The following is a 54,496-nucleotide window of genomic DNA, read 5'->3' as shown; positions in this document are numbered from 1 at the left end:
CCCGCGCTTTCTACCGCGATGTCCTCGGCTGCGCGATTGGGCGCTCGTCCGACACCTGGGTCGATTTCGATCTTTTCGGCCATCAGATGTCGGCACATCTGCGACCCGAAACGGCCTCTGCAGCCAATGACGGAAAGGTTGGCGACAAGCTGGTGCCGATCCCGCATTTCGGCGCCGTCCTGCTGATGGACGACTGGCAGGCGCTCGCCAATCGCCTCGAAGCCCATGACGGCATCGACTGGCTGGAGCGGCCGATGATCCGCTTTGCCGGGGAGCCCGGCGAACAGGCGACGCTGTTCATCCGCGATCCTTCCGGCAATGCGCTTGAATTCAAGGGCTTCCGGTCGCTCGAACAAGTCTTCGCGCACTGATCGCTCCATCCGAGGTCGAAAGCAGACCGCATGAACGAAAAGCCGCAAGCCAGCCACACGGCTAAATTCACCACCGGTTCGACCATGCGCCATGTCATCACGATGACGGCGACGGGGTCGGTGGGCCTGATTGCGGTCTTCGTCGTTGACGCGCTGAACCTCTTCTACATTTCGCTGCTCGGCGTTCAGGAACTGGCGGCAGCGATCGGCTTTGCCTCGACGCTACTGTTCTTCACGCTCTCCATCGCCATCGGCCTGACGATCGCCTGCGGAGCGCTGGTTTCCCGTGCGCTGGGACGCGGCAGCCGGGAGGATGCGGCCCGCATGGCCGGTGCATCCATGGTGTTCATGGGTATTACGACGGTTCTGCTCAGCATCGCCGTCTTTCCCTTCCTGCGTGACCTGACGGCCATGCTCGGTGCGACCGGCAACACGCTGGACCTCTCCACGCGATTTTTGCAGATCGTGGTGTTTTCGACACCGCTGCTGGCGCTCGGCATGTGCACCACCGGCATATTGCGCGGTGTCGGAGACGCCAAGCGTGCGATGTATGTGACGCTCGCCGCCGCCATCGCCGCCGCGATCTTCGACCCGATTCTCATTTTCGGACTTGGCCTCGGCATCGATGGCGCAGCGATCTCCACCGTGCTTTCGCGTGTCGTCATGCTGGCCGTCGGCATCTATGGCGCGCATCGCGTCCACCGGCTTATCAGGCTGCCAGACCGCGAAAGGCTCGCGGCCGCGTTCCGCCCCTTCTTCGCCATCGGGCTGCCCGCCGTGCTGACGCAGATCGCGACCCCGGTCGGCAACGCCTTCGTCACCACCGAGATTGCCGCCTTCGGCGATCAGGCGGTGGCCGGCTGGGCGATCATCGGGCGCATCGTGCCGGTTGCCTTCGGCGTCATCTTTGCGCTTTCAGGCGCGGTCGGCCCGATCCTCGGGCAGAATTACGGCGCGCGCCGATACGACCGCCTGATGAGCACGATGCGCAATGCGCTGTTCTTCACTGTCGGCTATGTTCTGGTGATGTGGGCGCTGCTGGCGATATTCGCCCATCCGATCGCCTCGATCTTCGGTGCGACCGGGCTGTCGCGTGAACTGATCGAATTCTTCTGCCTGTTCGCCGCCGGCAGCTTCCTGTTCAACGGCGCGATTTTCGTTTCGAGCGCGGCCTTCAACAATCTCGGCTATCCGACCTATTCGACGGTGTTCAACTGGGGCCGCTCGACGCTGGGCGTCATTCCCTTCGTCTGGGCGGGCGCACATTTCTATGGCGCCGAGGGCGTCATCGCCGGCTGGGGTCTCGGCGCTGTCGTCTTCGGTGTCGTCTCAATGCTCGTCTGCTTTCGCGTCGTACGCGGCATTGCCGGTCAGCCGGTGCCGGACGAAACCATGCCAGCGCCGCCGCCGTCGGCGCAGTCGCCGTTTTCAACCGGCAAGGCAGCTACGCTGCAATAGCGAGATTCTAGGCGGTGCGGCGGCGCTCGGCGCTGCGTATTGCCGTCTCGACCGCGCGCTTCAACTCGTCCTTGATGGCAACCGTTTCGCTCATCACCGCGTCGATCTTCAGGAAATCCAGAGCGCGAAACCGGGAAACCGGCGGCCGCAGGAAAATCTCCGGCCTGCCCTGCTTGACCTTGCTGGCGATGATCGACTGCATCATCAGCTGGGTCGCGCCGAACATCAGGTCGATGGAATTCGGCTTCTTGCGTCCGCCATCAGTCGGTGTGCCGACGACATCGATTGCAATCACGATGTCAGCATCCTTCTCGACCAGATCGAACGGCACCGGGTTATAGATGCCGCCGTCGATCAGGATCTTGCCGTCACGCCGAACCGGGCGGAACACCGCCGGAATGGCGGCGGAGGCTGCGAGCGCCGAATTCAGCTCGCCCTCGTCGAACACCGTCATCTGGTGGCCGAGAAAGTCGGTCGCCGTGACCCGCAACGGGATTTTCAGCTCGGCAAATGTCTCGGGAATTTGGGGCGGCAGGAACACCTGCAAAATACGCTCGATGTTGAACTGGCTGACGCGCAGGCCGCCTTCCATCATCTCCGCGAAGGTTCCCGGCCGTGCCCGCCACATGCGTGACGCCACTTCGGAGCGCTTGCCCAGCACAGAACGCGCATATTCGTGAATGTCGCGGCCGCTCATGCCGGCCGCCATGCCGGCACCCATGATCGCGCCGATCGAGGAGCCGGCAATCGCCACGGGGCTAATGCCGAGTTCGTCCAGCGCCTCGATGACATGGATATGCGCGAGCCCGCGCGCACCGCCGCCACCGAATGCGATGGCGAAGGTCGGGCTCATCACTTGCTTCCCGCCACCAGCGAAGGCCCGACAATCAGTATCGCCGGATCGACCGTCAGCAGTTTCTTCGCTGCCGCCTTGGTGTCTTCCAGCGTCACCGCGTTGATCAATCCGGCTCGTCGATTCATGTAGTCGATGCCGAGATCCTGCAATTGCAGCTCCACCAGCGTACTGGCGATGGCGCTCGACGAATCGAGATTGTTGATGGCGTAGGCGCCGACCAGATACTTCTTCGCCGCGTCCAGTTCCGCCTGCGTCGGCCCATTGTCGGCCATCTTGCGTATCACGTCGCGGATCAGCGCCAGCGCCTCGGCCGCCTTGTCGGCGCGTGTAGAGGTGCCGATCGTCAAGGCATTGGCGTGCTCGTAATTCACCAGCGACGACGAAATGCCGTAGGTCAGGCCGCGCTTCTCACGCACCTCGTCAAATAGCCGCGAGGTGAACGTGCCACCGCCGAGAATGTGGTTCATCAACACCGCGCCGAAGAAATCCGGTGCCGTGCGCTCGACGCCCGGATAGGCAAGCTGGATCATCGTCTGCGGCAGGTCGTATTCGACGCGGACTTCCTGACCGAGTTTCGGCTGGACATCAGGGATAGGCGTAAGCGTCGGCTTTTCCGGCAGACTGCCGAAGAGCTTGTCGAGATCGGCCTTCAGCGTATCGGCGTCGATCGCGCCGACGACGGAGATTTTCAGCTTTTCCCGGGCGAAGATCGCCTTGTGGAAAGCGCGCAGATCGTCAGCCGTGATCGTCGCAAGCGACTGCTCCGAGCCTTCGTCGCGGCGCGCATAGGGGTGGTCGCCATAAAGCGCCGATGCCCATTTCAACTGTGCCGCGACTTCCGGATCGCGCGCGCCGGAAACGATGCCGGACACGATTTGCGCCCGGATGCGATCGATCGGCGCCTGGTCGAACCGCGGCGCGGTGATTGCCATGCGCAGGAGGTCGAACGCCTCTTCGCGCTGGTCGGCAAGCAGTCGCATCGAGCCGTAGATGCTGTCGCGCCTTGCCGTGAAACTCATCTCGGCGCCCGCATCGTCCAGCCGCGACTGGTACGTCTCGCTGTCGAGATCGCCGGCGCCTTCATCGAACAGGCCGGTTATCAGGTTAGCAAGCCCCTCCTTGCCTTTTGGGTCCTGCGTGCTGCCGCCCTCGAAGGCGAAGCGTATCGCAATGATCGGAACCGAATAATCCTCGACGAGCCAGGCCGTGACGCCGCTGGAGGATTTAACTTCCTGGATATTCATCGCCGCCCGGGCAGAAACCACGCAGGGCAGGACAAGGAAGAAAAGCGCCATCGCCAGCGTGACGATCGAGGAGATCGCCCGGGCGCGTATGTCGAATGTCGTTCTCATGGTAACCATCCGGATCAATTCGCAGGCGGTGTCTTGGCGGGGGAGGCCTCGGCAGGCCCGGGCTTGCCGGCCTCGCCGTCAGTTGCGCCCACATCGGCCGGTGGGACCTCTTCCGCGGGAGGGGTGCTGGCTGCCTGCGCCGGCAGCAGATAGCCCGTCACCGAAATCTCCGGCTTGAGGTATTTGGCGGCCACAGCACGAACCTGATCGGCTGTCACGGCGCGGATCTTATCCGGCCATTGCTGTATTTCCTGGACTGTCCCGCCAGTGGTCAGCGCGCTGCCATACATATTGGCCATGCTGGACTGCTTGTCGCGCGCGAAGATCATGGAGCGGACGTAGCGGTTCTTGGCCTTATCCAGTTCCGAATCGGTGACGCCCTTGGTGGCGATATTCACGATCTCGGCGTCGACGGCAGCCTCCAGCTTCTCCAGCCCGGTTTCGCCGAGCGGCGAGCCGTAGACGGTGAAGCTGGTGTCGTCCAATGCCGTGCCGTCGAAATAAGCGCCGGCGCTCGAGGCAATGCGCGCCTTGACGACAAGCGCCTGATAAAGCCGGCTCTGCGTGCCGCCACCGAGAATTTCCGACAACAGGTCGAGCGCTTCGGCCTCGCCCGGCTGGGCGCGGTTGTAGGACGGCACGACCCATCCCTTGGAGAAGCTCGGGACGCTGACGCGCGCGTCCGTCAGTGTCACGGTGCGCTTCGTGTTCTGCTCCGGCTCGGTCGGGCGTATGCGCGGCGGAAGGTCCGGGCCGCGCGCCACCCGGCCATAGGTCTTTTCGGCCATGGCCCGCACGGTTGCGGCATCGACATCGCCGGCCACGACCAGCACGGCGTTGTTTGGCGCATAATAGCGGTTGTAGAAATCGATGGCCTCGGCGCGGTTCAGCTTTTCCATCTCATGCATCCAACCGATCACGGGAATGCGATAAGGGTGGTTCTGGAACAGCGTCGCCTGAACCTCTTCGCTCAGCAGCGCGTCCGGGCTGCCCTCGATCCGCGAACGACGCTCCTCGAGGATGACGTCACGCTCGGGCCCGATCACCGCATCGGTGAGAATCAGGTTGCGCATGCGGTCTGACTCGAAACTCATCATGGTTTCGAGCGCGTCAGGCGTCACGGTCTGGAAGAAAGCCGTGTAATCATATGATGTGAAAGCGTTTTCGCTGCCGCCGATCTCGGCGATCCTGGTGCCGAACTCGCCGGCCCGGTGATTGGTCGTGCCCTTGAACATCAGATGCTCGAAGAAATGGGCAATGCCGGATTTGCCCGGCGGTTCGTCGGCGCTGCCGATCTTGTACCAGACCATATGCGTAACGATCGGCGCGCGATGATCGGGTATGACCACCACTTCCATGCCGTTGCCAAGGAAGAAGTTGGAAACCTCCTGGTCGCCCTGGGCGGCTTGCGCGGGGGCTGTCAATGCAGGCGTGGCGGTTACCGTCAGCAACATCAGGGACGCCGCAACGAAGCGTCCTCCCCGCCGTATTGCCCACCCGGCTTCAAAAATCATCAACAGCTCCTCGGCATCACTGCAATTGTCATGAGCGGTATGGCAGCCGCATGACGGCTGGAAAAGTGAATTCTCCGTCATGTGTCCCTGAAAAAGAGGCCGAAGCTAGACGAAGTGCCTGAAAAGATCAGGAAAGTTCGATCAGGCGTATGATGGTTTCGCCATAACTGCGCTCATCGATCACGGAAAACCCGGTTCCCGGATCGAAAGCTGCAGCGGCCGATTCCTCGACCACGCAAAGCGCATCAGGCGCGAGCCAGCCTCCGTCGCGCGCGGATCTAAGCGCTGCTTCGCCGAGACCCTTGCCATAGGGCGGGTCAGCGAAGACGAGGCCGAACGGCTGGACGGTGCCGGCGGGGCCGAGACCGGTCGCATCGCGGCGGAAAATCTTGGTGCGGCCATTCAGATTGAAGGTTTCGACATTGGTGCGGATCAAGCCGCGGCCCTCGGCCGATTCCTCGATGAACATGCAAAACGACGCGCCACGCGACAGTGCCTCAAGCCCAAGCGCGCCGGTGCCGGCAAAGAGATCGAGCACGCGCGCGCCTTCCAGCCGGTCGGAAAACCGGTGCGCAAGCACATTGAACAGCGCTTCGCGAGTGCGGTCCGTGGTCGGGCGTATGGCGTTGGTTCGCGGCGTGGCCAGCGGCCGGCCGCGAAGCTCGCCGCCGACAATGCGCATCAGCCGCGATCCTTGCGCGGGCCGCGCGGCCTATCACCTCCGCCTCGCGGTCCCTTGCCGCCCTCTTCGCCTTCACGGCGCGGCTTGCCGAAACCGGACTTTCCGCCACCCGGCTTGTCGAAGAACGGCTTGCCGTGATGCTGCGCCTTGCTGGCTTTACGTGCATCCACTTCCGCCTTTTCGGCTGCTGCCCTGCCCTTGCCGATCGGCCGTGCACCCGGCGCCATCCAGACATTGGCCTTGCGGACACCCGGCGGTTCGATCGGACGCGATTCGCGCTCGGACTTGCCGCCACGTGCGGGCTTGGGTCCACGCGCGGGCCTGTCGCCGAAATCGGGCTTGGGTCCGCGAGCCGGCTTGTCGCCAAAATCGGATTTAGGGCCGCGATCACTCTTGAAGCCGCGATCGGGCTTGGTCTGCAAGCGGCCGAGCACGTCTTCGCGATGGCGCTCATTGTCGCGCTTGCGGTTCTTGATCAGCCCGCCTTCGCCGATATGCACCGGGCGCGCCTGACGCGGTGCCGGCGCGGCTGCCGGAGCCGGCTTGTCGAAAGTGCGCCGCACCGGCTTGTTGGAGAAGGGCTTTACGATGTCGGCGTCGAAATTCGCGCCCGATTCCTCGATAAGCCGCTCACCAAGCTGGTCGCGCAGCGTGCGTCCGGCCATTTCCTGGACATGGCCCTCGGGCAGTTCGCCAAGCTGGAACGGCCCGTAGGAAATGCGGATCAGCCGCGTCACGTCGAGCCCGAGCGCGCCGAGGATGTTCTTCACCTCGCGGTTCTTGCCTTCGCGCAGGCCGATCGTCAGCCAGGCATTTGTGCCCTGCTCGCGGTCCAGCGAGGCCTCGATCGCGCCGTAGAAAACGCCATCGACGGCGATGCCGTCCTTGAGACCGGCAAGCTGCTTCTCGTCGACCTTGCCATGGACGCGGACACGGTAGCGCCGCAACCAGCCGGTTGCCGGCAGTTCCAGCACGCGCGACAGCCCGCCATCATTGGTGAGCAGCAGCAGGCCTTCGGTGTTGATATCGAGGCGTCCGATAGTCATCAGGCGCGGCAGTTCGGCCGGCAGGAGGTCGAACACCGTCTTGCGGCCTTCCGGATCGCGATTCGTCGTGACCACACCGGACGGCTTGTGGAACAGGAACATCCGCGTGCGTTCGATCGGCGGAATGGTCTCGCCATCGAGCTCGATCGTATCGCTCGCCATGACGTTGATGGCCGGCGAAGCCAGAATCTTGCCGTTGACCTTGACGCGGCCAGCCGCGATCAGTTCCTCGGCGTCGCGGCGCGAAGCAATGCCGACGCGGGCCAGCCGCTTGGCGATGCGCTCGCCCTCTTCCGCTTCCTCGCGTGGCCGGGCAAACGGCTTGCGTTCGCCGTCCGGCTTGAAACCTTCGGGCCGTGGGCGTTTTTCGAAACCGCCTTCGCGCGCGCCTTGCGGCCGGTCGAATCGCCGCGCCGGGCGCTCGCCGCCAGCATCGCCTTCCCGATCGGGCCGTCTGACAAAGGGTTTTCCTTCGGGCCGTGGACCGGCACGATAAGGCTTGTCGCTGCGTTCAGGCCGCGCGGCACCGCCATCACGCGGACGGTCGTCGCGTTTGAAATCGCGCTTGGGACGTTCAGCACCAGCTGCCGCATCGTCGCGACGCTTCGCATAGGGCTTGGCCGCGCCGTCGCGCTTTACGAACGGCTTGCCACCCTCGAAACGCGGCTTTGCAGCGAAATCGGACTTGCCCTCGGGCCGAGGCCCCTTGCGGAACGGCGCGCCGCTGCGCTCGGCTTTCGCCTCGCCACCTTCACGCGGGCGGTCGTCACGCTTGAAATCGCGCTTGGGGCGCTCTGCGCCTGCTGTCGCATCGTCGCGGCGCTTGGCATAGGGTGGCTTGGCCGCCCCTTCGCGCTTCACGAACGGCTTGCCGCCCTCGAAACGCGGCTTTGCAGCGAAATCGGGTTTGACGCCCTTGCGCGGTCCGCCTCTACGCGGGAATTTTTTTCGATCGTCGTCCATGTGGCCTTTGCCTTTCAGGGGCGGTAGATAACAGGAACATCCTGCACTTGCGAGGGGAATAACGGATTGAAACGCCCGGATTTCATGGCGCTGGCGCTTGCAGAGGCCGAAGCTGCGGCAAAGCGCGGCGAAGTGCCGGTCGGCGCGGTGATAGCCAAGGGCGACCAGGTTGTCGCCAGCGCCGGCAATCGCACCCGTGAACTCAACGATCCGACTGCCCATGCCGAGATGCTGGCGATCCGCGAAGCATCGCAAAAACTCTCCGCTGAACGCCTGAACGATCTCGATCTTTATGTGACGCTGGAGCCTTGCGCGATGTGCGCGGGCGCCATTTCATTCGCCCGCATCCGCCGCCTCTATTTTGGAGCGGGCGACGAAAAAGGCGGCGCGGTGGTCAACGGCGTGCGTTTCTTCGCCTCGCCGACCTGCCATCACGTGCCGGAAGTCTATCCTGGCATAGCCGAGACAAGCGCTTCGACGATTCTCAAGGATTTCTTTCAGGCCCGCCGCGAGCCCTGACGATTTGTCAGGGCGCAGCCCTTACCAGGGCAGAACGTCGCGCCAGCTGTTGCCGGTCTTCTTCGTCGCCTGAGCCTTCAGGCGCCGTTCTTTCTTGACCTCGTCCTCGCCGACATCGCCGACGGGCGCTGTTGCAGACGGCTCGCGATAGGTCAGCGGCGGTTCGCTGAGGAACTTGCGCGTCGTCGGGCTGCCCTGCTTGGTTTCGGCAAGGCGCTGATTGAATGCTGCACGCTGTTCCGCCTGCTTGCCAACCTTCTCGACGCCCGAATCCATGGTGCGCTCGGTCACGCCCGGCCGAGAAACCGACGACGACGATGGGGCACCGAGATCACCCAGGATCTGTGGACGCCAGCCGGGCGTATCGCGGTTTTCCGTCGCTTCAGCGCGCAGCCGCGTACGCTTCTGCTCAGGCGATTCCGGCCACTGGCTGGCATCGGCGTTGACGATGCTTTCCTGCGGTGCGGGAAGATTTAGCTTTTCGCCCGGCTTGGGCTTAACCAGATCGGGCCGCGGCTTGTATTCGATGTCGCCCCGATTTTTCGGCGCCATTGAAAGAATGCCGGTGACGTCGCCGACGAGCTGTTCGGTCGAGGTCTTGTCGGTGCCGTAAGTAGGGCCGCTCATGCAACCCGAAACCGCGAGGCTGGAAGCCACGAGCGGCGCAAACACCATCCAGCGCGCACGCGTCATTTCAGTCAGGCCAGAAAATTTCACTGCAAACCGCCTCTCGCTCTATATCGGACCGCAATCCGGATATTTCCCGCAACCCTCATCCGATGGGAATCCGGCGAGATTTTGTCGCCCGGAGCCCCGCGCTTGTAACCCAAGCGGCAGGCAAGGGCAACGACCGACGCCGCGCCCTCCCCCGCATGTACTCTAAATACGCCCTAAAGCTTTCAATTCATGAAGAGCCTTGGCGTCGCGCGCCGACACTTCCGGGAACTCCGGGTCCGAACCAACGTCGTCGGTATAGCGCCAGGAACGCGCGCATTTGCGCAGGCCCTTGTCGTCGGCCTTTTCCACCACAACCGCCACACCCGGCACTTCGCGCAGCACAAAGGCGTCTGCAGGTGCGCCCCGATGCGAAACCACCAGATCGCTGGTGATGCTGATCTCGGCCATGTCGATGCCTGACAATGCGGCCTCAAGCGCTGCATCGTTCATGTGGACAACCGGCACGGCTTCCAGCGACGAACCGATGGTCTTCTTCGCCCGTTCAAGCTCGAGCGCGCCGGTAACGACGCTGCGCACCTGGCGGATTTTTTTCCACTTTTCGGCCAGCGCATCGTTCTTCCAGTCCGCCGGTACGGCCGGGAACTGTTCGAGATGCACCGATTCGGACGATGGATAGCGTTCCAGCCACGCCTCTTCGGTGGTGAAGGGCAGCATCGGCGCCAGCCATGTCACCAGATGGTCGAACAGATGGCGCACAACCTGCACAGCCGCCTTGCGCTTGGTGCTCGATGGCGCTTCGCAGTAGAGCGCGTCCTTACGGATATCGAAATAGAAGGCGGAAAGCTCCACCACCATGAAATCGATCAGCGCGCGCGTGACGCGCTTGAACTCGAAGGCGTCGTAACCGGCGCGCACGACCTCGTCGAGTTCAGCCAGCCGGTGCAGCATCAGCTGCTCCAGCTCCGGCATCTCTTTCACCGGCACCACGTCGCCCTCGTCGTGGGCGAGCGTGCCGAGCATCCAGCGGATGGTGTTGCGCAGCTTGCGGTAGGCGTCGATATTGGTCTGCAGCACGTTCTTGCCGAGGCGCTGGTCTTCCCAATAATCGGTCGTCACCACCCACAGGCGCAGGATATCGGCGCCCGATTGCTTGATGACGTCCTGCGGCACCACCGTGTTGCCGAGCGACTTCGACATCTTGCGGCCTTCCTCATCCATGGTGAAGCCATGGGTGACGACGGTGTTGTAAGGCGCACGGCCGCGCGTGCCGCAGCTTTCCAGCAGCGACGAATGGAACCAGCCGCGATGCTGGTCCGAACCTTCGAGATAGACATCGGCCGGCCATTTCATGTCCGGGCGGTCTTCCAGCGTAAAGGTGTGGCTGGAGCCCGAATCGAACCAGACATCGAGGATGTCCATGACCTGCACCCACGGCTCGTTGGCGCGGGAGCCGAGGAAACGCTCGCGCGCACCTTCCGCGAACCAGGCGTCGGCACCTTCAGCCTCGAAGGCATCGACGATGCGCTGGTTGACGGCCTCGTCCACGAGCACGGTGCCGTCGGCATCGGCGAAGACGGCGATCGGCACGCCCCAGGCGCGCTGGCGCGACAGCACCCAGTCCGGGCGCTCCTCGATCATCGAGCGCAGGCGCGTCTGGCCGGCGCCGGGCACGAAACGGGTGTCGTCGATGGCTTGCAGCGCGCGCGAGCGCAGCGTCGTGCCGTCGCCCAGTTCCTTGTCCATATAGACGAACCACTGCGGCGTGTTGCGGAAGATGATCGGCTTCTTCGAACGCCACGAATGCGGGTAGCTGTGCTTCAGGCGGCCGCGCGCGAACAGCGCGTTGCGCTTGATCAACTCGTCGATGACGGCCTTGTTGGCATCGCCCTTTTTGCCGTTGTCGTCGATGACGCGCGCAGGCCCGCCCTCACGATCCGGGCCGAAACCGGGCGCATCCTTGGTGAAGAAACCGCCATCATCGACGGTAAAGGGGATCGACGGATCGATGCCGCGCTCGCGCAGTTTTTTTCCGGCATCCATCCAGGCGTCAAAGTCCTCGCGGCCGTGGCCGGGCGCGGTGTGCACGAAACCGGTGCCGGCATCGTCGGTGACATGATCGCCGGCGAGCATGGGCACTACGAATTCATAGCCGCCGCCAAGGCCTTTGAACGGGTGGGAAAGCGTAAGGCTTCCAAGCTCTTCGGCCGAAACGCTGCGAAGACGATTCAACGTGACCTTGGCCTTGGCTTCGGAGTCTTCGGCCAGAGCGTCGGCAAAGATCAGCTTCTCGCCCGGCTGGGGACCGAAATCGTTCTCCGCCGCCGTGACTTCATAAAGGCCGTAGCTTACCCGCGGCGAGAAATTGACGGCGCGGTTGCCGGGGATGGTCCATGGCGTCGTCGTCCAGATGACGACAGATGAACCAAGTATCGCTGCCGTCATTTCATTGAAATCTTCGGCAGATGTATCCTCGTGAGCTACAAGATCTGGGTTGAAATCAGCCACCGGGAACTTCACCCAGATCGTGTCGCTCTCGTAATCCTGATACTCGACCTCGGCCTCGGCCAGAGCCGTGCGCTCGACCACGCTCCACATCACCGGCTTGGAGCCGCGATAGAGCTGGCCGGATGCTGCGAACTTCAAAAGCTCGCCTGCGATCCGCGCCTCGGCGTGAAAACTCATCGTCAAATAGGGGTTCTTGAAATCGCCGACGACGCCGAGCCGCTGGAACTCGTCGCCCTGCACCTTGATCCAGCCCTGCGCGAAGTCGCGGCATTCCTTGCGGAACTCGTTGACCGGCACCTCGTCCTTGTTCTTGCCCTTGGCGCGGTACTGCTCCTCGATCTTCCATTCGATCGGCAGGCCGTGGCAGTCCCAGCCCGGCACGTAATTGCTATCGAACCCACGCATCTGGAACGAGCGCGTGATGACATCCTTCAGCACCTTGTTCAGCGCATGGCCGATATGGATGTTGCCGTTGGCATAGGGCGGGCCGTCATGCAGCACGAATTTCTCGCGGCCGGCCGCACTTTCGCGCAGGCGCTTGTAGAGGTCCATCTTCTGCCAGCGCGCAACAGCGATCGGCTCCTTCTCGGGCAGGCCGGCGCGCATCGGAAATTCCGTCTGCGGCAGATAAAGGGTTTTGGAGTAATCGAGTTTCTCGGACGTATCGGTCATTGTCTTGCCATCGGTTGCCCGGCGAAAAGCGCCTCGGGCGTTCAATTGTCATTTAATGGAAAATGCGCGGGAATGCGCGCAGGCAAAAAGTCCCGGACTTTCAGGCAGCCTCAAGCCACCCGGAAAGCCGGGCCCGTAATTCGTATAGCAATCGCGAAGACGGGCGCGAGACATCTCATGGCGCGCTTTTAGCGGAGAGAACCAAGAGAATAAAGCGGATAAATGCGTAAACGCTACATCTGGAAGTCGAAGCGATACGTCGCCGAGACGCCAAACATCAGCTGGTCGCGTGAGCCGCGCTCTTTCACCAGGCTGGAATCAGCCGCCGGTCCCTTGAGCCGCGAATATTCGCTGAACACGGTCGCCGTGATCTTGTCGGTCGCCTTCCAGTTCACCGCACCACCGACGCCGACCGACTTCAGGCCGCTGCCGGGATCGTATCGGCTCAAGCCTGACGCCGCGGATTCGGAAGCCGAGACGCCGTAATAGGCGTCGAAATATTTGGCGGTGGCGAAGGTCGCTCGCGGCCCGCCGGAAACGCGGATTGTTGGCGTCACATCGTAGAACGCGTCGGCGGAAATGTCGGCGACGATGCCATTGTGCGCCCTGATGCCGTGGCGCACCTCGCCGCGCATGCGCATCCAGTCGGTCGGATAAATCTCGAAGAAACCACCGACCTCGCCACCCCAGCGCACCGGGTCGAGACCTTTGAGGTCATCTATGTCGTTGTCGCGCGCAAACAGGAACTTTCCGGTCAAGCCCGCGCGCACGGGACCGTCGTCGAGCAATGACATCGAGATGTTGTCGTTGCGCGAGACGAACCGGGCGGGAGCGCCGGCTTTGCCGAGCGAGATGATCGGCGAGGCGGTGAATATGCGGCTGTTCGAGCCTTCGAAACGCGGCGCCACGATGCCCGATGCGCCGACGGTCAGGTACCAGTCGCCGTGAACCCAGTCGAAGAAACCGCCTTCGGCCGCAGCGCTCTGCGAGAGCCCCAGCAACACGGCAACCGAACAACCAACCGACTTCCGACTGAAAGACGTCATCAACAGCCCCACTCACGCACACACACAACCAATCGTTGCCACAAGCTTGTGCGGGGTTTGCGTAAAATTTGATTTAATTTCGCAAGGTTGCCTCAACCGGGCGCAAAGCGCTTCCGCTGGACGACTCATGTGGGTGGCGCTACTTTAATCATGGCGGGATTGTGGCAACGTTTATCCAAGCATGGAGATGACGGCGATGACCTTACCTTCAGAAATGCCCGAAGTCCTGAAAGACGCCATCGGCGATGCGCGTTCGAAATGGGGCTGGTTCGTAGCGCTCGGTGTGTTGCTGCTGATCTTCGGCGGCATTGCGTTCGGCAATCTTTTCATCGCCACCGTGGCCTCGGTCTATGTCGTCGGCTCGCTGATGCTGATGGCCGGCGTCATCGAGATCGCGCATGCTTTCGGCGTGAAAAGCTGGGGCAACTTCTTCTGGTGGCTGGGCAGCGGCCTGCTCTATGCGATCGCCGGCTTCCTCGCCTTCTACAATCCGCTGCTGGCGTCTGCCGTGCTGACCTTCCTGCTTGCGGTCAGCCTCGTTGCCTCCGGCATCTTGCGGCTATGGCTGGGCTTCAAGAGCAAGCCGGCCGCAGGCTGGGGCTGGCTCGTCGCAGCAGGTGTGGTCACGGCACTTGCCGGCCTCATCATCGCGCTCGGCTGGCCGGTCAACAGCCTGTGGGTGCTCGGCATGTTCCTGGCGATCGACCTGATCTTTCAGGGCTGGACTTTTATCGCGTTCGGCCTGGCGCTGCGGAAATAATCCCGTCCGCCATCGCCGGCATAACCTCCGCCGCGTCATCCCGGCCGACCGAGCGAAGCGAGGGAAAGAGCCAGGACCCATTCCGGAATTTCAACGTCGCGGAATGGGTCCCGGATAGCCTTCGCTACGCTACGGCTTCCGGGATGACGATTGGCGTGCATCAGAACGCGATTGCACTGTCCAGTTCGGAAAGCGGCTTGACGCCCGAGAGAAGCGCGCGCGCCTCTTCCTCGTCGCGCTTCATCTGCACGACCAGCGTGTCGAGCCCGTCGAACTTCACTTCGCCGCGCAGATAGCCGAACAGCGAGACGCGGCAGGTCTGCCCGTAAAGATCGCCGGAATAGTCGAACAGGAAGGTTTCGAGCAGCGGCGCGCCATTGTCGGCCACCGTCGGTCGGCGGCCGAAGCTGGCGACCCCGTCATGCAGCGTGCCGTCGGCACGGCGAAACCGTACCGCATAGATACCGTGCTTCAGCGCCATGCTTTCCGGCAGCGCCATGTTGGCGGTCGGGAAACCCAACGTGCGGCCAAGCTGCTTGCCATGCGTCACCTCGGCCTCGACGGTATAGCGGTAGCCGAGCAGGCCCGCCGCTTCGGCTGGCTCGCCTTCCGACAGGAGCCCGCGAATGCGGCTGGACGATACGATCTCGGTGCCTTCGTCGCGAAAGGCATCGACCAGCGTGACGCCAAAGCCATGGCGCTCGCCGGCCTCCATCAGGAACGCCGGGCCGCCGCGCCTGTTTTTGCCGAAGTGGAAATCAAAACCGGTGACGACATGGCTGATGCCGAGATTGCTTTCGAGTATCTGCGTCACGAATTCTTCGGCACTCAATTCGGCGAAGTCTCGGGTAAAGCCCTGTTCCACGACTGCCGCGAAGCCAAGCTCGGCCAGAAGCCGCGCCTTCATCGGCGCGGGCGTCAGGATGAAAAGCGGCGTGTCGGGCTGGAACACTGTGCGCGGATGCGGCTCGAAGGTCAGCACCAGCGCGGGCACGCCGCGCCGGCGCGTCTCGTCCAGCGCGCGCTCCAGAACGGCCTGATGGCCGCGATGCACGCCGTCGAAATTGCCGATCGCCACCACGCCGCCACGCAGCCTTTCGGGCAGCATTTCGGTGCCGTTTATGCGCTGAAACGATTGCGTCATGGTCGTCTATCTACCGGAGCCGGGGGATCACCGCCACCGGTCGATGCCCGTGCTTTTCGAGAAAGGCCGACAGGCGCTCGATATCGGGATTGAGCGGGTCGCCATAGTCGCGGGCGTGGATGCCGCCCGAAACATAGAGCACGTTGAGGCCGTTGTCGGCAGCGCCCTTGATGTCGGTCAGCATGCCGTCGCCGATGCCGAGCGTTTCCTCGCGGGTAACATCGCGGCCGAGCACTTCGGCGGCAGCCTTCAACGCCACTTCGTAGATCGGCCGGTGCGGCTTGCCCGAGATCAGCGTGCGGCCGCCGAGCTGCGCATAATCGCGCGCCAGCGCGCCGGCGCACCAGATCAGCCTTTCGCCGCGTTCCACCACGATGTCGGGATTGGCGCAGATGAAGGGCAGGTTGCGCGAACGGAAACGCTGCAGCATGTCGGCATAGTCTTCCGGCGTCTCGACTTCGTCATCGAACAGGCCGGTGCAGACCACGGCATCCGCCTCGAATTCCTCGACCAGCTCGCAATCGATGCCGTCATAGATCGGCATGTCGCGGTCTGCGCCAAGATGGAAGAGCTTGCGCGGCGCCTCGCGGATCAGGTCGCGCGTCACGTCGCCTGAAGTAACCACGCGGTCCCAGGCGCTTTGCGGCACGCCGATCGCGGCAAGCTGCTCCTCGACGCCATCGTGAGGGCGCGGCGAATTGGTGATCAGCACCACCGCCAGGCCCTTTTCGCGCGCCCGCGTCAGGGCGGCGGCGGCTTCCGGAAAGGCATCCTCGCCATTGTGGAGCACGCCCCAGACATCGCACAGGATCGCGCCATAGCGGCCGGTGACGGCATCCAGCGATCCGATCGTTTCGGGCGAACCCGTCATGGTTTTTCCTTCACTATCCGCTGTCGTGGAGTTGCCATGGATGAATGATCCGGGCGCATGGGAATTAACCGAACCTCTTCACCGTGTCACCAGCTTTCGCTTAACAGAATGCCCGCATCGTGAGAAAATGGTCGCTGCATCAGGACGCGGGGTCGGATGTGTTTGCGTACGGGAGAGCCGCGAAGGCGGGTTTTCCGAAAGGGTTTTGTGATGCAGCGTGGTTTGTCATTCCTCGTTGCCGCCGCGATTGTCTGCGGGGGCTTTTATTTTCTCTTGAGCGGTCTGGTCGCCGGCGGCATGCCGGAAGCCCAGGTGGTTCTGATGACGGCCGCCGCCGCATTGGCGCTGGCGCTTTGCGGCGCGATCTTTGGCCTGCTCGCCTACCGTCGCTCCAGCAGCGCCTCCACCGAGATCACCCGGCTCGCTTTGTCGGTCGACGCTGCGATCCGTGAACTGTCCTCGCGCGAAAAGCCGGACGTGGCTAGCACTGCCAAACGGGTTTCCAGCGCTTCACGCAAGGCCGAAGCCATGCCGGCAGCCGCGCGGATCGAGCCAATCCAGCAACCGGCACCGGCGGCACCAAGCGCCACCATCATCACACACCCTGCCCTGCTGCGCTCGATTCAGGATGACAAGCCAGCCGAGGCCATGGACGATACAGCGGCGGCGATCCGTGATGCCTTGAGTGCAGGCAGGATCGAGCTCAGCTTGCAACCCATCATCTCGATCGCGCGCGGCGAAGCCGCCGGCTTCGACGTGTTCGCCCATTTGCCCCGCCATGGCGATCAGCCGCTCGAACTGCGCCGTCCGGAAAACCCCTCCTCCGGCGTGCCGATGGCTGCCTTCGAACGCCTGCTGGTTGCGTCTTCCGTCCAGACCGCGATACGCCACCTTGGCGAGGCAAGCGAAGCCACGCCGCTCCATGTGGCGATTTCGGAGGCGTTGCTTGAAGACGGCGCAGAACTGGCCACGGTGCTGACCCTGTTTTCGCAGCATGCCGACGATATGCGCTCGATCGTGCTGTCGATCCCGGCTGCTGTGGTGGAGGGAGACAACGATCATGCGCAAGCGCTTGGGTTGCTTATGCAGAGCGGCGTTCGAATTGCAGTCGAGGGCTGGTCGGGAAATGCCGAAAGCCTCAAACAGAACGCCCGGGGCAATATCGCCTTCATCAAGCTTTCGGCCAGAGAACTGCTCGATCCGGTGAATTTTCAGAAGATCGAGACGCTTCGCGAGCAGGCCGGCGCGACCGGCATTTCCGTCATCGCGACGGAGGTGGCGCTCGATGACGATGCCGTCGGCCTCATCGACCTCGGCATCGTGCTGATGACCGGCCCGCGCTTTTCGGGACCACGCCGCGTCAAGGGCGGAACCGTCGCGCGCCCGACGCGTTCTGCCCACCTTTAGCACCAGATTTCTGGCGCAATCCCTTCGCGCGGTAGGACCTTGCGGCAATCTCCGGTCCATCTTAAGAGCGTGCAAGTTCGCGTGACTGGCGCAGTGGATGGATCACCATCGGGAAGCGCGGACCAAGATCGCCGCGCGCCTGGGCATTGGTTGTCGAACCCGAGGTGCTATTCCTATGCCCGAATTTTCCAATCTCGCGACGTTCGCCCTCCTCGCGCTCGGCATGGTGCTGACGCCCGGTCCGAACATGATCTACCTGATCTCGCGCTCGTTAAGCCAGGGGCCGGTTGCGGGGTTGATCTCGCTTGGCGGCGTGGCGCTCGGTTTTGTCTTCTACATTCTCTGCGCCGCCTTCGGCATCACCGCGCTGGTACTGGCCGTACCCTATGCCTATGACGCGCTGCGCTTTGCCGGCGCGCTCTATCTGCTGTGGCTGGCATGGCAGGCTCTTAAACCGGGCGGACGCTCGCCCTTCCAGGTGCGCGAAATGCCCAAGGACAGCCCGCGCAAGCTGTTCATGATGGGATTGATGACCAACCTGCTCAATCCGAAAGTGGCGGTGCTTTATCTCTCGCTGCTGCCGCAGTTCATCGATCCGAAGGCCGGCAGCGTGTTCACACAGCTTCTGGTGCTGGGTTCGGTGCAGATAACCATCAGCGTGACGATCAATTCCATCATCGCCATCATGGCCGGCTCGATCGCCACTTTCCTGGCAGGCCGTCCGCTGTGGGTTGTCGTCCAGCGCTGGATGATGGGCACCGTGCTTGCCGCGCTGGCGCTCAAGATGGCGACCGAAGCGCAGCGGTAGCGGCACGCCACTGTTCCCGAACGTCCTTCAGAGACCGAGACCGTTTCGAAATTCGCTCTGGCGAGTCATATGGAGGTGGTTTCGAGAACCGGAGCGCCGCGGACATTAGGTCCGTGAGCACCGGAAGCGCAGAAAACGCCATCAGATGGCCGCCAGAGTAGAATTTCCAAACGGTCTCTCAGTCCATGTGGGCGGCGGCGGGAGCCCCTGCTGCCGGCGCTACCTTCGGCTTGCGCAGCAGAAATGCCAGCGGGATCGCGCAGAGCGAGACGATCATCATCAGCTTGAAATCGTTGATATAGGAGATCATCGCCGCCTGTTGATTGACGAGGTTGTCGATCTGGGACAGCGCGGTGGGATCGCCGGCGGCAGCAGCGGGTGACAGTGTCTTCAGCGCCTGGTTGAACGGCGTGATGTTGGCCGAAAGCTCGGAGTGGTTGACCTGGATGTTGCGGGTCAGAATGACGGACACCGCCGAAATGCCGATCGAGGAACCGAGGTTTCGGACGAGGCTGAACAATGCCGTCGCATCGGTGCGGAAGCCCGGAGCGAGCGTTGCGAAGGCCACCGTCGACAGCGGCACGAACACCAGCCCGAGGCCGAGGCCCTGGATAACGCCGGATTCGATGATCAGATAATTGTCCATCTGCGGCGTAAAGCCGGACATGGTGTAAAGCGACTGCGCGACCAGCAGCAGCCCGGTGACGACCAGAAGCCGTGCATCGACCAGCCGCACCAGGCGGCCAACGAGAATCATCGATATCATCGTGCCGACACCGCGCGGCGCCATGACAAGCCCGGTCGTCACCGTCGGATAGCCGAAGATGTTCGACAGCATGGGCGGCAGCAGCGCCATAGACGCCAGCAGGATGACGCCGACGAAGAAGATGAAGACCAGGCCGATCGCGAAATTGCGGTCGGCGAATATCTTGGGATCGATGAAGGTATCTCTGCCGGTCGTCAGGTGAATGATGAACACCCAGAAGCCGACGAGCGACAGTCCGAGCTCGATCCAGATCTCGACGGAGGAGAACCAGTCGACCTCGGCGCCACGGTCGAGCATGAGCTGGAGCGCGCCGACGCCGAGCGAAAGCATGGCGAAGCCGAAGAAATCGAAGCCGCGCAGGCGCTTGGCGATGGACGGAAGATAGGCTGCCGAACCGAGGAAAGCGACGATGCCGACGGGCAGGTTGATGAAGAACACCCAACGCCAGTTGAAGCTGTCGGTCAGCCAGCCGCCGAGCGTCGGGCCGATGATCGGGCCGACCATGATGCCGGCGCCCCACAGCGCCATGGCCTGGCCGTGGCGTTCCTTGGGATTGATGTCGAGCAAGAAGGTCTGCGACAGCGGCACGATGGCCGCGCCGAAAATGCCCTGCATCAGGCGGAACAGCACCATGCTTTCCAGGCTCCAGGCGATGCCGCAGAGCATGGACGAAATGGTGAAGCCGACGACCGATGCGAGGAACAGTTCCTTGCGGCCGACGCGATCGGCGACCCAGCCGGTCACCGGCGTCATGATGGCGGCGGCGACGATATAGGACGTCAGAACCCAGTTGATCGTGTCGGCCGAAGCGCCGAGATCGCCGGTCATCGAAGGCAGCGCGACATTGGCAATGGTGGTGTCGAGCACCTGCATCACCGTGGCCAGCATGATCGACACCGTGATCAGCCCGCGATGCGGGACTTCGGTGTGGGATGTCGCACTCATTGGACGTGGACCTGAATGTCACGCGCCCGCCACAGAGCGGACGCGGAGAATGTGGTTATGCTCTGGCGGCTTTTCCGCCTTGATGCTTACTGTACCTTGGCGTCGGCCGCATGAGCGGTCGGCAACAGGCCGGCAAAGCCGCGGCTGACGCCGGTATCGACCGAGACCGAGGCGCTCATGCCGGTGCGAAGCGCAATGTCGAGGCCTTCGGTGTTCACCTTCATCCGCACGGGAATGCGCTGCGTGACCTTGACCCAGTTGCCGGTGGCGTTCTGTGCCGGCAACAGCGAGAATTCGGCGCCGGTACCCGCGCCGATCGCCTCAACGGTCGCCTTCAGCGGGCGGCCCGGATAGGTGTCGAGCGTGATGTCGGCTTCCTGGCCGGGCTTCATGTTGGTCAGCTGGGTTTCCTTGAAATTCGCGTCTACCCAGGTGTCGCTCGTCTCGACCAGACTGAACAGCGCCGTGCCGGCGCCAACGAACTGGCCGAGCTTGAAGGACGAAGCCTGCGCAACGATGCCGTCTGCCGGAGCGCGCACCGTGGTCTGTGCAAGCGAATAGGCAGCCTGCTCGCGGGTGGCGATCGCTGAAAGAACGGTCGGATGCTTGTCGGTTGCGATATCCGGATCGCCACCAAGGGCCGCACGCGCGCTGGCTATGCCCTGAACGGCCGCCGCATGCTCGTCCTGCGCCTTGATGAGGTCACGGCGCGCTTCATCCAGCGAAGAAACGGCATTGATGCCCTTCTTGGCAAGGTCGGTGGCGCGATCGAACTGCGACTGCAGGAAGACGATGTCGTTTGCCGTCATGCGCTCCTGCGACAGGGCCTGGCTATAGGAGGCGCGAAGCTGCTCGACATTGAGGCGGGCGCCGGCAAGGGCGGCATCGGCCTGCGCAAGCTTTATCTTGTACGGCTCGGGATCGACCACGAACAACACATCGCCAGCCTTGACATGGGCATTGTCCGTTACATCGACATTGACGATGCGGCCGGCGATCTCGGAAGCGATCGTCACCTTGGCCTGGCGCAGATTGGCGTTCTCAGTATCCTGATAACGGCCACCGGTGACCCAGACGTAGCCACCGCCGACGACAAGCGCCAGCGGCAGGGCCGCCATCAGGAAAAAGCGGCCAGAACGGCGCTTCTTGCGGGCCGGCGCGGGCGCCGGCTCGACGTTCAGCGTCTGGGGAATGGTTACGGGCGGGGTCAGCTTTTCGGCTTCGATCTCCGTCACTTCTTCTTTGTCTTTGACTTTAGACACGGCGTTCATGCTGCTGCACCCTTTGGCATAGTCTCATACGACCCTTCGTCGTCCGAGAGATTACTTACAACCGTCGTCAGGCCGTGGATCAGGGTCTGGCGTTCTTCCTGTGACAGGCCCTCGAGGGCCTGCTCGAAAACTTCACCGGCAACACTCTTGACCGCCCCGAAAGCCTCACGGCTCTTTTCGGTCGGGAAGATCATGCGCACGCGCCGGTCGGTGGCGTGCTGGCGGCGTTCTATCCAGCCGCCCTCTTCCATGCGGTCGATCAGCCGCGAAACGCTGATCGGCTCGATTTCGAGCAGTTCAGCCAGCCGCGCCTGGGTCACGCCCTCGCTCTTCACCACCCTGACCAGCAGACGCCATTGCGCGGACGAGAGGCCCAGACCCCTGCCAAGCGTTTCGAAACGCTTGCGCATCAGCCTTGCTGCATCGTGGATGAGAAATCCGAGTTTTTCAGTGCCATCTAATTCCATGAGCGGCATATATAATGAGCATGCTCATGGTTCAAGACGGCAAACCACCTTGCTCGCAAATTTGTGATGCAGTGCACAATGATCCTGACATACTGCTGTCAAGATGCGGCTGCCTTGGCTTGACTCGACCTCGTTCGCCCATACGCTGCCATCGAAATTCGGCATTTGGAGGGGATGTCATGAGGAAGGCGCTGGCGCTCACGCTGATGTGCATGGTCGCCGGGCTGTTCTTCACCGTCGTTTCGGCCAAAGCCGCCCAGCGCACCGTCTATCTGACCTTCGACGATGGACCCCTGCCCGGCACGGAAACGATCCTCAAGGTGCTGGCGGACGAAGCTATCCCCGCCACTCTTTTCATGGTCGGGTCGCATGCCGACCTCATCCCCGAGCGCGGCGCGCTTGTCGCGAAGGCAAAGTCGCTGCCGCTGGTGACGGTCGGCAACCACAGCTACAGCCACGCCAACAACCACTACCGGCATTTCTATTCGAACACCGACCAGGTGCTCGAAGACTTGGCGCACGCCGACAAGGTGCTTGGCCTGAAAGGTCCGCCGGTCTATGCCCGCCTGCCCGGCCGCGACGTTTTTCGGCTGCCGAATATTTCACGCAACGACATCGCCATCCGGTCGGACGAGGAAGACCGGGAGATGGTGAGCTTCGAATTCGTCTCGGCCTATGGCTACTATCTCTACGGCTGGGACCATGAATGGGTGCACTACAATGACGGCAAGCCGGTCCAGAGCGTCACCAATCTCGTCAGTGAGATCGACCACCTGTTCGGCTATGGCCGCTTGGTGAAGAAGAACAAGCTGGTGCTCCTGATGCACGACCAGATGTTTCAGGACGTCTTTCAGGGCGACAGCAACCTGCGAGCCCTGATCAGGCTGCTGCGCCAGCGCGGCTATGCCTTCGGCGACATCAAGACCTATGACGACGACTGAGCCGGTTCACTTTCGGCGAAGGAGCCTTCGACCATGAGAGTGCCATATCCGCGAGTGACAGATGGAAACCTGATGCTTTTCAGAGGAGGGTTGAAGGGCAATGACGGCGACATTTGCTTAACCACCCTCATCTATTGGCATGAGGTTCCAGCGGTGCGCCGGCGACCAAAGCAAATTTTTGCCGCATCCGCCCTCCCCAACTCCTTGACTCCAAAACCGCGCGGGCCTATCTCACCGGCACGTTAGCACTCACCCAAGATGAGTGCTAACTACAGTCCGGTGATCCGGACGGAGGAATCGTTTTTCAACATCCGCACCAAGGATATTCAAAATGGCAAAGTCGAAATTCCGGCCGCTGCATGACCGAGTGGTCGTTCGCCGCGTCGAATCCGAAGCAAAGACCGCCGGCGGGATCATCATCCCCGATACGGCCAAGGAAAAGCCGCAGGAAGGCGAAATCGTCGCCGTCGGTTCGGGCGCTCGCGACGAAGCTGGCAAGCTGGTTCCGCTGGACGTCAAGGCTGGCGACCGCGTGCTGTTCGGCAAGTGGTCCGGCACCGAAGTGAAGCTCAATGGCGAAGACCTTCTGATCATGAAGGAATCCGACATCATGGGCATCATCGGCTGATTTCCCGGTAACCGCACCATCCACTCAGAATTAGGGCTGAAGGCCCAGGAGCACAAAAATGGCTGCTAAAGAAGTAAAATTCTCCCGTGATGCCCGCGAGCGTATGCTGCGCGGCGTCAACATCCTCGCCGACGCGGTGAAGGTCACGCTCGGCCCCAAGGGCCGCAACGTCGTCATCGACAAGTCGTTCGGCGCACCGCGCATCACCAAGGACGGCGTCACCGTCGCCAAGGAAATCGAACTTGAAGACAAGTTCGAGAACATGGGCGCCCAGATGGTCCGCGAAGTTGCTTCGAAGACCAACGACATCGCCGGCGACGGCACCACGACCGCAACGGTTCTGGCCCAGTCGATCGTTCAGGAAGGCCACAAGGCCGTTGCCGCCGGCATGAACCCGATGGACCTGAAGCGCGGTATCGATCTGGCCGTGGCTGAAGTCGTCACCCACCTCGTCAAGTCGTCGAAGAAGATCAAGACCTCGGAAGAAGTAGCCCAGGTCGGCACCATCTCGGCTAACGGCGAGACGGAAATCGGCTCGATGATCGCCGAAGCCATGCAGAAGGTCGGCAACGAGGGTGTTATCACCGTCGAGGAAGCCAAGACCGCCGAGACCGAACTCGAAGTCGTCGAAGGCATGCAGTTCGACCGCGGCTACCTCTCGCCCTACTTCGTCACCAACCCGGACAAGATGGTTGCCGAGCTGGAAGACGCCTACATCCTTCTCCACGAGAAGAAGCTCTCCAACCTCCAGGCCATGCTGCCGGTTCTCGAAGCCGTCGTGCAGACCTCCAAGCCGCTCGTCATCATCTCGGAAGACGTCGAAGGCGAGGCTCTGGCCACGCTCGTCGTCAACAAGCTGCGTGGCGGCCTGAAGATCGCTGCCGTCAAGGCTCCGGGCTTCGGTGATCGCCGCAAGGCCATGCTGGAAGACATCGCCATCCTCACGGGCGGCCAGGTCATCTCCGAAGACCTCGGCATCAAGCTCGAAAACGTCGGCCTGAACATGCTCGGCCGCGCCAAGAAGGTGTCGATCTCCAAGGAAAACACCACGATCGTCGACGGCGCCGGCAAGAAGGCCGAGATCCAGGGCCGCGTTGCCCAGATCAAGCAGCAGATCGAGGAAACCACCTCGGACTACGACAAGGAGAAGCTGCAGGAACGTCTCGCCAAGCTGGCAGGCGGCGTTGCCGTCATCCGCGTCGGCGGTGCGACCGAAGTGGAAGTGAAGGAAAAGAAGGACCGCGTCGACGACGCGCTGAACGCAACGCGTGCAGCCGTTGAAGAAGGCATCGTTCCCGGCGGTGGCGTAGCCCTGCTGCGCGCTTCGCTCGCCATCAAGGCTACCGGCGTCAACGCCGATCAGCAGGCTGGCATCAACATCGTCCGTCGCGCTCTGCAGGCTCCGGCCCGCCAGATCGCCACGAACGCCGGTGCTGAAGCTTCGATCGTTGCCGGCAAGATCCTCGACAACAAGGGCGCGACCTTCGGCTACAACGCCCAGACCGGCGAATATGGCGACATGATCGCCATGGGTATCGTCGATCCGGTCAAGGTCGTTCGCACGGCTCTGCAGGACGCAGCCTCGGTTGCCGGTCTCCTGGTCACCACCGAAGCCATGATCGCCGAAGCTCCGAAGAAGGATTCCGGCGGCGGCATGCCGGGCGGTATGCCTGGCGGCGGCATGGGCGGCATGGGCGGCATGGACTTCTAAGAAGTCACCACCTGTTTCTCAGGCAACATCTACGGAAAGGGCGCCTTCGGGCGCCCTTTTTGCATTTGGAGTAAGCCTCAAAAAAATCTCAAAAAAAATTCGCAACTGGGCGGAACCATTTATCCGGCTGCGCATTTTACGGGTGTCGAAAGCTATCCAGATGGAGAAATCCACGAGGAAAAGCCAAGACAAAAAAGCGCTCCCCCATCCTCAAACGAGATGCGGGGAGCGTTTTTGTTTTTTAGTTAGCATTTTGATTTCATGTAATTTTTCGATTTTTTCGCAACCAATCCGGAACAGTCTCGTTGTCGAGGGCAAACAAACCCGAAACAGGAGAAGCGGCTATGGTGAACAAGGACCAGATCAAGGGCGTTGCCAAACAGGCCAGCGGCGCCGTCAAGGAAGCCGCCGGCAAGGTAACCGGCAACAAGAAGACCCAGGCCGAAGGCACGGCTGAAAAAATCGCCGGCAAGGTCCAGAAGGGTTACGGCGACGCCAAGGAAAAGATAAAGGGCGCGCTCTGATCTCCTTCACGAGCGTCCTTTGGGAAAAGGCGGCGCCCAGCGCCGCCTTTTCCACGTTTGGAGCCGGCGTACTCATGCATCTTTGCCAGATGTGCAGCTTCCGCAGGACCTCACCGCTTGGGTTCAAAACCTTCCATGCAGAGTGTGAGCACGCCTGCATTCTGCGCCGCCTTGGCCATCGACATGGCGCCGGAATAAGAAGCAACAGTGAAAGCAGCAAAGCGCTCCGGGTCGGTTTGGCGGTCTTCCATGCCGCTTTGCTGGTCGCGCTTGATCTTTTCGGCGATGGCCTGCTGCCATGCGTCGAAAATTTGTGCCAGCGCGGCGCGAAACTCCGGGTCGGCCAGCGACAATTCATGCGCAAGGTTGTTGAGCTGGCAGCCGCGCACGAAACCCTGCTGCTCAAGTTCCCCCGCCACTGCGGCAAAAACCTGCCGCACCCCTTCCCGCGCCGTGTTCGCCGCCTCGACCGGCCCGATCCAGGTTTCCGCAACCGCCGTCGCAACCCTTTCGTTGATCACGGCCAGCCCAAGCGCCTTCTTGGTCGGGAAATGGTGATGCAGCGCCCCACCCGACACGCCGGCCGCCTGCATCAGGTCGCCCAGGCTCGTCGCGTTGTAGCCGCGCGCCTGAAACGCTTCTTCTGCAACATCCAGCACCTTCTGGCGCATGCCTTCGGGGTCGTTGGTGCGGGTTCTGGTTCGTACAGCTTTTGCCATTCGATTTTCTCTGGCCACAGGAAACAGTCGCAAAATACCATATTGACAAAACCGGGCAACCGGTTTGTTATTAAAACAGGTCAACCGGTCTGTTTTGAAGAGAGAAAGATGTCCGAACACTCAAGCGTAACGCTCGCAACCGCCACCGAACTATTCTCGGCAGTCGTCGAACTGCGGCAATACACGCTGCATCCCGGCAGGCGTGACGAATTGATCGACGTTTTCGACACGCATCTGGTCGAAACCCAGGAAGCGACCGGCATGAAGGTCATCGCCCAGTTTCGCGATCTCGACCGGCCCGACCATTTCGTCTGGTTGCGCGGGTTCGATGACATGGCCGCTCGCAAGGCGGCGCTTGAGGCCTTTTATGGCGGACCTGTCTGGGCTGCTCACAAGGACGCCGCCAACGCCACCATGATCGATTCCGACGATGTGTTGCTGCTCAAGCCGGCGTGGCCGGCCAGCGGCTTCGATCTTTCGGGCAAGGTGCGCGATCTGCCTGAAAAGGCGCAAGCGGAAACATTGATCACGGCCACGATCTGCCACATTACCCCGGCATCCGAAGCCGAGTTCATTGCACTGTTTGAAAGCGAGACCATCCCTCTCCTCGCTCGTCTCGGCGCTCCGCTCCTTGCCGGGTTTGTCACCGAGCATGCCGAAAACACATTCCCACGCCTACCGGTCCGGATCAGCGAGAATGTCCTTATCGCTTTCCAGATCTTCGAGAGTGCGAAAGCGCATGCTCTTTATGAGGCTGCATTGTATTCAGACCCATCATGGGTTGATGGCCTGCTGCCCCGGCTTCTGAGCCATTTTTCCGGACCTGTTCAACGGCTTCGCCTCGTGCCAACCCAGCGTTCGCTCCTTTGAACCGATTAGGATTGGCCTTGCCTCCATTCTTCACTTGAAGCCCATTGTGCAAAGCGGTAGGCCGTTGCCGGCATTGAAAAATTTCCGGGAGACGGGTCCGTGAGCGCAGGCAAGACAAGAACCGAAACCGACACGTTCGGACCGATCGAAGTGGCGAGCGACCGCTACTGGGGCGCGCAGGCCCAGCGTTCTCTCGGCAACTTCAAGATCGGCTGGGAAAAGCAGCCTCTGTCGGTCGTTCGCGCGCTCGGCATCGTCAAGCGGGCAGCCGCCGAAGCCAATATGGAACTGAAGCGGCTCGACCCGGCGGTCGGCGAGACGATCGTCAAGGCAGCGCAGGAAGTGATCGACGGCAAGCTCAACGATCATTTCCCGCTCGTCGTCTGGCAGACCGGTTCCGGCACCCAGTCGAACATGAACGCCAATGAAGTCATCTCCAACCGCGCCATCGAGATGCTGGGCGGTGTGATGGGCTCGAAGAAGCCGGTCCATCCCAACGACCACGTCAATATGAGCCAGTCGTCCAACGACACCTACCCGACGGCCATGCACATCGCCTGTGCCGAGCGGATCGTTCACGACCTGCTGCCGGCGCTGAAGCACCTTCATGCAGCCCTCGACGCCAAGGCGAAGGAATTCGACCACATCATCAAGATCGGCCGCACGCACACGCAGGATGCGACGCCGCTGACGCTCGGCCAGGAGTTCGGCGGCTATGCCGCGCAGGTTGCGTCCTCGATCAAGCGCATCGAGATGACGCTGCCGGGTCTTTGCGAACTGGCCCAGGGTGGCACCGCCGTCGGCACGGGGCTCAACGCGCCGGTCGGCTTTGCCGAAAAGGTTGCCGAGCGTATCGCCGCGATCACCGGCATCGATTTCGTCACCGCGCCGAACAAGTTCGAGGCGCTGGCGGCGCACGACTCCATGGTGTTCTCGCACGGCGCCATCAATTCGGCGGCGGCCGCCCTGTTCAAGATCGCCAACGACATCCGCTTCCTCGGTTCGGGCCCGCGCTCGGGTCTCGGCGAGCTGTCGCTGCCGGAGAACGAGCCCGGCTCGTCGATCATGCCGGGCAAGGTCAATCCGACCCAGTCCGAGGCGCTGACGCAGGTGTGCGTGCAGGTGTTCGGCAACAACGCTGCCCTCACCTTCGCCGGCAGCCAGGGCCATTTCGAGCTCAACGTCTATAACCCGCTGATGGCCTACAACTTCCTCCAGTCGGTCCAGCTCGTGGCCGACGCCGCGATCTCGTTTACCGACAACTGCGTCGTCGGAATCGAGGCGCGCGAGGAGAACATCAAGGCGGCACTCGACCGTTCGCTGATGCTGGTGACGGCGCTCGCCCCGACGATCGGCTACGACAACGCCGCCAAGATCGCCAAGACCGCGCACAAGAACGGCACCACGCTGCGCGAGGAAGCTGTTGGCGGCGGCTACGTCAGCGACGCCGACTTCGACCGGCTGGTGCGACCGGAAGACATGACGCGGCCGGGATAAAGCGCAAAATCATTCCTATCGTGAACGATGTGTCGACAAATTCGAGGCTTTGGTGAACAGCCGGGATCGTCTATCTTAAGGGCATAAACCTCTTATGGAGACTAGCATGTCCACCAACTCTTCCGCCGCCGACTCCGGCATCGCTGCTAACGCCTCGGCCGCCATTCTGGTCGGACGTGTTCTGATATCCATCCTGTTCATCCTCGCCGGCTTCGGCAAGCTGACTGCGATTGCCGGCACCGCCGGCTTCTTCGAAAGCCTCGGCCTGCCGGCACCGACGGTTACCGCCGTCGTCGTTGGCCTCGTTGAATTCTTTGGCGGCCTTGCCGTCCTGGTCGGCTTCAAGACCCGCATCGCTGCAATCTTGCTCGCCGTCTTCACGATGGGCGCAACTGCAGTCGCCCATCTTGACTTCTCGCAGGCTGGCAATGCGCTGATGCTGCAGAAGAACCTCGGCCTCGTCGCCGGCTTTATTTTCCTCGCCGTCATCGGCGCAGGCGCTTACTCGATCGACGGACGTGGCCGCTAATCCGGCTGCATGAATTGCAAAAGGCCCGGAGCGATCCGGGCCTTTTCTTTTGCGGCATCATCGAGTGACATTTTTCGCATCAGGGCGCATTCTGCGTCATTGACGCGGATACGCCGATGCCGACCAACATTGCGCTGCTTCTCGCCCGGCTCCTGCTTGCGGCCCTGTTTATCCCGGGCGGCTATGGCGCGCTCACCAACATCGCGGGGTCGGCCAGCTATTTCGGCGGGCTTGGCTTTCCCCTGCCCACCCTCGTCGCCTGGAGCGTCGGGCTTTTCGAGCTGATTGCCGGCCTGCTCATCCTCGTCGGCTTCCAGACCCGTCCGGCGTCGCTGCTGCTTGCAGCCTTTTCAGCGGCCGCCGGGGTAATCGGCCATTACGGCCAAGGCGGCGGCGATCCGGCATTGGTCTTCATGCATTCGCAGGCGCTAATGAAGGATATCGCGATAGCCGGCGGCTTTCTGGCGCTCTCGGTTGCGGGCGCGGGCGCATTCTCGATCGACGCCAAACGCGGCTGAAAGCGGATTGCCCTGGCCTACTTCACCGGAACGGCGACCTGCTCGCCCTCAATCATCAGTTCCAGCCTGCGGCCCGTCAGCCGGGCAAGCTGGGCCAGACGCCCCGCAGGCCGTTCGCCGGTCAGGCCGGCATGCGACTTCGGAATGACCAGCGCCAGCGCGCCATTGTCGCGATTTTCCCACCTGAGCTGCGGAATCACGCCCGGCATGGAGGCCGAGAACAGATAGACGACGCGCAGCATCGCGCCGAGCAGCCGCGCACGCTCGATGTAGCGCGGCGGCACCAGCGCAAGCAGTTCGGCCGCCGCTCCGTCGTTGAAGATGCCTTCATGCCGGTAAAGATTGGCAAGCGCCAGGAACACGCGGCCCGGATGATCGACGCCGATGAAGGAGGCATGGGCAATAATGTTCAGCGACTGCTTGCCACGGTATTCCGGATGCGCGCGCCAGCCGATATCGGCGAGAAGGCAGGCGGCATGGCGATAACGCACTTCGTCCTCAGTCTCGTCGATGCCGAAGGCCGCGAAGGACTGGCCGGTCCATTGCACCAGTTCGTGGGCATGCATGACCGACCGTGCGCGCAGCCGCGCCAGTTCCTCGGAAGCCGAAATGAGCGGGTCTGTGCGCTGTTCGGCGCGCGACAGCAATGAATAGAGAAAACCTTCGCGCACGCCGAGCGCCGACACCACGATCTTCGACGGCTTCATCGCCGCGATGATTTCCAGCAGCACCGCCGCACCATAGGGCAGCAGCGCGCGACGGTTCTTCGAGATGCCCTCGATGCCCTTCATCTTGTCGATGTCGCCCTTGGCGACCTGCCGCAGGAACGGCAGCGAGCTTTCGATGCCCATCTCGTAATGGTGCATCACGTTGAGCGGATAGTTGATCGTGTTCATGTGGAGGCGGGCGAGGTTTCGCCACGTGCCGCCCACAGCGTAGAAAACCTGGCCCTGCCCGGCTTTCAGCAGCTTGGCGCGAGCCAGTTCGTCACGCGCGATCTTGGCGGCCGCTACCGGCGAATTTTTCGACATATCCTGCAGGCGCAGGCCGCCCAGTGGCAGGGTTATGCCCTGGCCTATTTCCTCGCCGTCAACGCCGACCAGTTCCAGGCTGCCGCCGCCAAGGTCGCCGGCGATGCCACTTGCGGGATGAAAACCGGAAATAACCCCCAGCGCCGAGTAATGCGCTTCCTCACGCCCGGTGAGCACCCGTATTTCGGTGCCGAGAATCTGTTGCGCCCGGTGAATGAAGTCCGGTCCATTCTCGGCCTCGCGCGCTGCAGCCGTGGCGATCACGTGCAGTTCTTCCGCGCCCGCCTGATCAGACAGCGCGCGAAAACGCCGGAATTCCTCCACGGCGCGGGTCACGCCCTCGGGGTCGAGCTTGCCGGTCGAAACGATGCCGCGACCGAGGCCGGCCAGCATCTTTTCGTTGAACAGAACCGTCGGAGAACGGGATATGCCTTCATACACGACAAGGCGGATCGAGTTCGACCCAATGTCGATAATGGAAATCGGCCGGCGATCCTGAAGCCGGCCCTGGGATTGTGCAATCATCAGCTACCGGTTGCGCTGGATTTCTTGCGCCGCTTGAACTGCGCGATGCGCTTGGGCGCATGCGATTTCAGTGCATCTCCCCGTCCCGACAGGCTAGGATTCGTCATGAAATATTCCTGCGCGTTGAACGGCTCTTCCCCCTCGTCCAGCACTATGCGCCGCGAGGTACCGTCAGCCAATACTTCGAAACTTTGCTGGTTGTCCATGATGTTTCCGAGCATGATCTGGCCAAGCACCTGTTCATGCACAGTTGGATTGGTGATCGGAACCATGGTTTCGACGCGGCGGTCGAGGTTTCGCGGCATCAGGTCGGCCGAGCTGATATAGACGATGGCCTCGTCCGAAGGCAGGCCATGGCCATTGCCGAAGCAATAGATCCGGCTGTGTTCGAGGAAGCGGCCGATGATCGATTTCACCCGGATGTTTTCCGAAAGCCCCGGAACCTGCGGCCTCAGGCAGCATATGCCGCGCACGACCAGGTCGATCTCCACCCCTGCCCTGCTGGCATCGTAGAGCGCATCGATGATCATCGGATCGACCAGCGAATTCATCTTCAACCAGATCTGGGCGGGCCGGCCTTCCAGAGCGTGAGCAACCTCATCGGAAATATGTTTCAGTATCCGGCTCCGCAGCGTCAACGGCGACATCGCCAGGTGCATCTCATCGGCCGGCTCGGCATAACCGGTGATGAAGTTGAAGAGCTGCGCGACGTCGTGGGCGATGTGCGAATCGGTCGTGAAGAAGGACAGATCGGTGTAGATGCGGGCTGTGATCGGGTGATAGTTGCCAGTGCCGAGATGGACATAGTTGCGCAGGCGGTTGTCCTCACGGCGCACCACCAGCGACATCTTGGCATGCGTTTTCAGCTCGATGAAGCCGAACACGACCTGCACGCCGGCGCGCTCCAGATCGCGCGCCCAGCGAATGTTAGCCTCCTCATCGAATCGCGCCTTCAGCTCGACCAGCGCCGTGACTGACTTGCCGGCCTCAGCCGCATCGACCAGCGCGCGCACGATCGGGCTGTCGTTCGACGTGCGGTAGAGCGTCTGCTTGATCGCCACGACATCGGGATCGGCAGCGGCCTGGCGCAGGAACTGCACCACCACGTCGAAGGATTCGTAGGGGTGATGAACAATGAAGTCCTTCTCCCGGATCGCCGCGAAGCAATCGCCGCGATGGTCGCGAACGCGCTCGGGGAAGCGCGGATTGTAGGGCGTGAACTTCAAATCGTCGCGTGGCACGGCGACAAGTTCGGAAATCTGGTTCAACGCCAGCGGCCCGGTCAGCACGCTGATGCGCGAAGACGAAACGCCGGTTTCGCCGGCAACGAATTCACGAAGCTCGTTGGGCATCTGTCCGTCGAACTCGATGCGGATCACCGAGCCGCGACGACGGCGCTTCAGCGCCGTCTCGAACAGCCGCACCAGATCTTCCGCCTCTTCCTCGACCTCGATATCGCTGTCTCGGATGATGCGGAACGTGCCTGAACCCTTGACCTCATAACCGGGAAAGAGCTTGCCGACGAAGATGTTCACCGTCTCTTCGATCGGAATGAAGCGCACGCTGTTCTTGCGATCCGGCAGCCTGATGTATCGCTTCAGGGCGGTGGGCAAACGCAGCAGCGCGTTCATTTCCTCACCGTTCTTGCGATGACGCAATTGCAGGGCGATCGAGAAGCCTAGATTGGGAATGAACGGGAAAGGATGCGCCGGATCGATCGACAGCGGCGTCAGGACCGGGAAGACCTGTTCCTGAAAATGGTTCTCAAGCCAGGTTTTCTCATCCTTGGTCAGCGCATCGCCGGTGATGCTCTCGATGCCTTCCTTTTTGAGTAGACCGATCAGGCCCGAAAGGCTCGTCTGCTGGTCCTCCTGCAGACGGCCAACCTCGACCAGAAGCTGTTCGAGTTGCTGCTCAGGCGTGCGGCCGTCAGGACTCTTGATGGCGATGTTTTCGCGGATCTGTCCGGCAAGACCGGCAACGCGAACCATGAAGAATTCGTCGAGGTTGGCGGCCGAGATCGACAGGAAGCGAACACGCTCGAGAAGCGGATGGTTCGGGTTCTGCGATTCCTCAAGAACGCGGCGGTTGAACTGGAGCCATGAGAACTCACGGTTGACGAAACGGTCCGGGTTGCCTGCGGACGCATCGCCGTCGGCGGTGCTGACGGTGGTGAATTCGGCCTGGACCGGTCTTAGCTCGTTCATGTCCCTCTTTATCCTTTATGCGGCCACAGCCGCTTATTCGGCTCAGCTTATCTCCTGACAGGGTTTTGCGACAGTTTGATTTCACACGGCTTGCAAAGAGATTGGCTATGCTACAAACAGCCGTTAAAAGCGTGAGCGACAGACAGGAGAAAGCCATGGCCGGCGGTTCCATTCCACACTTCCAGAACGATGCAGGTCATGCCGTGATCGAGATCGGCGTGAAGGAATTCATGTGCGTGGGCGCAAACCCGCCTTTCGACCATCCGCATGTCTTCCTCGACATGGGCGCCGACTCAGAAAAAGTCTGCCCCTATTGCTCGACGCTGTACCGCTTCAACGGCACGCTGAAGGCCAGCGAGACCCGCCCGGAAAACTGCCTCTACGTCGTTCGCGCCGCCTGACCGGCTTACGGCGATTGATCCGGTGGATATCTCCCATTCCGGAAAGATCGTCATCGCTGGTGCCGGCATTGCCGGCTTGACGGGCGCACTTGCCTTTGCCAGCCGCGGCTTTGCCGTAGAAGTCTTCGAGCGCTCGGAAAAGCTTGAAGACGTCGGCGCCGGCATCCAGCTTTCCCCCAACGCCACCCGCATCCTCGATAATCTCGGCGTGCTGGAATTTTTGCTGCCCAAGGCAATACAGCCTGAAGCCATCATCCTGCGCGACGCCAGGACCCTCAGGGAACTCGCCCGCGTGCCGCTTGGCGCGATGGCACAAAAACGCTGGGCTGCGCCCTATGTCGTTGCGCACCGTGCCGATCTGCAAGTTGCTCTGCTGGACGCAGCCAAGCGCCAGCCGCTCATTCAATTGATCACCAATGCGACCGTCCGCAGCGTGACTTCACAGGGTGGTCTTGCCTCCGTTGCGGTGGAGCAGTCGGGCGTAGCGGACCGAACAGCCGCTTTCCTTGCCGTCAGCGCGGATGGCGTGTGGTCGGCGCTGCGCGATGGAACGAGTGCAAAGAGCCGTTTTTCCGGCGAACTCGCCTGGCGCACGATGATCGACAGCAAAAGCCCGCAAGGGCGTGCCTTTGCCGAAATCAGCGCTGCGGATTGCGTCAACGCATTCCTTCATCCCGGTTTTCACCTCATCGCCTATCCCGTGCGCGGCGGTGCGGCCTTCAACATTGTCGCCTTCACGCCGGGAAAGCGTATCGCCGAAAGCTGGGCCGGCGCTGCCGATGCCTCGATCCTGAAGCAAGCCATGCGTAACACCGCCCCGGCGCTGGCACGCTTGGCCGACGAAGCCGGGCCTTGGACGGCATGGCCGATCCATACGGTCGACCCGAAAGCTCCCTGGACCGCGCCGGCCTCGGCCCTAATCGGCGACGCAGCGCACGCGATGACGCCTTTCGCCGCGCAGGGTGCGGCCATGGCCATCGAAGATGCCGAAACGCTTGCCGCATACGTAGCCGCCACACCGGACGATCTGCCTGCCGCCCTCGCCGCCTGGGAAGCATCGCGCCGCCCCCGCATCGAGAAAGTCGCGCGTCGCGGGGCCTTCAATCACTTCGCCTGGCACGCCAAAGGCCCGGTCGCGATCGCCCGCAATCTGGTTCTGAGGACGCGCCCGCCCGAAAAACTCGCCGCCGACATGGACTGGCTCTACGGCTGGAAGCCGCCGTCGGTGACGGGTATTCTCTGAATCCGTCTGGACAAATCGCCTATTTGTAGTTACATTTCTGGAGTTACAGATACATGTCTTTGCGCTTTGAGTGGGACATCGCCAAGGCGCAAAGCAACAAGCAGAAACATGGCGTCAGCTTCGAAACGGCGGCTCGCGTTTTCCTCGATCCTTTTGCGCTAACCGATCAGGACCGAATCGAGGAAGGCGAATATCGCTGGCAGACGCTTGGGGCTGTCGATGGAATTCTGCTGCTGATGGTCGCGCATGCTGATCGCGAAGAAGACGGCACCGAAGTGATCCGTATCATTTCGGCCCGGTTGGCGACGCCAAAGGAAAAGAGAAATTATGGGCAAAATCGTCAAATATGAAATCGACCCTGACAATCCAGCGCCACTGACGGAAAACCAGCGTCAGGAAATCGCCGACCTGAAGGCTCGCGCTAAACACGAAATCGATACGAGCGACATTCCCGAGTTGACCGATGAATTCTGGGCGACCGCCGTGCAAAACCCGTATTTTCGGCCGGTCAAACAGCAGCTGACCCTTCGGCTCGATGCCGATCTTGTCGCGTGGTTTAAGAGGCACTCCCCCGGCGGGCGCGGATACCAGAGCAATATCAATCGCGCACTGCGCGAATACGTCATCGAGAAAGAGAAAAAGGCCGGGTGAGCTGAGACACTTTCACAAAAGCCCGGCCGACCTGGACTGGCTCTATGGCTGGAAATCGTCAGGTCTCTAGCCTTCAGTTGTGCAGTCGTAACGAGTAACCTAGCGTGACCGGGAGCGGGTTCCACCAGCCCGTCTGCAAGCCGGCCGCCCGCAATGCTCCTGCCGTCCAGGTGTTGCAGCCGACCAGAGCGTTGAAATAGCCATTGGCTTCGAAGAAGGCGTCGTAGTCGCCATAGGCGGCGCCTTCGATCAGTTCGGGGCCATTCGCACCCTGCCGGAAGCTCTCTTCGATGAAGGTGAGCAAACGCTGGAAACCATCTTCGCCAAGATCATAGCCGGCAACTACCGGATTTGGCTCGGGAATGGCGCCGGCGACTTCGACATGCATGGTTGAATTGTCGAGGCTGAGCGCCTTCAACACCGGGACTGCCTTCAATTGCGACCAGGTCGGGGTTTCGATGTAAAAGGCGCGACTGCCCCAGCCGAACACGAGATAGCGCACTTCAGACAGATCGACCGGCAGGCCTGCTGTCCGAAGGAAATCGAAGCGTTCGAGCATCTCGGCATCGATCGGGATGGCAATATCGGTGTGGATCGGGTTGGTCAGCACGAGGATGCGGCGAAGCGGCCCCTGCCCTGTCTCGCCGGATTGAAGCAGTGGGCGCGGGATAAGAGTCCCCAAGACCACTGTTATGAAAACCGCCAGCAACAAGACGCCGGCGAAGCGGATAATTCGTTTCATCGAAGCCGAACCGATCCCGAGCGCGACCTCAATGGCCATTGCACTTGCTTACGCAAGAAGCCCGACCGAGTTTCAGCCGGGCTTCTTTCATGATCGAGAGCGCGTGCACCGAATGCGCGTACCAAAAGATCAATGCAGGATTTGCGACAGGAACAGCTTGGTACGCTCATGCTGCGGATGATCGAAGAACTCCGCCGGGGTGTTCTGCTCGACGATCTGGCCCTGATCCATGAAGATCACCCGGTTGGCGACTTTCCGCGCAAAACCCATCTCGTGGGTCACGCACAGCATGGTCATGCCTTCCTCGGCAAGGCCCACCATGGTTTCCAGCACTTCCTTGATCATTTCCGGATCGAGCGCCGAGGTCGGCTCATCGAACAGCATGATGCGCGGATTCATGCACAGCGATCTCGCAATAGCCACCCGCTGCTGCTGGCCGCCGGAAAGCTGGCCGGGATACTTGTTGGCCTGCTCGGGGATCTTCACCCGCTTCAGGAAGTGCATGGCGATTTCTTCGGCCTGCTTCTTCGGCGTCTTGCGCACCCAGATCGGCGCCAGCGTGCAGTTTTCCAGGATCGTCAGATGCGGAAACAGGTTGAAGTGCTGGAACACCATGCCGACTTCGCGGCGGACCTCGTCGATCTTCTTCAGATCGTTGGTCAGCTCCTTGCCGTCGACGATGATCTTGCCCTTCTGGTGCTCTTCCAGACGGTTGATACAGCGGATCATCGTCGATTTACCGGAACCGGAAGGCCCGCAAATGACGATGCGCTCGCCACGCATGACCCGAAGATTGATGTCCTTCAGGACGTGGAAATCGCCATACCATTTGTGCATGCCGACAATGTCGATGGCGACATCGGTATCCGAAATCTGCATCTTGCCGAGATCGACCTTGATCTCCTCGGCGCTGACTGCGTTTTCTATGGCCATTGGCCTTCCCCTTTATTTATCTTTTGTGGCCGGTATCGAGGCGTCGTTCCATGTAAATGGAATAGCGCGACATGCCGAAACAGAACAGCCAGAAAACGAAGCCGGCAAAGACCAGCCCCGAAATCGGCGTCTGCGGCGAGGCCCAGGAGGCGTCCGAAAAGTTCAGGCGCACCACGCCGAGCAGATCGAACATGCCGATGATGTAGACCAGGCTGGTATCCTTGAAGAGGCCGATGAAGGTGTTGACGATGCCCGGGATAACCAGCTTGAGCGCCTGCGGCAGGACGATCAGTCCCGTCTTCTGCCAATAGCTCAGGCCTAGCGAATCGGCACCCTCATACTGCCCCTTCGGAATTGCCTGCAGTCCGCCGCGCACCACTTCCGCCATATAGGCCGACGCAAACAGCGCCACGCCGATAAGTGCCCGCAGCAGCTTGTCGAAGGTCATGCCTGCCGGCAGGAACAGCGGGAACATGACACTGGCCATGAACAGCACCGTCACCAGCGGAATACCGCGGACCGCTTCGATGAAGATCACGCAGATCATCTTGACGACCGGCATTTTCGAACGCCGACCGAGCGCAAGTACGATGCCGAGCGGCAGCGAGACCGTGATGCCGACGAAGGACAGGACCAGCGTTACCAGCAGGCCACCCCAGAGCGGCGTCTCGACATGCGGCAGGCCGAACCAGCCGCCGGACATCAGAATGTAGGCGACGATGGGAAACACGCCAAAAAGCAGGATTGCATTCAGGCCCTTGCGGGGGATGCGCGGAATCATCATGGGCACCAGCAGCACCACCAACATGATGACGGTGAGGATGAGGCGCCAGTGCTCTTCGGCCGGATAGCGGCCGAACATGAACTGCGAGAACTTCGCGTTGACGAAGGCCCAGCAAGCGCCGGACCAGCCGTCGGGTTGTATGCCGCCCTGCGCTATGGTCGAGCAGAAGGTGCGGTCGGTGCCCGTCCACTGGGCGCTGATGAACGCCCAGTTGATAAATGGCGGGATGACGAAGGCAACCACCAAAAGTCCGAGCAGCGTCAGCGCGGAATCGAACGGGGTGGCGAACAGGTTCTTGCGAACCCATGCGCCAAGCCCGGTCACGCCCGCCGGCGCCGGCTCGGCAGCCGCCAATTCGGCACGGACGTAGGAAAGATCGTGTTTCTGCATGACCTTACCTCTCCACCAGCGCCATTTTGGCGTTGAACCAGTTCATGAAGGCCGACGTCACTAGGCTGAGGCCGAGATAGACGACCATCCAGATCACCACGACCTCGATCGCCTGGCCGGTCTGGTTCAGCACCGTTCCACCCGTCGCGACAAGATCGGGATAGCCGATCGCGATGGCAAGCGATGAGTTCTTGGTCAGGTTCAGATACTGGCTGGTGAGCGGCGGTATGACGATGCGCATGGCCTGCGGCACTACCACCTGCCTGAGCGTCTGCGCGGGTCGCAAGCCGAGAGCAAAGGACGCTTCGCTCTGCCCCTTGTTCACGCCCATGATGCCGGCGCGCACGATCTCGCCGATGAAGGCGGCCGTATAGAAGGACAGAGCGAGATAAAGCGCCAGAAACTCCGGCTTCACCTGGAAACCGCCGGTCAGGTTGAACGTGGATTGCTTCGGAAAATCAAAGCTCAACGGAAAACCGCTGAAGATGAATGCCAGCAGCGGCAGGCCGACGATCAACCCGATGGAAGTCCACAGGATCGGAAATGTTTGTCCCGTCGCCATCTGGCGCTGACGAGCCTTGCGCGCGACGAACCACGACATGGCGATCGCAAGCACAAAGGCCACCAATATCAGCCAGGAGCCCTCGCCCCAGATTGCCTTCGGAAAATAGAAGCCACGACCATTGAGGAACGAGCCGAATGGCAGGTGATAGCTGTCGCGCGGCGGCGGCAGAACCGATAGCACGCCGAAATACCAGAAGAAGATGACCAGCAGCGGCGGGATGTTGCGGAACACTTCGACATAGACGGTCGAAATCTTGCGAACCAGCCAGTTTCGCGACAGGCGGCCGATGCCGATCAGAAAGCCGAGAATGGAGGCTGTGATGATGCCGACGACGGCAACGACGATGGTGTTCAGCAGGCCGACGATGATCGCCCGTCCGTAAGTGGAATCGGACGAATACGCGATCAGGCTGTCACTGATGTCAAAGCCGGCCCGTCCGCGCAGAAAGCTGAAGCCGGATGCGATGTTGGCGCGACGCAGGTTTTCGACAGTGTTGCCGACAATCCAGTAGATCGCTGCCGCAAGGAGGGCCACCACGACAATCTGGAAGAAAATGCCGCGGATTTTAGGGTCGTTCATAAGCGAGACGCGGCTGCCTGCGTCCCGGCCAAGTATTTCCTGGGATGCCATTTAACCGTCCCCTGATATGAGAAACCGGAAGGCGGAGAATCCGCCCTCCGGATAGTTCTCGATCAGCGGATCGGCGGAGCGTACTGCAGGCCGCCCTTGGTCCACAGCGCGTTGATGCCGCGCGCGATCTTCAGCGGGCTGCCGGCGCCGACGTTCTTCTCGAACATTTCGCCGTAGTTGCCGACTGCCTTGACGACGTTGACGACCCAGTCGTTCGACACACCAAGATCGGTACCGATCTTGGTGTCTGCCTCGGTGCCGAGCACGCGCTTGATCTCGGGGCTGCCGGAGTTCTTCATCTCGTCGACATTGGCCTGCGTGATGCCGAGCTCTTCAGCCGACAGCAGTGCGAAATAGGTCCACTTGACGATGTGGTACCACTGGTCGTCGCCCTGGCGGACGGCGGGTCCAAGCGGCTCCTTCGAGATGATCTCGGGCAGAACGACGTGATCGTCCGGCGCACCGAGCGTCAGGCGGATGCCATAAAGGCCCGACTGATCGGTCGTGTAGGCGTCGCAACGGCCCGCGTCATAAGCGGCGTTGACCTCTTCGAGCTTCTCGAAGACGACCGGGTTGTACTCCATCTTGTTCGCCTTGAAGTAGTCGGCGAGATTGAGTTCGGTGGTCGTGCCCGACTGCACGCAGACGGCAGCGCCCGAAAGCTGGAGCGCGGAATTGACGCCCGGCAGCTTCTTGGCGTTGATCATGAAGCCCTGGCCGTCATAATAGGTGACGCCGACGAAATTCAGGCCGAGCGCCGTATCGCGGTTGATCGTCCAGGTCGTGTTGCGCGACAGGACGTCGATTTCGCCCGACTGGAGCGCGGTGAAACGTTCCTTGGCGCTGAGCGGCGTGAACTTGACCTTGGTGCCGTCACCGAAGACCGCAGCCGCCACGGCGCGGCAGAAATCGGCGTCGATGCCGGTCCAGTCGCCCTTGTCGTTCGGCGCGGAAAAGCCGGCCAGACCGGTGCTGACACCGCACTGAACGAAGCCCTTCTTCTTGACATCATCGAGCGTTGCCGCAGATGCGGCCGAAGCCAGCAGCCCCAATGCGGCAGCGCCCAGAATGACTTTTACGGAGTTTTTCATAACCCACAGACCCTTTTCTGTTGTTGTTCGGGAACTTGCCCCGTTTTTTTCCCGTGCGGAAGCAGCGTTGGCATTCCGGCCCATTTCCGAAACGCGGCATCGCAGAGGATGCGCTCGCAGCACTCACAATCACGAACTGCATCGAAAGCGATTATGTCCGTGAGGTCAAGCACAATGACCGGATGAAGCAGAAATTGAAAACCATATGCCCAAAACCGACATTTGAAGGGTATTTTCCGCCTTTGAATTGCCGTTGCGGCAGGTCTTTATCCGCCGCATGAACTTGGCTGGAGCAACAAAGTTCGAGGCTGGCCCCGCCCGTTTCGGTTGCGCCGTTCAGCTCGCCGCTTTATGCCTGTCCGCCTCTTATCGAAGCGGGGAAGACATGGCCAAGCGAGACTACACCGAGATGGGTATCAACACACGCCTGGCGCATGCGGGCAACGATCCGCGCGACTATTTCGGCTTCGTGAACCCGCCGGTCGTGCACGCTTCCACGGTCCTGTTTCCGAACGCCGCCACACTGGCTGCCCGCGCGCAAAAATACACCTATGGAACGCGCGGCACCCCGACCACCGACGCGCTCGCAAACGCCATCGACGAGCTGGAAGGTTCGGCAGGAACTATCATTGTGCCTTCGGGGCTCGCCGCCGTCACGGTGCCGCTGCTTGCCTTCCTGTCGGCCGGCGATCACGTGCTGATCGTCGATTCGGTCTATCATCCGACCCGCAATTTCGCCGACACCATGCTGAAACGGCTTGGCGTCGAGGTAGACTATTACGATCCCCATGTCGGCGCCGGCATTGCCGCGCTGATGAAGCCGAACACCAAGGTCGTGTTCACCGAATCGCCGGCCTCCAACACATTCGAGATGCAGGACATCCCGGCAATCGCGAAAGCGGCGCATGAACGCGGCGCCGTGGTGATGATGGACAACACCTGGGCGACGCCGCTCTATTTCAAGCCGCTCGATCATGGCGTTGATGTCTCGATCCACGCCGCGACCAAATATCCGGCCGGGCATTCCGATCTGCTTCTCGGCACGGTCTCGGCCAACGCCGCATCATGGGAACGGCTGCATCAGGGCTTCCTGACGCTCGGCTGCTGTGCCGCACCCGACGACGTCTATCAGGTGCTGCGCGGCCTGCGCACCATGGGTGTGCGGCTGGAGCGTCATCAGGAAAGCGCGCTGGACATCGCGCGCTGGCTGGAAAAGCAGCCGGGCGTCGCCCGCGTGCTGCACCCCGGTCTCGAAAGCCACCCCGGCCATGCCATCTGGAAGCGCGATTTTTCGGGCGCCAGCGGCATCTTTTCCGTGGTGTTCTCCGGTGGCGGCCAGAAGCAGGCGCATGCCTTCCTCGACGCCCTCGAAATCTTCGGCCTCGGCTATTCCTGGGGCGGCTATGAAAGCCTTGCGGTCCACGTCTTCCTCGGCGACCGCGTCGTCGCCAAGGGGCCGTATGAGGGGCCGATCCTCCGGCTTCAGATCGGGCTGGAGAATGTCGAAGACCTGAAGGCCGATATCGCCAAGGGGCTGGCTGCGGCGGCAGCGGCGAAGGATTGAGGCGGCAACGCCTCCCCGCTACTTCGCCTTCGATGCCCGCACCCTGTCGGGCATCCCATCGTGGTCGCCCAACGGGCGCCTTGGGTGATCGTCCCACCAGTCGTCGCGCATCGCCTTGCGTTCGAGGTTGACCGGGGAGACGATTCGGTTCTCCGCCTTGGCCGTCTCGCCCACGACCAGCAACCGAACTTCAGTCTCGGTGTTGTTCAGGAAACTGTGGGCGAGCCCCGTGCCTGCCGGAAAGCCGACCCCGTCGCCCGGCTTGAGCCGATGCAGCCGACCGTCCAGCCAGACATCGGGCTCGCCCTCCAGCACATAGACGAATTCCTCCTCCGCACTTTCGGCATGCGGAAAGGACGTGCGCCGGCCCGGCAGCAACCGCTCATGATGAATGCCGAGCCGCTCGAGCCCGAAATGCGCGCCGAAGGCAGCGTTGATGCTGCGCGCCTCGTCCGTCCCCTTGAACGTCTCACCGTCAGGGTTTTCGATATCAGTCCAGTGGGCGATGGGAAGGTCGGAATCCGTCGAGGTCATGAGCGTTTCCTGCGTATGCGGCTTTCTGCTGCGAAAGTTCTGCAACGAACGCAGAACCCGACAGCAAGCTACACGCATCCTTCGCGCAGAGAAATGTTTGAAAATGTGGCGATCCCGACAGGATTCGAACCTGTGACCATCGGCTTAGAAGGCCGGTGCTCTATCCAGCTGAGCTACGGGACCGCGCGCCCTCAGCACACAAACCGGCTCGTTCGCGGTTCAGTGTGTCCAGGGGATCTTGCGGTCGAAGCGGAAATTCTCCGCATAGGAAATCTGGCGCCGCTTGGCTTCCTTCGGTTCCTGAACACGAAAATCGAGGCCATGCTTCTCGGCATAGGCGACCGCCTCTTCCTTCGAGCCGAAGGTGAGGCGAATCTGGCTCTTCATGTCGCCGGAAGTCGTATAGCCCATCAGCGGATCGATCTTGCGCGGCATGGCCGGATCGAACTCGAGAACCCAGAGACCGGTCTTGGCCTTACCCGACTGCATCGCGGTCTTGGCCGGGCTGAAGATGCGCGCAGACATGTTTCCCTCATCGTTTTGGTCGGAGTGGAGAGATTCGAACTCCCGACCCTCTGGTCCCAAACCAGATGCGCTACCAGACTGCGCTACACTCCGAACGATGCAGTCCATAGGGTTTGCCAGTTTGGAAGGCAAGCCCGGAAAACACAAAATCCCGATTTGGCGTCTCAAGAATGATCTTGAATGGAACCCGCACGGTGTCCGGGCGTTAGCCGGTGCATAGTTTATGCCTAGTTCAGACGACGGCTGGGCCGTCAATTACGGAGAAGGGTTATGGCTTCATCGGTTCTCATCGGCATCCTGATTACGTTTCTTGTAATCATACTGGTGCTCTATCTCGTTCAGCGGCTTCCGATCGACGGGCGCATGCGCCAGATCGTCCAGCTTATCGTCATCGTCATCGGCATCATCTCGTTGCTGAAGTATCTCGCAGTGTTTTGATCGCGGGAAATGTTTCCGACACAATAGTTCGGGAACGATCCGGCTGGATAGCCGTTCCTGAACCTCTTCTATACAAGGAAATCCTTTATGGCCGACACACCCAGCTCAGACGATATTCAGAAGGCGCTCGAAAAGCAGATCGCGGATCTTCGCAAGGAAATCGCGAAGATCAACAAGACGGTCTCGGCGCGCAGTGCTGAAATGATGGACGATGCCCGCGAACAGGCGTCCAGTCTCTACGAAAGCGCTTCGGACCGTGCCTCCAAGGCAACGCAGCAGCTTCGCACGCAGGCCCATGCCGTTTCCGAGGTCGCCCGTGAAAATCCCGGAACCACGACGGCCGTGCTCGGCTTCGTCGGCATTGTCGGCTTCCTGCTTGGCATAGCCGTAGGACAGGCAAGCAGCGAACCGCGTCGTCGCTGGTACTGATCTTCGCGATCGAAAAACAAAAGGCCGGGATTACCGGCCTTTTTCCTATTCCAGAACTTTAAGAACGGGCACATTCATGCAGCAAAACAGGCTTTATCTCATAATCGGCGCGCTCGTCGTCGCGGTCATTGCGCTCGGCATCTACGTCTATCGCGAAGAATCGAAGCCTTCCGGCGTCGAACTGCGGATTGATGATTCAGGCGTATCGGTTCAGGAGAACTGACGCGCCGCAGGCGATAAGAGCCAACGCCTCCCGATACGGCGCGCCCTTATGGACGGGCGCGCCGCTCCCTCAAGGTCTTGAAGAGCGGATAGCAGAACACCGCCACGATAGCGCCGGTTACGGTCCATCCAAGCGCCGCGCCGCCCAGCAGTTCCTGGCCGATGTAAGCGCCGGCAAAACACCCGATCACAGCAGCCAAGACTTTGAGTAGCAGTCCGTTGTTGGTCATGCGCGAATCCCCACCCCTTGAAAAATCAAAGGTGACCAGAAATGGCGCTGACCGGCAAGCGCCACTACAAGTCGAACATGCGAATGCGTTCACAACCTGTCCGCCCTCATAAGCACTCGGCGCCTCTCGACATAACGCGGCCAGCCTGCACACTATTGCGCGCAGTCAGGGAGGACGCATGCCAGTCATCGATATCTATTTCGCCCAGTTGACCGACATTTTCAGGATCGGTCTGCTGATTGCGCTCTTGCTAACCGCAGCCAACACCGCCCAGGCGCTGAACCGCTGGATACCGATTGCGCTCGGGCTGGTATTCGTGGCCGTGCTCATACCGACGAGCTTCGGCGCGAAGGAGGGTCAGGACACAGCGACCGCGATCGCCGTAGGTCTGTTTTCGAACGCCACGATTCTTGCCGTGCTCTTGGCGGCGCAGCAGGTCTATCGCCGCCTCGCCCGCTGAAGCAGCCTTAAATCTCGAACTCTGCCTGCCCCTGGTCGAGCGCATTCACCGCTTCGGCGGCGAGCGCACGGGTGATGCGCGTCTTCTGTTCCAGCGCTGCGCGGTCGAGCCTGTCGACGACGCGGATCGCGGTGGACAGCGAGCGTTCGATGCGCCTGACCAGAAACTGCACGACGTTCTGGTCGACCTCGATCTGGCGGTCGGCGAAGAGCTTGGTGATGACGCCGGCCAGAAGCAGGTCGTCCGGCTCGTCGATCTCGATGGTCGCCGCAGCCTTCAGCCGCGATGCCAGGTCCGGCAAGGTCACACCCCACGCGGCTGGAAAGCGCCGGGACGTCAGGAGCAGTTGCGTGCCGGTCGCGCGAACCTGGTTGATGAGATGGAACAGGCCGTTCTCGTCGAGGAACCGGTCATCGGCATCATCGATCACCACCGGCCGCGTGCCGTCGATTTCAGCGACGTGTTTCTCGATATCGGCAGCCTTGAGCACCAACGCATGCGAGGCATCACGCCAGATCGCGGCGAGATGCGATTTTCCCGAACCCGCCGGCCCAGCCAGCACGACAACCGGTGAAGGCCACTCCGGCCAGCGGTCGACCAGCGAAACCGCCTGTGCATTGGCCTGCGACACCACGAGATCGTCGCGCGAATAGCCCGGCGTATGGCCGAGATCGAGCGGAAGCTGGCGCGGTTTTTCCGGCTCACGCATGGCAGATCACGGCCTAGCCATCGGCGCGCGGCGCTCTGGCCGTGCGGACCGGTTTTGCCTCCGCGACCTCGGGATGCCCCTTGTAGAGCGGCGACTCGAGATATTGCGATATCGCAAAGCGAACCAGCACGCCTATCGCCGCCGCCGCCGGCACGGCGATCAGCAGGCCGACAAAGCCGAACAGCGCACCGAAAGCGAACAGCGCAAACATCAGCCAGACCGGGTGCAGCCCGACGCTTTTGCCAACAAGGCGCGGCTGGAGGATGTTGCCCTCGATGAACTGGCCGACGAAGAACACGCAGGCCACGGCCACGACCATGATCCAGTCCGGCCAGAACTGCACGAAGGCAAGCCCCACCGACAGCACCAGCCCGACCAGCGAACCGACATAGGGAATGAAGCTGATAAGGCCGGCAAACAGGCCGATCAGGGCGCCGAATTTGAGCCCCGTCAGCGTCAGGCCGGCGGCATACATCAGCCCGAGCACGAGGCAGAGCGTGCCCTGCCCGCGCACGAAACCGGCGGTGGCGGAATTGATGTCGGTGGCGATCTGGCGAACGGTCTTGACGTGGTCGCGCGGCACCCAGCGATCGACGGTCGCGACCATGCGGTCCCAGTCGAGCAGCATGTAGAAGGCGACGACCGGCGTCACCACGAACAGGCTGGCGATGGAAAACAGCGCCATGCTGGAGCTCCAGATCGACTTGAACACAGTCGTCAGGAAGCCGAAGCCGGTGGTCGCCAGCGAATTCAGGCCCTCGCGCAGGTCGTTGGCGTTGACGCCGAAGCGCTGCTCGATCCACTGCGGGTCGAAACTGGTGATGAGGCCCTGCAACTGCGTCAGATATTCCGGCAGCTTGGTGATGAAATCCGAGAGCTGCGAGGCCAGTATCGGTATCAGGATGACGAGCCCGAGCACCACGATGATGAGAAACGTGATCAGGATGAGGATCGTCGCCATGAGGCGCGAAAGTCCGAGCCGCTGCAGCCGGTCGGCCACGGGGTCGAGGAAATAGGCAAGCACCATGCCGGCCACGAAAGGCAGGAGAACGTCGCTGAACAGGTAGATCAACAGCGCAAGCACGAGCGCCGTAATGATCCAGAACCGGATCTGCCGGCGGAACGCCGTTGCCGACGGATCCTCCTGAGTCACCTCAACCGTTTGGATTTTCGCTTTCGCCATAACCATTCATGTGCCTCAGCCAGTCCACGAGATAGGCCGCTGCCGAAGCGACGGTCAAGAGCCCGGACAGGAATATCAGACTGAACCGAATGAGGTCGTAATTCGTTCCAAAGGCCAGTTCGCCAAGCACGAAGGCGGCAAGAACGATCTGCACTGCCGTGTTGGCCTTCGAAACCATCAGCGGCTTCATCGCCACGGGATTTGCCATCACGGTCGACAGAACGACCGCGCAGATGATCAGCGCATCGCGCGAAACCGCCGCGACGACCAGCCACAGCGGCAGTTCGCCCATGAAGCCGAGCATGACGAAGACGCTGACCAGAAGCAGCTTATCGGCCATCGGGTCGAGATAGGCGCCCAGTTCGGTGCGCTGGTTGAAATGACGCGCGACGAAACCGTCGACGCCATCCGACACGCCGGCGATGACGAAACCGGCAAGGGCCCAGTCGGTGCGGTTGCTCAAAAGGGCGTAGATAACGCCCGGCACAAGCACGAACCGCAGAATCGTGATCATGTTCGCGACGGTCACGACGTCATTACCTCCCCGCATTCTCCCAACATACCGAGCCTGATACATGGTCAGGCCCGACTCTGCCTGCAAGATACCAGAGCGGGACAGACTTCTGTCCACGATTTTTGCCGCCTAAAGTCGCATCGCTTTTGCCCCACTTCTTGCAGGGCGGGGCGGTTCATGCGAAGAGCCGCCCTTGAACCGTCGACAGTCAAAGGAACAGCCATGAGCGGCCAGAAGAACGGGCTCACCTATGCGCAGGCAGGCGTCGACATCGATGCCGGCAACCTCATGGTCGAGAAGATCAAGCCGCTGGTGCGCTCGACGCGCCGGCCCGGCGCCGATGGCGAGATCGGCGGCTTCGGCGGGTTGTTCGACCTGAAGGCTGCAGGCTTTACCGATCCGGTGCTGGTCGCCGCCAATGACGGCGTCGGCACCAAGCTGAAGATCGCCATCGAGGCCGGCAAGCACGACACGATCGGCGTCGACCTTGTCGCCATGTGCGTCAACGACATCGTCGTGCAGGGTGCGGAGCCGCTGTTCTTCCTCGACTATTTCGCCACCGGCAAGCTCGACCCCGAGCAGGGCGCGTCCATCGTCGGCGGCATCGCCGAGGGCTGCCGGCAGGCCGGTTGCGCGCTGATCGGCGGTGAGACGGCGGAAATGCCGGGCATGTACCAGGAAAAGGACTACGACCTTGCCGGCTTCGCCGTAGGTGCTGCCGAGCGCGGCCAGTTGCTGCCGACCGACGACATCGTCGAAGGCGACGTGCTGCTCGGGCTCGCCTCGTCGGGCGTCCATTCCAACGGCTTTTCGCTGGTTCGCCGCATCGTCGCGACAAGCGGCCTCGGCTGGAACGACCCTGCCCCCTTTGCCGACGACCGTACGCTGGCCGATGCGCTGCTGGAACCGACCCGCATCTATGTGAAGTCCGTACTCAAGGCGATCCGCGGCACGCATGGCATCAAGGCGCTGGCCCATATCACCGGCGGTGGCTTCCCCGAAAACATCCCGCGCGTGCTGCCGCAGGATTTTTCCGCCGAGTTGGACCTCGACGCCATCGAAGTGCCGCCAGTCTTCTCCTGGCTCGCCAAGACGGGTGGCGTGGCTGCCAATGAAATGATGCGCACCTTTAACTGCGGCGTCGGCATGATCATGGTCGTCGCATCGGGACAGGCGGCACAGGTCGCCGCCGTGCTACAGGAAGCCGGCGAGACCGTTTCGCCCATCGGCCGCATCGTGCCGCGCCGCGACAGCGGCGTCATCTATCGAGGTGCCATCGCCCTATGACCCGCAAACGCATCGTCATCATGATCTCCGGGCGCGGCTCCAACATGGCCGCGCTGATCGAAGCTTCCGACGACCGCGCCTTCCCGGCCGAGATCGTCGGTGTGGTCTCCGACAAGGCCGACGCGCGCGGCCTGCAACTGGCCACATCGAAGGGCATCCCGACACGCGTCGTTGCGCGCGGCGATTTCGCCAGCAAGGACGCGCATGACGCGGCCATCGACAAGGAGCTCGCTGCCTTCGGCGCCGAGATCGTCTGCCTCGCCGGCTATATGCGGCTCCTGACGCCCGGTTTCGTCGCGAAATGGCAGGGCAAGATGATCAACATCCACCCTGCCCTGCTGCCGTCCTTCAAGGGTCTGGATACGCACCAGCGCGCGCTGGACGCCGGCATGCGCATCCATGGCTGCACCGTGCATTTCGTGACGCCTGAGATGGATGACGGTCCGATCATTGCGCAGTCTGCGGTTCCCGTTCTGATCGGCGATGACGAAAAGACGCTGTCGGCCCGCGTTCTGAAAGCCGAGCACCATCTTTTCCCGCTTGCACTGCGCATGGTTTGCGAAGGCAAGGCCAGCATGCAGGACGGCAAGACGGCGTTTTCGGACATCGAGCATGTCGAGCAGGTTGCAACAGCGTTCGTGTCTTCGCCGAGTGCCGTTCGCGAAGCGGTTGATCTCGAGGCACTGGCGCGCTTCACGCCCTGATCTGCCAAGGGCCACTGGTTGGAGCCGCACGATGAAGGAACTGCTCCTCCTGCGTCACGCCAAATCGAGCTGGGATGATCCCGAGCTGGCCGATTTCGATAGACCGCTGGCACCCCGCGGCCTGGATGCCGCTCCGGTGATCGGCCAGGCGATTGCCTCGCGTGGCTGGTTCCCGCAGATGGCGCTTGTTTCGCCGTCGCTTCGTACGCGGGAAACCTGGCAGATCGTCGCCGCCCAATCGCCTCGTTTCGTCGAACCAACCTTCTGCAGCGCCCTTTACGAAGCCTCTGCGGGGCAATTGCTGGCTGAGGTTCGTCATGCGCCGGAGGAGATCACCTCCCTGCTTTTGCTCGGGCACAATCCGGGGATGCAGGATTTTGCCACGCTGATTGCCAGCGAGGACTCTGACGAAACCGCCTTGCAGCTACTCCGCAAGAAATTCTCAACAGCGGGTCTTGCCCGGCTCGAATTCGACGGGCGATGGGACGAACTGCGTGCCGGTGCAGCCCGGCTCAGCCATTTCCTGCGGCCAAAAGACTTCGGCTGACTGCACCAACCTCTCAGTGAATCCGTTCGGCGGGTTTGCACGCAACCAGTTCCATCTGCAGAGTGGTGTGGTGCAGGTCGAAATCCGCCTGCAGGCGCGCCTCTATGGCGAGGCGCACGGTTTCTGCATCCGCGCCGTCAGAAAGCACAGCGTGAGCCGTCAGTGACGGCTTGCTCTGAGTGATCGCCCACAGATGCAAATCGTGCACCGAAGCAACACCCGGCACTGCCGCAATGGCGCTCTCGACATCGGCTATCTTCATGCCGGGCGGCACGCCTTCGAGCAGGATGTTGATGCATTCCTTGAGCAGCACCCAGGTGCGCGGGAACACCATGAAGCCGATGCCGACCGCGATCAGCGAATCGACCCATTGCCAGCCGGTCAGCCAGATGATCGCTGCACCGGCCATGACGCCGAGCGAACCTAGCATGTCGGCCCAGACCTCGAGATAGGCGCCCTTCACATTGAGGCTGTTGTCCTTGTGGCCGCTCAGCAGCCGCATCGACAGGAAGTTGACGGCAAGGCCGACGACCGCGATCCCCAGCATGCCCAGCGACGCTATATCCTGCGGCTCGAACAGCCGCTTGTAAGCCTCGTAGAGAATGTAGAAGGCGACGCCGAGCAGCAGTAGTGCATTGAAGGCGGCGGCCAGTATCTCGAAACGGGCATAGCCATAGGTGCGCAGCAGGTCTGCCTGACGGCGTCCGACATGGATGGCCAGCAACGCGATCGCCAGCGCCATCGTGTCGGTCAGCATATGCATGGCGTCGGAAATCAAGGCCAGGCTGCCGGTGACGAAGCCCCCGATGACCTCCGCCACCATGAAAGCGCCGGTCAGGCCGAGCGCCATCCACAGCCGCGACACCGGCGTGTTCTGCATGTCGCCGTGATCGTGATCGCCGCTCATGGCATGCTCCTCGATGGTCCGTCGCGGTTGCATAATGCGGGAATGCCGGAAAATGGGAAGGCATCAAAAATCCGGCGACGCCGTCGCGCACGATACGCCTGTTGTCCGCGGTAGCAATTCTTGCTACCATTTTATCAAAGGAGTTCTCTCATGCCCACGGTGGAAAAGGTAAGCGTCGCGCTTTCGTCGGACCTGCTCGAAATGGTCAAAAAGGCCGTCTCGACCGGAGAATACGCCTCGGCGAGCGAAGTGATACGCGAAGCGCTACGCGACTGGAAGCTGCGTCAGCCTTTGCGGCAGGCGGAGGTCGAGCGGCTACGAAAGGCATGGACGGACGGAGTAGCCAGTGGCGAAAGCCAGCCTTTCGACATCGAAGAGATCAAGCAGCGAGCACGGGGCCGCTTCGAGAAGAATTCGAGCGCGTCGCGCAATGGCTGAAGTGAGAATCGTCCGAAGTCCTGCGGCTGAAGACGATCTCATCGACATCTGGTGCGGGATCGCACCGGACAACCCGGTTGCGGCCGACCGCTTTCTGGACAGCATCGCCGTCAAGATCAAACAGCTTGCAACGTTTCCAGATTCCGGCCCGCTCAGGCCGGACATTGCGCCTGACGCGCGAGCGCTGACCGTCAGAAACTATCTGGTGCTCTACCGGCATACCGGAACGCATATCGAGATCGTTCGCGTGGTGCACGGCGCACGCGATCTGACGGCACTGCTATAGGCGGCCCTACCCCGCCGCCCGCACCCAGACCTTGTTGTCATGCACGGCCGCACCGCCATAGGGTGCCGGCGCGTCGGCGCCGGTCAGGACGTTGATGCCCTCGCCGCGCTCGTGAGCGGAGTTCGGCCAGATGCCCTCGGCGATGACGACACCGCGCCGGATCGTCTCGAACAGCCTGGCATGCAGAACCACCTCGCCGCGTGGGTTGCCGATCTCGACGCGATCGCCCGTGGCGACGCCGAGTGCTGCGGCGTCCTCCGGATGGATCAGCAGTTCCGGCCGCCCTTCCTTCTCCCGCGACACCGGCGTCTCGGCAAAGGTCGAGTTGAGAAAATTGCGCGCCGGCGAGGTCGCCAGCCGGAAAGGATGCTCGGCGTCCGCCACTTCGATCAGGTCGACATGGTCGGGGAATTCGGGAAGCTGCTCGACCGGGCCGAAGATGCCCATGCTCTTGGGCGGCCTGTTGGGTGCTGCGCCGCCGTTCCACTGCGGCTTGAAACGGAACTTGCCGTCGGGATGCCCAAAACCCTTCAGGAAATGCGCATCCTCGAACTCAGGCTGCATATCGACCCAGCGGCTGGCCTCCAGGCTGTCGAAATCACCCAGACCGCGCCGGGAAAGCATGTGGTCGATATGCTCGCGTTCGGTCATCCCGAAGCCCGGCAAATGCGAGACGCCCAGCCGCTTGGCCAGTTCCTCGATGACATAGTGATTGGTGCGCGGCCCCGCCGGCGGGTCGATCAGCTTGGGCCCCAGCGTGATGTGCTGGTTGCCGCCGCCCTTGTAGATGTCGTCATGCTCAAGGAACATGGTGGCCGGCAGCACGACATCGGCGAGCTTTGCCGTATCGGTCATGAACTGCTCGTGCACGCAGGTGAACAGGTCGTCGCGCAGAAACCCCTGCGTCACCAGCCGCTGCTCGGGCGCGACATTCACCGGGTTGGTGTTCTGGATCAGCATCGCCGTCACAGGAGGGCCGCCATAAAGCGCGTCCTCGGCATTGGTCAGCACCGGCCCGATGCGGGAGTGATCGAGATAGCGGATTTTGGGGTCACGCAGCTTCGTGCCTTCCAGCAATTCGCCGTTGAGCTTGTAGATGCCTGAATTGGAGTGGAACGCACCGCCGCCCTCATACTGCCAGGCACCGGTGACCGCCGGGATCGACAGCGCCGCATGCATGTTGACCGAGCCGTTGCGCTGGCGCGCGAAGCCGTAGCCGAGCCGGAAGAAGGTTTTCTTCGTCGTGCCGACCAATCTGGCAAAATCTTCGATCTCCTCGACGGAAAGGCCGGTTATCGCCGCTGCCCATTGCGGCGTGCGGGTGGCGAGATGCGCCTCCAATCCTTTCGGGTCGTCAGTGTATTTTTCGAGATAATCGCGGTCGGCGAAGCCATCGCGGAACAGCACATGCATCACCGCGCATGCCAGCGCGCCGTCCGTGCCCGGTTTCAGCACCAGCGCCGTGTCGGCCTGCTTCATCGTCGCCGTCTCGTAGATATCGATGACGACGATCTTCGTGCCGTTCTCCTTGCGGGCCTTCACCGCATGGGTCATCACATTGACCTGCGTGACCACCGCATTGGTGCCCCAGATCACCACGCAGTCGGACTTGGCGATCTCACGCGGGTCCGACCCACGCAGCGCGCCCGTGCCCAGCACATAGCCGGTCCAGGCAAGGTTCGTGCAGATCGAAGCGAAGAAGCCCGAATACTTTTTCGCATGGCGCAGCCGGTCGATGCCGTCGCGCTGCACCAGCCCCATCGTGCCGGCATAGAAGTAAGGCCACACCGTCTCGCTGCCGAGCTTTTCCTCGGCGCGGATGAACTTTTCGGCCACCAGATCGAGGGCTGCTTCCCAGCTCGCCTCTTTCCAGCTGCCCTCGCCCTTGGCGCCGGCACGCACCAGCGGCTTCATAAGCCGGTCTGGATGATGAATGCGGTCGGCATAGCGAGCGACCTTGGCGCAGATCACGCCGGCCGTATAGCTGTTGTCCTTGGCGCCATGCAGGCGGCCGATACGGTTGCCGTCGAGGATCTCGACATTCAACGCGCAGGTCGACGGGCAATCATGCGGACAGACGGAATGGCCGATTCTGAGCTTGGCGTGCTGGTTCATGCGGCGAAACTACAGGGTTTTGCAAGCAAGGTGTAGGGCCAGGAAAGCGTGGGTTTAGTGGCTCGTAGCAAAGTTGCCGTAATCCCCTCCCCGTTTATGGAGAGACTATCGCAGATGGCATGGCCGACCCCCACTCCGTCTCGGCTTCGCCGAGCCACCTCTCCCCCTCAAAA

56 protein-coding genes, 2 tRNA genes, 1 pseudogene and 1 riboswitch are annotated in these 54,496 nt (G+C 61.8%); of the genes and pseudogenes, 28 read left to right on the top strand and 31 right to left on the bottom strand.

What is annotated here, in order from left to right; translation table 11 throughout:
- Positions 1-26: 26 nt before the first annotated feature.
- Together G6N74_RS20015 and G6N74_RS20010 are read left to right on the top strand one after the other, a co-directional pair.
- Positions 27-371 (top strand): annotated as a pseudogene (locus tag G6N74_RS20015) (VOC family protein); the annotation flags it as partial.
- 30 nt (positions 372-401) lie between these two features.
- Positions 402-1,829, top strand: a complete 1,428-nt coding sequence (locus tag G6N74_RS20010; protein WP_205826773.1) for an MATE family efflux transporter — start codon at positions 402-404, stop codon at positions 1,827-1,829.
- A gap of 7 nt (positions 1,830-1,836) precedes the next feature.
- On the opposite strand, the gene G6N74_RS20005 is transcribed toward G6N74_RS20010, so the two are convergent.
- From G6N74_RS20005 to G6N74_RS19985, 5 genes are all read right to left on the bottom strand, one after another.
- Complete coding sequence (locus G6N74_RS20005; protein WP_165119780.1) at positions 1,837-2,682, bottom strand: patatin-like phospholipase family protein; 846 nt, start codon at positions 2,680-2,682, stop codon at positions 1,837-1,839.
- Positions 2,682-4,037: a M16 family metallopeptidase gene (locus G6N74_RS20000; protein WP_246245830.1), complete on the bottom strand. Its 1,356-nt coding sequence runs from the start codon at positions 4,035-4,037 to the stop codon at positions 2,682-2,684. Before G6N74_RS20000 ends, G6N74_RS20005 begins: the two co-directional genes overlap by 1 nt.
- A 14-nt stretch (positions 4,038-4,051) precedes the next feature.
- Positions 4,052-5,551, bottom strand: a complete 1,500-nt coding sequence (locus G6N74_RS19995; protein ID WP_165119776.1) for a M16 family metallopeptidase — start codon at positions 5,549-5,551, stop codon at positions 4,052-4,054.
- Between the two features lie 127 nt (positions 5,552-5,678).
- On the bottom strand, positions 5,679-6,233 hold the full coding sequence (gene rsmD / locus G6N74_RS19990) for a 16S rRNA (guanine(966)-N(2))-methyltransferase RsmD (RefSeq protein WP_165119774.1): 555 nt from the start codon (positions 6,231-6,233) through the stop codon (positions 5,679-5,681).
- Positions 6,233-8,242, bottom strand: a complete 2,010-nt coding sequence (locus G6N74_RS19985; protein ID WP_165119772.1) for a pseudouridine synthase — start codon at positions 8,240-8,242, stop codon at positions 6,233-6,235. Before G6N74_RS19985 ends, rsmD begins: the two co-directional genes overlap by 1 nt.
- Before the next feature lie 66 nt (positions 8,243-8,308).
- Between G6N74_RS19985 and G6N74_RS19980 the strand changes: the two genes are divergently transcribed.
- Positions 8,309-8,761 carry a nucleoside deaminase gene (locus tag G6N74_RS19980; protein ID WP_165119771.1) on the top strand — a complete coding sequence of 151 codons (453 nt, stop codon included), beginning with the start codon at positions 8,309-8,311 and terminating at the stop codon, positions 8,759-8,761.
- A 21-nt stretch (positions 8,762-8,782) separates the two neighbouring features.
- On the opposite strand, the gene G6N74_RS19975 is transcribed toward G6N74_RS19980, so the two are convergent.
- The 3 genes from G6N74_RS19975 to G6N74_RS19965 form a co-directional block, all read right to left on the bottom strand.
- On the bottom strand, positions 8,783-9,478 hold the full coding sequence (locus G6N74_RS19975) for a hypothetical protein (protein ID WP_312857899.1): 696 nt from the start codon (positions 9,476-9,478) through the stop codon (positions 8,783-8,785).
- Between the two features lie 162 nt (positions 9,479-9,640).
- Complete coding sequence (gene ileS, locus G6N74_RS19970; protein ID WP_165119769.1) at positions 9,641-12,616, bottom strand: isoleucine--tRNA ligase; 2,976 nt, start codon at positions 12,614-12,616, stop codon at positions 9,641-9,643.
- Between the two features lie 233 nt (positions 12,617-12,849).
- Positions 12,850-13,662: a MipA/OmpV family protein gene (locus G6N74_RS19965; protein WP_165119767.1), complete on the bottom strand. Its 813-nt coding sequence runs from the start codon at positions 13,660-13,662 to the stop codon at positions 12,850-12,852.
- Between the two features lie 214 nt (positions 13,663-13,876).
- Between G6N74_RS19965 and G6N74_RS19960 the strand changes: the two genes are divergently transcribed.
- A complete protein-coding gene (locus G6N74_RS19960) occupies positions 13,877-14,422 on the top strand; it encodes an HdeD family acid-resistance protein (RefSeq protein ID WP_376767732.1) in 546 nt (181 codons plus the stop codon).
- Between the two features lie 160 nt (positions 14,423-14,582).
- Here the strand turns inward: G6N74_RS19960 and G6N74_RS19955 are convergent, their stop codons facing one another.
- Together G6N74_RS19955 and G6N74_RS19950 are read right to left on the bottom strand one after the other, a co-directional pair.
- On the bottom strand, positions 14,583-15,566 hold the full coding sequence (locus G6N74_RS19955; protein ID WP_165119764.1) for a bifunctional riboflavin kinase/FAD synthetase: 984 nt from the start codon (positions 15,564-15,566) through the stop codon (positions 14,583-14,585).
- A gap of 10 nt (positions 15,567-15,576) precedes the next feature.
- Complete coding sequence (locus tag G6N74_RS19950; RefSeq protein WP_165119762.1) at positions 15,577-16,437, bottom strand: TIGR01459 family HAD-type hydrolase; 861 nt, start codon at positions 16,435-16,437, stop codon at positions 15,577-15,579.
- Positions 16,438-16,647: 210 nt separating this feature from the next.
- On the opposite strand from G6N74_RS19950, the gene G6N74_RS19945 reads away from it, so the two are divergent.
- Together G6N74_RS19945 and G6N74_RS19940 are read left to right on the top strand one after the other, a co-directional pair.
- A complete protein-coding gene (locus tag G6N74_RS19945) occupies positions 16,648-17,844 on the top strand; it encodes an EAL domain-containing protein (protein ID WP_165119760.1) in 1,197 nt (398 codons plus the stop codon).
- A gap of 71 nt (positions 17,845-17,915) precedes the next feature.
- A riboswitch (ZMP/ZTP riboswitch) is annotated at positions 17,916-17,996 on the top strand.
- 23 nt (positions 17,997-18,019) lie between these two features.
- Positions 18,020-18,652, top strand: a complete 633-nt coding sequence (locus G6N74_RS19940; protein WP_165119759.1) for a LysE family translocator — start codon at positions 18,020-18,022, stop codon at positions 18,650-18,652.
- A gap of 178 nt (positions 18,653-18,830) precedes the next feature.
- On the opposite strand, the gene G6N74_RS19935 is transcribed toward G6N74_RS19940, so the two are convergent.
- From G6N74_RS19935 to G6N74_RS19925, 3 genes are all read right to left on the bottom strand, one after another.
- Entirely contained in the window at positions 18,831-20,363 is a 1,533-nt protein-coding gene (locus G6N74_RS19935) for a DHA2 family efflux MFS transporter permease subunit (protein ID WP_165119757.1), read from the bottom strand.
- Positions 20,364-20,449: 86 nt separating this feature from the next.
- Positions 20,450-21,634: an HlyD family secretion protein gene (locus G6N74_RS19930; RefSeq protein ID WP_165119755.1), complete on the bottom strand. Its 1,185-nt coding sequence runs from the start codon at positions 21,632-21,634 to the stop codon at positions 20,450-20,452.
- Complete coding sequence (locus tag G6N74_RS19925; protein ID WP_165119753.1) at positions 21,631-22,101, bottom strand: MarR family winged helix-turn-helix transcriptional regulator; 471 nt, start codon at positions 22,099-22,101, stop codon at positions 21,631-21,633. The genes G6N74_RS19930 and G6N74_RS19925 overlap by 4 nt, the downstream gene beginning before the upstream one ends.
- 179 nt (positions 22,102-22,280) lie before the next feature.
- Here G6N74_RS19925 and G6N74_RS19920 point away from each other — a divergent pair, with 179 nt between their 5' ends.
- From G6N74_RS19920 to G6N74_RS19905, 4 genes are all read left to right on the top strand, one after another.
- Positions 22,281-23,042, top strand: coding sequence for a polysaccharide deacetylase family protein (locus tag G6N74_RS19920; protein ID WP_246245829.1), 762 nt, complete (start codon positions 22,281-22,283; stop codon positions 23,040-23,042).
- 331 nt (positions 23,043-23,373) lie between these two features.
- Positions 23,374-23,670 carry a co-chaperone GroES gene (groES, locus tag G6N74_RS19915; protein ID WP_056100728.1) on the top strand — a complete coding sequence of 99 codons (297 nt, stop codon included), beginning with the start codon at positions 23,374-23,376 and terminating at the stop codon, positions 23,668-23,670.
- A 58-nt stretch (positions 23,671-23,728) separates the two neighbouring features.
- On the top strand, positions 23,729-25,381 hold the full coding sequence (gene groL, locus G6N74_RS19910) for a chaperonin GroEL (RefSeq protein ID WP_165119751.1): 1,653 nt from the start codon (positions 23,729-23,731) through the stop codon (positions 25,379-25,381).
- Positions 25,382-25,725: 344 nt separating this feature from the next.
- Complete coding sequence (locus G6N74_RS19905) at positions 25,726-25,905, top strand: CsbD family protein (protein WP_175544277.1); 180 nt, start codon at positions 25,726-25,728, stop codon at positions 25,903-25,905.
- Positions 25,906-26,015: 110 nt separating this feature from the next.
- On the opposite strand, the gene G6N74_RS19900 is transcribed toward G6N74_RS19905, so the two are convergent.
- Positions 26,016-26,576 carry a TetR/AcrR family transcriptional regulator gene (locus tag G6N74_RS19900; protein WP_165119905.1) on the bottom strand — a complete coding sequence of 187 codons (561 nt, stop codon included), beginning with the start codon at positions 26,574-26,576 and terminating at the stop codon, positions 26,016-26,018.
- 156 nt (positions 26,577-26,732) lie between these two features.
- Here G6N74_RS19900 and G6N74_RS19895 point away from each other — a divergent pair, with 156 nt between their 5' ends.
- From G6N74_RS19895 to G6N74_RS19880, 4 genes are all read left to right on the top strand, one after another.
- Complete coding sequence (locus G6N74_RS19895; RefSeq protein WP_165119749.1) at positions 26,733-27,494, top strand: NIPSNAP family protein; 762 nt, start codon at positions 26,733-26,735, stop codon at positions 27,492-27,494.
- 99 nt (positions 27,495-27,593) lie between these two features.
- Positions 27,594-28,991 (top strand): class II fumarate hydratase, encoded by a 1,398-nt coding sequence (gene fumC, locus G6N74_RS19890; protein WP_165119747.1) that lies wholly within the window; start codon positions 27,594-27,596, stop codon positions 28,989-28,991.
- 106 nt (positions 28,992-29,097) lie between these two features.
- Positions 29,098-29,520 (top strand): DoxX family protein, encoded by a 423-nt coding sequence (locus G6N74_RS19885; protein ID WP_165119745.1) that lies wholly within the window; start codon positions 29,098-29,100, stop codon positions 29,518-29,520.
- 116 nt (positions 29,521-29,636) lie between these two features.
- Entirely contained in the window at positions 29,637-30,038 is a 402-nt protein-coding gene (locus G6N74_RS19880; protein WP_165119743.1) for a DoxX family protein, read from the top strand.
- 17 nt (positions 30,039-30,055) lie between these two features.
- On the opposite strand, the gene ppx is transcribed toward G6N74_RS19880, so the two are convergent.
- Both ppx and G6N74_RS19870 read right to left on the bottom strand, forming a co-directional pair.
- Positions 30,056-31,594 (bottom strand): exopolyphosphatase, encoded by a 1,539-nt coding sequence (gene ppx, locus G6N74_RS19875; RefSeq protein ID WP_165119741.1) that lies wholly within the window; start codon positions 31,592-31,594, stop codon positions 30,056-30,058.
- The gene (locus G6N74_RS19870) at positions 31,594-33,801 is read right to left on the bottom strand and encodes an RNA degradosome polyphosphate kinase (protein ID WP_165119739.1); all 2,208 of its coding nucleotides are present in this window, start codon (positions 33,799-33,801) and stop codon (positions 31,594-31,596) included. Before G6N74_RS19870 ends, ppx begins: the two co-directional genes overlap by 1 nt.
- 155 nt (positions 33,802-33,956) lie before the next feature.
- Between G6N74_RS19870 and G6N74_RS19865 the strand changes: the two genes are divergently transcribed.
- The 4 genes from G6N74_RS19865 to G6N74_RS19850 are packed head-to-tail and all read left to right on the top strand — an operon-like array spanning position 33,957 to position 36,096.
- Complete coding sequence (locus G6N74_RS19865) at positions 33,957-34,202, top strand: zinc-finger domain-containing protein (protein ID WP_091912102.1); 246 nt, start codon at positions 33,957-33,959, stop codon at positions 34,200-34,202.
- 22 nt (positions 34,203-34,224) lie between these two features.
- Positions 34,225-35,445, top strand: a complete 1,221-nt coding sequence (locus tag G6N74_RS19860) for an FAD-dependent monooxygenase (RefSeq protein WP_165119737.1) — start codon at positions 34,225-34,227, stop codon at positions 35,443-35,445.
- A gap of 53 nt (positions 35,446-35,498) precedes the next feature.
- Positions 35,499-35,795, top strand: a complete 297-nt coding sequence (locus tag G6N74_RS19855) for a BrnT family toxin (RefSeq protein WP_165119735.1) — start codon at positions 35,499-35,501, stop codon at positions 35,793-35,795.
- On the top strand, positions 35,773-36,096 hold the full coding sequence (locus tag G6N74_RS19850; RefSeq protein WP_165119733.1) for a BrnA antitoxin family protein: 324 nt from the start codon (positions 35,773-35,775) through the stop codon (positions 36,094-36,096). The genes G6N74_RS19855 and G6N74_RS19850 overlap by 23 nt, the downstream gene beginning before the upstream one ends.
- A gap of 73 nt (positions 36,097-36,169) precedes the next feature.
- Here the strand turns inward: G6N74_RS19850 and G6N74_RS19845 are convergent, their stop codons facing one another.
- The 5 genes from G6N74_RS19845 to G6N74_RS19825 form a co-directional block, all read right to left on the bottom strand.
- Positions 36,170-36,838 carry a TIGR02117 family protein gene (locus tag G6N74_RS19845; RefSeq protein ID WP_165119904.1) on the bottom strand — a complete coding sequence of 223 codons (669 nt, stop codon included), beginning with the start codon at positions 36,836-36,838 and terminating at the stop codon, positions 36,170-36,172.
- 129 nt (positions 36,839-36,967) lie between these two features.
- Positions 36,968-37,717: an amino acid ABC transporter ATP-binding protein gene (locus G6N74_RS19840; protein WP_205826780.1), complete on the bottom strand. Its 750-nt coding sequence runs from the start codon at positions 37,715-37,717 to the stop codon at positions 36,968-36,970.
- Positions 37,718-37,787: 70 nt separating this feature from the next.
- Positions 37,788-38,945 (bottom strand): amino acid ABC transporter permease, encoded by a 1,158-nt coding sequence (locus G6N74_RS19835; RefSeq protein WP_165119729.1) that lies wholly within the window; start codon positions 38,943-38,945, stop codon positions 37,788-37,790.
- Between the two features lie 4 nt (positions 38,946-38,949).
- Entirely contained in the window at positions 38,950-40,140 is a 1,191-nt protein-coding gene (locus tag G6N74_RS19830) for an amino acid ABC transporter permease (protein ID WP_165119728.1), read from the bottom strand.
- Positions 40,141-40,202: 62 nt separating this feature from the next.
- A complete protein-coding gene (locus G6N74_RS19825; protein ID WP_165119726.1) occupies positions 40,203-41,231 on the bottom strand; it encodes an amino acid ABC transporter substrate-binding protein in 1,029 nt (342 codons plus the stop codon).
- A gap of 385 nt (positions 41,232-41,616) precedes the next feature.
- On the opposite strand from G6N74_RS19825, the gene G6N74_RS19820 reads away from it, so the two are divergent.
- Positions 41,617-42,795: a cystathionine beta-lyase gene (locus tag G6N74_RS19820; protein WP_165119724.1), complete on the top strand. Its 1,179-nt coding sequence runs from the start codon at positions 41,617-41,619 to the stop codon at positions 42,793-42,795.
- 18 nt (positions 42,796-42,813) lie between these two features.
- Here the strand turns inward: G6N74_RS19820 and G6N74_RS19815 are convergent, their stop codons facing one another.
- From G6N74_RS19815 to G6N74_RS19800, 4 genes are all read right to left on the bottom strand, one after another.
- Positions 42,814-43,329 (bottom strand): cupin domain-containing protein, encoded by a 516-nt coding sequence (locus G6N74_RS19815; protein WP_165119722.1) that lies wholly within the window; start codon positions 43,327-43,329, stop codon positions 42,814-42,816.
- 106 nt (positions 43,330-43,435) lie between these two features.
- A tRNA-Arg gene (locus G6N74_RS19810) sits at positions 43,436-43,512 on the bottom strand.
- A gap of 36 nt (positions 43,513-43,548) precedes the next feature.
- Positions 43,549-43,854: an ETC complex I subunit gene (locus G6N74_RS19805; protein WP_165119720.1), complete on the bottom strand. Its 306-nt coding sequence runs from the start codon at positions 43,852-43,854 to the stop codon at positions 43,549-43,551.
- A gap of 16 nt (positions 43,855-43,870) precedes the next feature.
- Positions 43,871-43,947: transfer RNA gene (locus tag G6N74_RS19800), tRNA-Pro, on the bottom strand.
- A gap of 177 nt (positions 43,948-44,124) precedes the next feature.
- Here G6N74_RS19800 and G6N74_RS19795 point away from each other — a divergent pair.
- From G6N74_RS19795 to G6N74_RS19785, 3 genes are all read left to right on the top strand, one after another.
- Entirely contained in the window at positions 44,125-44,292 is a 168-nt protein-coding gene (locus G6N74_RS19795; RefSeq protein WP_091912120.1) for a Thivi_2564 family membrane protein, read from the top strand.
- Positions 44,293-44,379: 87 nt separating this feature from the next.
- Positions 44,380-44,721 (top strand): hypothetical protein, encoded by a 342-nt coding sequence (locus tag G6N74_RS19790; protein WP_165119719.1) that lies wholly within the window; start codon positions 44,380-44,382, stop codon positions 44,719-44,721.
- 76 nt (positions 44,722-44,797) lie between these two features.
- Positions 44,798-44,944, top strand: coding sequence for a hypothetical protein (locus tag G6N74_RS19785; RefSeq protein WP_165119718.1), 147 nt, complete (start codon positions 44,798-44,800; stop codon positions 44,942-44,944).
- A gap of 46 nt (positions 44,945-44,990) precedes the next feature.
- Here the strand turns inward: G6N74_RS19785 and G6N74_RS19780 are convergent, their stop codons facing one another.
- Complete coding sequence (locus G6N74_RS19780) at positions 44,991-45,173, bottom strand: hypothetical protein (RefSeq protein ID WP_165119717.1); 183 nt, start codon at positions 45,171-45,173, stop codon at positions 44,991-44,993.
- 178 nt (positions 45,174-45,351) lie between these two features.
- Between G6N74_RS19780 and G6N74_RS19775 the strand changes: the two genes are divergently transcribed.
- Positions 45,352-45,633, top strand: coding sequence for a hypothetical protein (locus G6N74_RS19775; protein ID WP_165119716.1), 282 nt, complete (start codon positions 45,352-45,354; stop codon positions 45,631-45,633).
- Between the two features lie 7 nt (positions 45,634-45,640).
- On the opposite strand, the gene hdaA is transcribed toward G6N74_RS19775, so the two are convergent.
- The 3 genes from hdaA to G6N74_RS19760 are packed head-to-tail and all read right to left on the bottom strand — an operon-like array spanning position 45,641 to position 48,054.
- Positions 45,641-46,342 (bottom strand): DnaA regulatory inactivator HdaA, encoded by a 702-nt coding sequence (hdaA, locus tag G6N74_RS19770; RefSeq protein WP_165119715.1) that lies wholly within the window; start codon positions 46,340-46,342, stop codon positions 45,641-45,643.
- A gap of 13 nt (positions 46,343-46,355) precedes the next feature.
- Positions 46,356-47,525 carry an AI-2E family transporter gene (locus G6N74_RS19765; RefSeq protein WP_165119714.1) on the bottom strand — a complete coding sequence of 390 codons (1,170 nt, stop codon included), beginning with the start codon at positions 47,523-47,525 and terminating at the stop codon, positions 46,356-46,358.
- Positions 47,497-48,054: a CDP-alcohol phosphatidyltransferase family protein gene (locus tag G6N74_RS19760; RefSeq protein WP_165119713.1), complete on the bottom strand. Its 558-nt coding sequence runs from the start codon at positions 48,052-48,054 to the stop codon at positions 47,497-47,499. The genes G6N74_RS19765 and G6N74_RS19760 overlap by 29 nt, the downstream gene beginning before the upstream one ends.
- 207 nt (positions 48,055-48,261) lie before the next feature.
- Here G6N74_RS19760 and purM point away from each other — a divergent pair, with 207 nt between their 5' ends.
- The 3 genes from purM to G6N74_RS19745 are packed head-to-tail and all read left to right on the top strand — an operon-like array spanning position 48,262 to position 50,577.
- Complete coding sequence (purM, locus tag G6N74_RS19755; RefSeq protein ID WP_165119712.1) at positions 48,262-49,326, top strand: phosphoribosylformylglycinamidine cyclo-ligase; 1,065 nt, start codon at positions 48,262-48,264, stop codon at positions 49,324-49,326.
- Positions 49,323-50,030 carry a phosphoribosylglycinamide formyltransferase gene (purN, locus tag G6N74_RS19750; protein ID WP_165119710.1) on the top strand — a complete coding sequence of 236 codons (708 nt, stop codon included), beginning with the start codon at positions 49,323-49,325 and terminating at the stop codon, positions 50,028-50,030. Before purM ends, purN begins: the two co-directional genes overlap by 4 nt.
- Before the next feature lie 31 nt (positions 50,031-50,061).
- Positions 50,062-50,577: a SixA phosphatase family protein gene (locus tag G6N74_RS19745; RefSeq protein WP_165119708.1), complete on the top strand. Its 516-nt coding sequence runs from the start codon at positions 50,062-50,064 to the stop codon at positions 50,575-50,577.
- Positions 50,578-50,590: 13 nt separating this feature from the next.
- On the opposite strand, the gene G6N74_RS19740 is transcribed toward G6N74_RS19745, so the two are convergent.
- The gene (locus tag G6N74_RS19740; protein WP_165119706.1) at positions 50,591-51,484 is read right to left on the bottom strand and encodes a cation diffusion facilitator family transporter; all 894 of its coding nucleotides are present in this window, start codon (positions 51,482-51,484) and stop codon (positions 50,591-50,593) included.
- A 150-nt stretch (positions 51,485-51,634) separates the two neighbouring features.
- Here G6N74_RS19740 and G6N74_RS19735 point away from each other — a divergent pair, with 150 nt between their 5' ends.
- Entirely contained in the window at positions 51,635-51,922 is a 288-nt protein-coding gene (locus G6N74_RS19735) for a type II toxin-antitoxin system ParD family antitoxin (protein ID WP_165119704.1), read from the top strand.
- A complete protein-coding gene (locus G6N74_RS19730) occupies positions 51,915-52,208 on the top strand; it encodes a type II toxin-antitoxin system RelE/ParE family toxin (protein ID WP_165119702.1) in 294 nt (97 codons plus the stop codon). The genes G6N74_RS19735 and G6N74_RS19730 overlap by 8 nt, the downstream gene beginning before the upstream one ends.
- Positions 52,209-52,214: 6 nt before the next feature.
- Here the strand turns inward: G6N74_RS19730 and G6N74_RS19725 are convergent, their stop codons facing one another.
- The gene (locus G6N74_RS19725; protein WP_165119700.1) at positions 52,215-54,323 is read right to left on the bottom strand and encodes a molybdopterin-containing oxidoreductase family protein; all 2,109 of its coding nucleotides are present in this window, start codon (positions 54,321-54,323) and stop codon (positions 52,215-52,217) included.
- Positions 54,324-54,496 lie beyond the last annotated feature (173 nt).

It is taken from the genome of Mesorhizobium zhangyense (assembly GCF_011045115.1).
Taxonomy (GTDB): Bacteria; Pseudomonadota; Alphaproteobacteria; order Rhizobiales; family Rhizobiaceae; genus Mesorhizobium_M; species Mesorhizobium_M zhangyense.
Note: the sequence above shows the minus strand (reverse complement) of the source record. Positions and strands in the feature narration are given on the sequence as shown.

What these genes read in the sequence shown, in the direction of transcription:
- G6N74_RS19850 (WP_165119733.1), top strand. Translation starts at nt 35,773, where the DNA reads ATGGGCAAAATCGTCAAATATGAAATCGACCCTGACAATCCAGCGCCA.
- G6N74_RS19745 (WP_165119708.1), top strand. Translation starts at nt 50,062, where the DNA reads ATGAAGGAACTGCTCCTCCTGCGTCACGCCAAATCGAGCTGGGATGAT.
- groES (WP_056100728.1), top strand. Translation starts at nt 23,374, where the DNA reads ATGGCAAAGTCGAAATTCCGGCCGCTGCATGACCGAGTGGTCGTTCGC.
- G6N74_RS19940 (WP_165119759.1), top strand. Translation starts at nt 18,020, where the DNA reads ATGCCCGAATTTTCCAATCTCGCGACGTTCGCCCTCCTCGCGCTCGGC.
- G6N74_RS19785 (WP_165119718.1), top strand. Translation starts at nt 44,798, where the DNA reads ATGCAGCAAAACAGGCTTTATCTCATAATCGGCGCGCTCGTCGTCGCG.
- G6N74_RS19820 (WP_165119724.1), top strand. Translation starts at nt 41,617, where the DNA reads ATGGCCAAGCGAGACTACACCGAGATGGGTATCAACACACGCCTGGCG.
- G6N74_RS19790 (WP_165119719.1), top strand. Translation starts at nt 44,380, where the DNA reads ATGGCCGACACACCCAGCTCAGACGATATTCAGAAGGCGCTCGAAAAG.
- G6N74_RS19870 (WP_165119739.1), bottom strand. Translation starts at nt 33,801, where the DNA reads ATGAACGAGCTAAGACCGGTCCAGGCCGAATTCACCACCGTCAGCACC.
- G6N74_RS19930 (WP_165119755.1), bottom strand. Translation starts at nt 21,634, where the DNA reads ATGAACGCCGTGTCTAAAGTCAAAGACAAAGAAGAAGTGACGGAGATC.
- G6N74_RS19725 (WP_165119700.1), bottom strand. Translation starts at nt 54,323, where the DNA reads ATGAACCAGCACGCCAAGCTCAGAATCGGCCATTCCGTCTGTCCGCAT.
- G6N74_RS19855 (WP_165119735.1), top strand. Translation starts at nt 35,499, where the DNA reads ATGTCTTTGCGCTTTGAGTGGGACATCGCCAAGGCGCAAAGCAACAAG.
- G6N74_RS19965 (WP_165119767.1), bottom strand. Translation starts at nt 13,662, where the DNA reads ATGACGTCTTTCAGTCGGAAGTCGGTTGGTTGTTCGGTTGCCGTGTTG.
- G6N74_RS19880 (WP_165119743.1), top strand. Translation starts at nt 29,637, where the DNA reads ATGCCGACCAACATTGCGCTGCTTCTCGCCCGGCTCCTGCTTGCGGCC.
- purN (WP_165119710.1), top strand. Translation starts at nt 49,323, where the DNA reads ATGACCCGCAAACGCATCGTCATCATGATCTCCGGGCGCGGCTCCAAC.
- G6N74_RS19835 (WP_165119729.1), bottom strand. Translation starts at nt 38,945, where the DNA reads ATGCAGAAACACGATCTTTCCTACGTCCGTGCCGAATTGGCGGCTGCC.
- G6N74_RS19780 (WP_165119717.1), bottom strand. Translation starts at nt 45,173, where the DNA reads ATGACCAACAACGGACTGCTACTCAAAGTCTTGGCTGCTGTGATCGGG.
- G6N74_RS19740 (WP_165119706.1), bottom strand. Translation starts at nt 51,484, where the DNA reads ATGAGCGGCGATCACGATCACGGCGACATGCAGAACACGCCGGTGTCG.
- G6N74_RS19795 (WP_091912120.1), top strand. Translation starts at nt 44,125, where the DNA reads ATGGCTTCATCGGTTCTCATCGGCATCCTGATTACGTTTCTTGTAATC.
- G6N74_RS20005 (WP_165119780.1), bottom strand. Translation starts at nt 2,682, where the DNA reads ATGAGCCCGACCTTCGCCATCGCATTCGGTGGCGGCGGTGCGCGCGGG.
- G6N74_RS19765 (WP_165119714.1), bottom strand. Translation starts at nt 47,525, where the DNA reads ATGGCGAAAGCGAAAATCCAAACGGTTGAGGTGACTCAGGAGGATCCG.
- G6N74_RS19805 (WP_165119720.1), bottom strand. Translation starts at nt 43,854, where the DNA reads ATGTCTGCGCGCATCTTCAGCCCGGCCAAGACCGCGATGCAGTCGGGT.
- groL (WP_165119751.1), top strand. Translation starts at nt 23,729, where the DNA reads ATGGCTGCTAAAGAAGTAAAATTCTCCCGTGATGCCCGCGAGCGTATG.
- ppx (WP_165119741.1), bottom strand. Translation starts at nt 31,594, where the DNA reads ATGATTGCACAATCCCAGGGCCGGCTTCAGGATCGCCGGCCGATTTCC.
- G6N74_RS19895 (WP_165119749.1), top strand. Translation starts at nt 26,733, where the DNA reads ATGTCCGAACACTCAAGCGTAACGCTCGCAACCGCCACCGAACTATTC.
- G6N74_RS19960 (WP_376767732.1), top strand. Translation starts at nt 13,877, where the DNA reads ATGCCCGAAGTCCTGAAAGACGCCATCGGCGATGCGCGTTCGAAATGG.
- G6N74_RS19955 (WP_165119764.1), bottom strand. Translation starts at nt 15,566, where the DNA reads ATGACGCAATCGTTTCAGCGCATAAACGGCACCGAAATGCTGCCCGAA.
- G6N74_RS19885 (WP_165119745.1), top strand. Translation starts at nt 29,098, where the DNA reads ATGTCCACCAACTCTTCCGCCGCCGACTCCGGCATCGCTGCTAACGCC.
- rsmD (WP_165119774.1), bottom strand. Translation starts at nt 6,233, where the DNA reads ATGCGCATTGTCGGCGGCGAGCTTCGCGGCCGGCCGCTGGCCACGCCG.
- G6N74_RS19840 (WP_205826780.1), bottom strand. Translation starts at nt 37,717, where the DNA reads ATGCAGATTTCGGATACCGATGTCGCCATCGACATTGTCGGCATGCAC.
- ileS (WP_165119769.1), bottom strand. Translation starts at nt 12,616, where the DNA reads ATGACCGATACGTCCGAGAAACTCGATTACTCCAAAACCCTTTATCTG.
- G6N74_RS19995 (WP_165119776.1), bottom strand. Translation starts at nt 5,551, where the DNA reads ATGATTTTTGAAGCCGGGTGGGCAATACGGCGGGGAGGACGCTTCGTT.
- G6N74_RS19945 (WP_165119760.1), top strand. Translation starts at nt 16,648, where the DNA reads ATGCAGCGTGGTTTGTCATTCCTCGTTGCCGCCGCGATTGTCTGCGGG.
- G6N74_RS19735 (WP_165119704.1), top strand. Translation starts at nt 51,635, where the DNA reads ATGCCCACGGTGGAAAAGGTAAGCGTCGCGCTTTCGTCGGACCTGCTC.
- G6N74_RS19905 (WP_175544277.1), top strand. Translation starts at nt 25,726, where the DNA reads ATGGTGAACAAGGACCAGATCAAGGGCGTTGCCAAACAGGCCAGCGGC.
- G6N74_RS19865 (WP_091912102.1), top strand. Translation starts at nt 33,957, where the DNA reads ATGGCCGGCGGTTCCATTCCACACTTCCAGAACGATGCAGGTCATGCC.
- G6N74_RS19845 (WP_165119904.1), bottom strand. Translation starts at nt 36,838, where the DNA reads ATGAAACGAATTATCCGCTTCGCCGGCGTCTTGTTGCTGGCGGTTTTC.
- G6N74_RS19920 (WP_246245829.1), top strand. Translation starts at nt 22,281, where the DNA reads ATGAGGAAGGCGCTGGCGCTCACGCTGATGTGCATGGTCGCCGGGCTG.
- G6N74_RS19935 (WP_165119757.1), bottom strand. Translation starts at nt 20,363, where the DNA reads ATGAGTGCGACATCCCACACCGAAGTCCCGCATCGCGGGCTGATCACG.
- G6N74_RS19830 (WP_165119728.1), bottom strand. Translation starts at nt 40,140, where the DNA reads ATGGCATCCCAGGAAATACTTGGCCGGGACGCAGGCAGCCGCGTCTCG.
- G6N74_RS19900 (WP_165119905.1), bottom strand. Translation starts at nt 26,576, where the DNA reads ATGCGCCAGAAGGTGCTGGATGTTGCAGAAGAAGCGTTTCAGGCGCGC.
- G6N74_RS19985 (WP_165119772.1), bottom strand. Translation starts at nt 8,242, where the DNA reads ATGGACGACGATCGAAAAAAATTCCCGCGTAGAGGCGGACCGCGCAAG.
- G6N74_RS19730 (WP_165119702.1), top strand. Translation starts at nt 51,915, where the DNA reads ATGGCTGAAGTGAGAATCGTCCGAAGTCCTGCGGCTGAAGACGATCTC.
- hdaA (WP_165119715.1), bottom strand. Translation starts at nt 46,342, where the DNA reads ATGCGTGAGCCGGAAAAACCGCGCCAGCTTCCGCTCGATCTCGGCCAT.
- G6N74_RS19825 (WP_165119726.1), bottom strand. Translation starts at nt 41,231, where the DNA reads ATGAAAAACTCCGTAAAAGTCATTCTGGGCGCTGCCGCATTGGGGCTG.
- G6N74_RS19925 (WP_165119753.1), bottom strand. Translation starts at nt 22,101, where the DNA reads ATGGAATTAGATGGCACTGAAAAACTCGGATTTCTCATCCACGATGCA.
- G6N74_RS19775 (WP_165119716.1), top strand. Translation starts at nt 45,352, where the DNA reads ATGCCAGTCATCGATATCTATTTCGCCCAGTTGACCGACATTTTCAGG.
- G6N74_RS19815 (WP_165119722.1), bottom strand. Translation starts at nt 43,329, where the DNA reads ATGACCTCGACGGATTCCGACCTTCCCATCGCCCACTGGACTGATATC.
- G6N74_RS19950 (WP_165119762.1), bottom strand. Translation starts at nt 16,437, where the DNA reads ATGACGGGTTCGCCCGAAACGATCGGATCGCTGGATGCCGTCACCGGC.
- purM (WP_165119712.1), top strand. Translation starts at nt 48,262, where the DNA reads ATGAGCGGCCAGAAGAACGGGCTCACCTATGCGCAGGCAGGCGTCGAC.
- G6N74_RS20010 (WP_205826773.1), top strand. Translation starts at nt 402, where the DNA reads ATGAACGAAAAGCCGCAAGCCAGCCACACGGCTAAATTCACCACCGGT.
- G6N74_RS20000 (WP_246245830.1), bottom strand. Translation starts at nt 4,037, where the DNA reads ATGAGAACGACATTCGACATACGCGCCCGGGCGATCTCCTCGATCGTC.